Annotated in this window: 53 protein-coding genes and 3 pseudogenes (1 of these 56 running past the window's edge); 21 read left to right on the forward strand and 35 right to left on the reverse strand. The window is 63.8% G+C overall.

Going from position 1 to position 57265, the window contains the following annotated elements:
* Positions 1-13: 13 nt before the first annotated feature.
* A complete protein-coding gene (locus tag X757_RS154045) occupies positions 14-904 on the reverse strand; it encodes an SGNH/GDSL hydrolase family protein (RefSeq protein WP_023725964.1) in 891 nt (296 codons plus the stop codon).
* A gap of 254 nt (positions 905-1158) precedes the next feature.
* Between X757_RS154045 and X757_RS154040 the strand changes: the two genes are divergently transcribed.
* Positions 1159-1929, forward strand: coding sequence for an ABC transporter substrate-binding protein (locus X757_RS154040; protein WP_023725965.1), 771 nt, complete (start codon positions 1159-1161; stop codon positions 1927-1929).
* Between the two features lie 69 nt (positions 1930-1998).
* Positions 1999-3114: an aminomethyltransferase family protein gene (locus X757_RS154035; RefSeq protein WP_023725966.1), complete on the forward strand. Its 1116-nt coding sequence runs from the start codon at positions 1999-2001 to the stop codon at positions 3112-3114.
* Here X757_RS154035 and X757_RS154030 read toward each other — a convergent pair.
* Genes X757_RS154030 through X757_RS154005 form a run of 6 tightly spaced genes read right to left on the reverse strand, consistent with a single transcriptional unit; the run spans position 3111 to position 10406 of the window.
* The gene (locus tag X757_RS154030; RefSeq protein WP_023725967.1) at positions 3111-3572 is read right to left on the reverse strand and encodes a MarR family winged helix-turn-helix transcriptional regulator; all 462 of its coding nucleotides are present in this window, start codon (positions 3570-3572) and stop codon (positions 3111-3113) included. The genes X757_RS154035 and X757_RS154030 overlap by 4 nt on opposite strands.
* Positions 3569-4153: an amino acid synthesis family protein gene (locus X757_RS154025; RefSeq protein WP_023725968.1), complete on the reverse strand. Its 585-nt coding sequence runs from the start codon at positions 4151-4153 to the stop codon at positions 3569-3571. Before X757_RS154025 ends, X757_RS154030 begins: the two co-directional genes overlap by 4 nt.
* Complete coding sequence (locus tag X757_RS154020) at positions 4146-5030, reverse strand: UPF0280 family protein (protein WP_023725969.1); 885 nt, start codon at positions 5028-5030, stop codon at positions 4146-4148. Before X757_RS154020 ends, X757_RS154025 begins: the two co-directional genes overlap by 8 nt.
* A complete protein-coding gene (locus X757_RS154015; protein WP_023725970.1) occupies positions 5030-6571 on the reverse strand; it encodes a hypothetical protein in 1542 nt (513 codons plus the stop codon). The genes X757_RS154020 and X757_RS154015 overlap by 1 nt, the downstream gene beginning before the upstream one ends.
* Positions 6568-9531, reverse strand: coding sequence for a molybdopterin-dependent oxidoreductase (locus tag X757_RS154010; protein ID WP_031251226.1), 2964 nt, complete (start codon positions 9529-9531; stop codon positions 6568-6570). The genes X757_RS154015 and X757_RS154010 overlap by 4 nt, the downstream gene beginning before the upstream one ends.
* A gap of 11 nt (positions 9532-9542) precedes the next feature.
* Positions 9543-10406 (reverse strand): xanthine dehydrogenase family protein subunit M, encoded by an 864-nt coding sequence (locus X757_RS154005; protein WP_023725972.1) that lies wholly within the window; start codon positions 10404-10406, stop codon positions 9543-9545.
* A gap of 283 nt (positions 10407-10689) precedes the next feature.
* Here X757_RS154005 and pncA point away from each other — a divergent pair, with 283 nt between their 5' ends.
* Together pncA and X757_RS153995 are read left to right on the forward strand one after the other, a co-directional pair.
* The gene (pncA, locus tag X757_RS154000) at positions 10690-11304 is read left to right on the forward strand and encodes a bifunctional nicotinamidase/pyrazinamidase (RefSeq protein WP_023725973.1); all 615 of its coding nucleotides are present in this window, start codon (positions 10690-10692) and stop codon (positions 11302-11304) included.
* 85 nt (positions 11305-11389) lie between these two features.
* On the forward strand, positions 11390-12757 hold the full coding sequence (locus X757_RS153995; protein ID WP_084629492.1) for a sodium:proton antiporter: 1368 nt from the start codon (positions 11390-11392) through the stop codon (positions 12755-12757).
* On the opposite strand, the pseudogene X757_RS01000000164705 reads toward X757_RS153995, so the two are convergent.
* From X757_RS01000000164705 to gcvA, 8 genes and pseudogenes are all read right to left on the reverse strand, one after another.
* Positions 12758-13566, reverse strand: a pseudogene (locus tag X757_RS01000000164705) (ABC transporter ATP-binding protein).
* Positions 13563-14288, reverse strand: a complete 726-nt coding sequence (locus X757_RS153990) for an ABC transporter ATP-binding protein (protein ID WP_023695898.1) — start codon at positions 14286-14288, stop codon at positions 13563-13565. Before X757_RS153990 ends, X757_RS01000000164705 begins: the two are co-directional and overlap by 4 nt.
* Entirely contained in the window at positions 14285-15247 is a 963-nt protein-coding gene (locus X757_RS153985) for a branched-chain amino acid ABC transporter permease (protein WP_023725975.1), read from the reverse strand. Before X757_RS153985 ends, X757_RS153990 begins: the two co-directional genes overlap by 4 nt.
* Positions 15244-16125 carry a branched-chain amino acid ABC transporter permease gene (locus tag X757_RS153980; RefSeq protein WP_023725976.1) on the reverse strand — a complete coding sequence of 294 codons (882 nt, stop codon included), beginning with the start codon at positions 16123-16125 and terminating at the stop codon, positions 15244-15246. Before X757_RS153980 ends, X757_RS153985 begins: the two co-directional genes overlap by 4 nt.
* Positions 16126-16241: 116 nt before the next feature.
* Positions 16242-17546 carry an ABC transporter substrate-binding protein gene (locus tag X757_RS153975; RefSeq protein ID WP_023689191.1) on the reverse strand — a complete coding sequence of 435 codons (1305 nt, stop codon included), beginning with the start codon at positions 17544-17546 and terminating at the stop codon, positions 16242-16244.
* A gap of 152 nt (positions 17547-17698) precedes the next feature.
* Positions 17699-19141, reverse strand: coding sequence for a hypothetical protein (locus X757_RS153970; protein ID WP_023725977.1), 1443 nt, complete (start codon positions 19139-19141; stop codon positions 17699-17701).
* A 191-nt stretch (positions 19142-19332) separates the two neighbouring features.
* On the reverse strand, positions 19333-20637 hold the full coding sequence (pncB, locus tag X757_RS153965) for a nicotinate phosphoribosyltransferase (protein WP_023683568.1): 1305 nt from the start codon (positions 20635-20637) through the stop codon (positions 19333-19335).
* Between the two features lie 169 nt (positions 20638-20806).
* Positions 20807-21775 (reverse strand): transcriptional regulator GcvA, encoded by a 969-nt coding sequence (gcvA, locus tag X757_RS153960; protein WP_023671280.1) that lies wholly within the window; start codon positions 21773-21775, stop codon positions 20807-20809.
* A 212-nt stretch (positions 21776-21987) separates the two neighbouring features.
* Here gcvA and speB point away from each other — a divergent pair, with 212 nt between their 5' ends.
* The 8 genes from speB (at position 21988) to X757_RS153920 (ending at position 29175) form a co-directional block, all read left to right on the forward strand.
* Positions 21988-23049, forward strand: coding sequence for an agmatinase (gene speB / locus X757_RS153955; RefSeq protein ID WP_023725978.1), 1062 nt, complete (start codon positions 21988-21990; stop codon positions 23047-23049).
* Positions 23050-23132: 83 nt separating this feature from the next.
* Complete coding sequence (locus X757_RS153950) at positions 23133-23927, forward strand: transporter substrate-binding domain-containing protein (protein WP_023711355.1); 795 nt, start codon at positions 23133-23135, stop codon at positions 23925-23927.
* 6 nt (positions 23928-23933) lie between these two features.
* Complete coding sequence (locus X757_RS153945) at positions 23934-24590, forward strand: amino acid ABC transporter permease (RefSeq protein WP_023683571.1); 657 nt, start codon at positions 23934-23936, stop codon at positions 24588-24590.
* On the forward strand, positions 24587-25234 hold the full coding sequence (locus X757_RS153940) for an amino acid ABC transporter permease (RefSeq protein ID WP_023695893.1): 648 nt from the start codon (positions 24587-24589) through the stop codon (positions 25232-25234). The genes X757_RS153945 and X757_RS153940 overlap by 4 nt, the downstream gene beginning before the upstream one ends.
* Before the next feature lie 68 nt (positions 25235-25302).
* The gene (locus X757_RS153935) at positions 25303-26391 is read left to right on the forward strand and encodes a PotD/PotF family extracellular solute-binding protein (protein ID WP_023671275.1); all 1089 of its coding nucleotides are present in this window, start codon (positions 25303-25305) and stop codon (positions 26389-26391) included.
* Between the two features lie 95 nt (positions 26392-26486).
* A complete protein-coding gene (locus X757_RS153930; protein WP_023695892.1) occupies positions 26487-27524 on the forward strand; it encodes an ABC transporter ATP-binding protein in 1038 nt (345 codons plus the stop codon).
* Positions 27521-28375: an ABC transporter permease gene (locus tag X757_RS153925; protein WP_023695891.1), complete on the forward strand. Its 855-nt coding sequence runs from the start codon at positions 27521-27523 to the stop codon at positions 28373-28375. Before X757_RS153930 ends, X757_RS153925 begins: the two co-directional genes overlap by 4 nt.
* Positions 28372-29175, forward strand: coding sequence for an ABC transporter permease (locus X757_RS153920; RefSeq protein ID WP_023671272.1), 804 nt, complete (start codon positions 28372-28374; stop codon positions 29173-29175). The genes X757_RS153925 and X757_RS153920 overlap by 4 nt, the downstream gene beginning before the upstream one ends.
* A 52-nt stretch (positions 29176-29227) precedes the next feature.
* On the opposite strand, the gene X757_RS153915 is transcribed toward X757_RS153920, so the two are convergent.
* From X757_RS153915 to X757_RS153895, 6 genes and pseudogenes are all read right to left on the reverse strand, one after another.
* Positions 29228-30631 (reverse strand): MATE family efflux transporter, encoded by a 1404-nt coding sequence (locus X757_RS153915; RefSeq protein ID WP_023725979.1) that lies wholly within the window; start codon positions 30629-30631, stop codon positions 29228-29230.
* Positions 30632-30876: 245 nt separating this feature from the next.
* Positions 30877-31638, reverse strand: a complete 762-nt coding sequence (locus X757_RS153910) for an SDR family NAD(P)-dependent oxidoreductase (RefSeq protein ID WP_023725980.1) — start codon at positions 31636-31638, stop codon at positions 30877-30879.
* Positions 31639-31666: 28 nt separating this feature from the next.
* Positions 31667-32479, reverse strand: a complete 813-nt coding sequence (locus X757_RS153905) for an ABC transporter permease (RefSeq protein ID WP_023725981.1) — start codon at positions 32477-32479, stop codon at positions 31667-31669.
* A pseudogene (locus X757_RS01000000164710) lies at positions 32479-33257 on the reverse strand (ABC transporter permease). The gene X757_RS153905 and the pseudogene X757_RS01000000164710 overlap by 1 nt, the downstream one beginning before the upstream one ends.
* Positions 33258-33319: 62 nt before the next feature.
* Complete coding sequence (locus X757_RS153900) at positions 33320-34483, reverse strand: PotD/PotF family extracellular solute-binding protein (protein ID WP_023725982.1); 1164 nt, start codon at positions 34481-34483, stop codon at positions 33320-33322.
* Positions 34464-35600 (reverse strand): ABC transporter ATP-binding protein, encoded by a 1137-nt coding sequence (locus tag X757_RS153895; RefSeq protein WP_023725983.1) that lies wholly within the window; start codon positions 35598-35600, stop codon positions 34464-34466. Before X757_RS153895 ends, X757_RS153900 begins: the two co-directional genes overlap by 20 nt.
* Positions 35601-35713: 113 nt before the next feature.
* Between X757_RS153895 and X757_RS153890 the strand changes: the two genes are divergently transcribed.
* The 7 genes from X757_RS153890 to X757_RS153860 all read left to right on the forward strand — a co-directional run bounded on the left by X757_RS153890 (position 35714) and on the right by X757_RS153860 (position 42999).
* Positions 35714-36523 (forward strand): LuxR C-terminal-related transcriptional regulator, encoded by an 810-nt coding sequence (locus X757_RS153890; protein WP_023725984.1) that lies wholly within the window; start codon positions 35714-35716, stop codon positions 36521-36523.
* A 94-nt stretch (positions 36524-36617) separates the two neighbouring features.
* Positions 36618-37535: an AraC family transcriptional regulator gene (locus tag X757_RS153885; RefSeq protein ID WP_023671262.1), complete on the forward strand. Its 918-nt coding sequence runs from the start codon at positions 36618-36620 to the stop codon at positions 37533-37535.
* A 229-nt stretch (positions 37536-37764) separates the two neighbouring features.
* Positions 37765-39036: a sugar ABC transporter substrate-binding protein gene (locus tag X757_RS153880; RefSeq protein ID WP_023725985.1), complete on the forward strand. Its 1272-nt coding sequence runs from the start codon at positions 37765-37767 to the stop codon at positions 39034-39036.
* Between the two features lie 98 nt (positions 39037-39134).
* Positions 39135-40001 carry a carbohydrate ABC transporter permease gene (locus X757_RS153875; protein WP_023725986.1) on the forward strand — a complete coding sequence of 289 codons (867 nt, stop codon included), beginning with the start codon at positions 39135-39137 and terminating at the stop codon, positions 39999-40001.
* A gap of 26 nt (positions 40002-40027) precedes the next feature.
* Complete coding sequence (locus X757_RS153870; RefSeq protein ID WP_023725987.1) at positions 40028-40840, forward strand: carbohydrate ABC transporter permease; 813 nt, start codon at positions 40028-40030, stop codon at positions 40838-40840.
* A gap of 15 nt (positions 40841-40855) precedes the next feature.
* Positions 40856-41902, forward strand: coding sequence for an NAD(P)-dependent alcohol dehydrogenase (locus tag X757_RS153865; protein WP_023703712.1), 1047 nt, complete (start codon positions 40856-40858; stop codon positions 41900-41902).
* A gap of 2 nt (positions 41903-41904) precedes the next feature.
* Positions 41905-42999, forward strand: a complete 1095-nt coding sequence (locus X757_RS153860; RefSeq protein WP_023725988.1) for an ABC transporter ATP-binding protein — start codon at positions 41905-41907, stop codon at positions 42997-42999.
* A 54-nt stretch (positions 43000-43053) separates the two neighbouring features.
* On the opposite strand, the gene X757_RS153855 is transcribed toward X757_RS153860, so the two are convergent.
* The 10 genes and pseudogenes from X757_RS153855 to X757_RS01000000164715 form a co-directional block, all read right to left on the reverse strand.
* The gene (locus X757_RS153855) at positions 43054-44640 is read right to left on the reverse strand and encodes an FGGY-family carbohydrate kinase (protein WP_023725989.1); all 1587 of its coding nucleotides are present in this window, start codon (positions 44638-44640) and stop codon (positions 43054-43056) included.
* A gap of 134 nt (positions 44641-44774) precedes the next feature.
* The gene (locus X757_RS153850; protein ID WP_023689170.1) at positions 44775-45434 is read right to left on the reverse strand and encodes an HAD family hydrolase; all 660 of its coding nucleotides are present in this window, start codon (positions 45432-45434) and stop codon (positions 44775-44777) included.
* Between the two features lie 11 nt (positions 45435-45445).
* Positions 45446-46924, reverse strand: a complete 1479-nt coding sequence (locus X757_RS153845; RefSeq protein ID WP_023725990.1) for a mannitol dehydrogenase family protein — start codon at positions 46922-46924, stop codon at positions 45446-45448.
* A gap of 46 nt (positions 46925-46970) precedes the next feature.
* The gene (locus X757_RS153840; RefSeq protein ID WP_023725991.1) at positions 46971-47741 is read right to left on the reverse strand and encodes an L-iditol 2-dehydrogenase; all 771 of its coding nucleotides are present in this window, start codon (positions 47739-47741) and stop codon (positions 46971-46973) included.
* The gene (locus X757_RS153835) at positions 47738-48742 is read right to left on the reverse strand and encodes an ABC transporter ATP-binding protein (protein ID WP_023689168.1); all 1005 of its coding nucleotides are present in this window, start codon (positions 48740-48742) and stop codon (positions 47738-47740) included. Before X757_RS153835 ends, X757_RS153840 begins: the two co-directional genes overlap by 4 nt.
* 50 nt (positions 48743-48792) lie before the next feature.
* Positions 48793-49617, reverse strand: coding sequence for a carbohydrate ABC transporter permease (locus X757_RS153830; protein WP_023671250.1), 825 nt, complete (start codon positions 49615-49617; stop codon positions 48793-48795).
* 11 nt (positions 49618-49628) lie between these two features.
* A complete protein-coding gene (locus X757_RS153825; protein ID WP_023725992.1) occupies positions 49629-50501 on the reverse strand; it encodes a carbohydrate ABC transporter permease in 873 nt (290 codons plus the stop codon).
* Positions 50502-50620: 119 nt separating this feature from the next.
* Positions 50621-51931: a sugar ABC transporter substrate-binding protein gene (locus X757_RS153820; protein WP_023725993.1), complete on the reverse strand. Its 1311-nt coding sequence runs from the start codon at positions 51929-51931 to the stop codon at positions 50621-50623.
* Positions 51932-52173: 242 nt separating this feature from the next.
* Positions 52174-52515: a hypothetical protein gene (locus X757_RS153815; protein ID WP_155923262.1), complete on the reverse strand. Its 342-nt coding sequence runs from the start codon at positions 52513-52515 to the stop codon at positions 52174-52176.
* A gap of 112 nt (positions 52516-52627) precedes the next feature.
* A pseudogene (locus X757_RS01000000164715) lies at positions 52628-53535 on the reverse strand (LysR substrate-binding domain-containing protein).
* Between the two features lie 110 nt (positions 53536-53645).
* On the opposite strand from X757_RS01000000164715, the gene X757_RS153810 reads away from it, so the two are divergent.
* Positions 53646-53831, forward strand: coding sequence for a hypothetical protein (locus tag X757_RS153810; RefSeq protein ID WP_023725994.1), 186 nt, complete (start codon positions 53646-53648; stop codon positions 53829-53831).
* Between the two features lie 35 nt (positions 53832-53866).
* Here the strand turns inward: X757_RS153810 and X757_RS153805 are convergent, their stop codons facing one another.
* Positions 53867-54826 carry a sugar-binding transcriptional regulator gene (locus X757_RS153805; protein WP_023671243.1) on the reverse strand — a complete coding sequence of 320 codons (960 nt, stop codon included), beginning with the start codon at positions 54824-54826 and terminating at the stop codon, positions 53867-53869.
* A 220-nt stretch (positions 54827-55046) separates the two neighbouring features.
* Between X757_RS153805 and X757_RS153800 the strand changes: the two genes are divergently transcribed.
* Positions 55047-55679 carry an HAD family phosphatase gene (locus tag X757_RS153800; RefSeq protein ID WP_023725995.1) on the forward strand — a complete coding sequence of 211 codons (633 nt, stop codon included), beginning with the start codon at positions 55047-55049 and terminating at the stop codon, positions 55677-55679.
* 81 nt (positions 55680-55760) lie between these two features.
* On the opposite strand, the gene X757_RS153795 is transcribed toward X757_RS153800, so the two are convergent.
* The 3 genes from X757_RS153795 to X757_RS153785 all read right to left on the reverse strand — a co-directional run.
* Positions 55761-56528, reverse strand: coding sequence for a class II aldolase and adducin N-terminal domain-containing protein (locus tag X757_RS153795; RefSeq protein ID WP_023725996.1), 768 nt, complete (start codon positions 56526-56528; stop codon positions 55761-55763).
* Between the two features lie 66 nt (positions 56529-56594).
* Positions 56595-57227, reverse strand: a complete 633-nt coding sequence (gene ureG, locus X757_RS153790; RefSeq protein WP_023671240.1) for an urease accessory protein UreG — start codon at positions 57225-57227, stop codon at positions 56595-56597.
* A 13-nt stretch (positions 57228-57240) separates the two neighbouring features.
* Positions 57241-57265, reverse strand: the end of a protein-coding gene (locus X757_RS153785) for a DUF3995 domain-containing protein (protein ID WP_023725997.1). The gene runs 416 nt beyond the window's last position; the window shows 25 of its 441 coding nt (coding positions 417-441); the start codon falls outside the window, past its right edge — the gene reads right to left on this strand; the stop codon is at positions 57241-57243.

Consider the following 57265-nt stretch of genomic DNA (forward strand, 5'->3'; position numbering starts at 1 on the left):
AGCCCGAGCCGCGTCAGGTCTGCAGCTTGGCCTTCAGCGCATCGGCGAATTTCTGCGCGATCTTCTTGAAGCCGGCGGGATCGGGATGCAGTTCGTTGGCCCAGTCGGCTACTTTCAGCGTGCCTTGCGTGTCGACCAGATGGAAATTGTTTTTGGGTTCGTCGGCCAGGCGCTTCACCACATCGCGGAACGCCGCCAGCGCGTCGTGGACGATGACCGTGCCCATGGCGACCGTCCAGTTGCAGAAATCGAGCGACGGTTTCAGCCACGGGCCGACACAGGACGGATGCGCTCCGTTCGGGATCGGAAAATCATAGCAATGGCCAAAGATCGGCACGCCTGGCGCGACGCGGTCGCGCAGCGCGAACAAATCGAGATAGCAGGCCTCGACCATGCCGAGCGCCTTGGTGAAGCGGTTCTTGTTCAGCCCGGGGGCGTGGCCGTCATTGAAGTCGAGGAAGATGCAGAACTGGTCGCCGGCAATGTCGTTGCCACCGGCAGAGAACAGGATGGCATCGGGCTTGCCGTCCAGCCAGTTGGCCTTGTTGCGCAGGGCGGCGATCATGCGCTGCTGCTTGGGCAACGACATCTCGTCGGTCGCCGCATCGCCATGATGGGCAAGGTTGAGGATGGTCGGCGGCATCGAGCCGATGCGTCGCAGCTGCGCGATCACGTCGGTGTCGACGAACGGAAAGCCGTTACCGGTGAGCGGATAGTCGAACCAGGAATCGCCCTGCGCCAGCATCACCAGCGGCCGGTTGGCGACGGCCGCCTCGAGATTGCCGGCGCTTTCCCTTGCGGTTTCGAGCCGCTCGATGTTGGCTTGGTGAACCCTGATGCGCTTGGCGATGTCGTCGTCGATGCGCCGTTGCGCGGCTTCCTGCACGAATTCCTGCTGGTCCATCCCCAGGTCCCTCCCATGACCGCCTATGTCCGGCTGAGCATGCGCCCATGTCCATGATCGGTCTGTAATTTAGATCACAGTAAGATTCCTGGGGAAGGACGGCTTGCCGCGCCGTGATCGCCGCAGAGCATGTCGTTTCCGTCTCCGTGGGGCCTGCAAAACACCATAGACTTCTATCCTTGTTTTCGCGCAATTCCGGACGGGAAACCGCCAACACCTTCCCTGGAATTGCTTAGTCAACGGAGATCAGGAACATGCGTCTTTTCGGTCGTTTCGTGCTTGCCGCTTCCGCCGCCCTGCTGCTTGGGACCGGTGCTGCCTCCGCCGAGAAACTCAGGATCGGCACCGAGGGCGCCTATCCGCCCTTCAACTATGCCAATTCGGACGGCACGCTGGGCGGCTTCGACATCGACCTCGGCAAGGCGCTGTGTGCCGAGATGAAGGCCGAGTGCGAATTCTCCGTACAGGATTTCGATGGTTCCATTCCGGCGCTGCAGGCCGGCAAGTTCGACGCCATCATCAACATCACCATCACGCCGGAACGGGCCGAGAAGGTCGAGTTCACCCACAAATATTACCAGACGCCGCCGGCCATCGCCGTGCGGAAGGATTCGACCATCGCCGGCACATCGCCGGACGATCTGAAGGGCAAGGTGCTGGGCGTGCAGAGCGCAACCATCCACCAGAATTTCGCCGAGCAGAAATACTCCGGCTCGACCGTTAAGGCGTATCCGACCGGCGACGACGCCCGCACCGACATGGCCAATGGCCGGCTCGACGCGATGATGGACGGCTCGATCATCCTGACCGAATGGCTGAAGAAGCCCGACGGCGCCTGCTGCAAATTGCTCGGCACGTTGACCGCCGATCCGGCCATTCACGGCCCCGGCGTCGGCATCGCGCTGCAGAAGGGCAACAAGGAATTGGCCGACAAGTTCAGTGCCGCCATCGACGCGCTGCGCGCCAACGGCAAGTACAAGGAAATCAACGACAAATACTTTTCGTTCGACGTATACGGCAGCTGAGACCGACGACAAATACTCTCGGCAGCGCTGTCTGGCGCTGCCGTTTTTCATGCAGGACGGAGAAGTTTCGTGGTTGAGCGGCGCTCCCCTTTCTACAACAGCATCGTCGGCCTGGGCGCGACGATGGGCCGGGTCGGCGGCGAGTTCGTCTCGGCCAAAACTTATTCCGGCATCGCCGACGAGCACCTGAACACGCGCAAAAATGTCGGCGTGCAGGATCTCAGCACCATGGGCAAGATGGACATCAAGGGGCCGGAAGCCGAGGCGCTGGTCAACCACGTCATCGTCAACGATGCCGCCGCGATGAAGCCCGGCCAGGTGCGCTATTCCACCGTCTGCCGCGACGATGGCGGCATCATGGACGACCTCACCGTGTTTCGGCTGGCATCAGAGCATTTCATGCTGGTGACCGGCTCGGTCAACCGGCTGAAGATGCTGCCCTGGCTGCAGCATCATGCTGAAGCGCGAAAGGCCTATGTCACCGACATCACCGCGGCCGTCGCCTTCCCGACCATACAGGGGCCGCGCTCCCGCGAGCTGCTGAAAGCACTGGTTTCGGATGCCGATCTCGATGAGTTGAAACGCTGGGCGTTCACTTCAGGGCGCGTCGGCGAGACCAAAGTCCTGATCTCACGCACCGGGGTGACCGGCGAGCTCGGCTTCGAACTGTTCGTGCCGGCGGACGAGGCGACTTCCGTCTGGGACGCGCTGGTGCGGACCGGCGGCGATTTCGGCTTGAAGCCATACGGCGTGCTGGCCATGTTCACGCTCGGGCTGGAAAAGGCCTATCCGGCGCATGGCATCGACATGGACGAGAGCCGTACGCCCTTCCATGTCGGGCTCGATCGCTGGATCAAGTTCGACAAGGGCGAGTTCATCGGCCGCGAGGCATTGCTCAAAATTCGCGACAAGGGGCTCGACGAACGCTGGACCGGGCTGATTCTCGACGGTGACAAGCCGGCCGCGACGGATGCCAGGGTTTTCGCCGACGGCGAGGATGCCGGCGTCGTCACCTACAGCGATCACGGCTATTCCTTAGGCAAAGTTCTGGCGACGGCGCATTTGCGGCTGCCGTTCACCGCCATCGGGACCGAACTCAGCATCGACATTGACGGCAAGCCGACCCGCGCGGTGGTGGCGCCGATGCCGTTCTTCGATCCCGAAGGCGCGAGGCTGCGCGCCTAGGCGAGTTTCGCCAGCAGCCGCATAAAGGTGGCCGCCTCCTTGGCGTTCAGCGGCGCCAGCGTTTCCTGGGTGATGGCGCGGGCCAGCGGGATCAGCCGCTCGATCGCCTCGCGTCCCTGGGGCGTGAGGTTGACCAGCAGGCGCCTTTTGTCGACCTCATGCTTGGTCAGGTCGACCAGGCCACGCGCCTTCAGCCGATCGATCACGCCCTTGACGGTCGCCGCATCCATGGCGATCAGCGTGCCTAGCTGGTTCTGCGAGGTCTCGCCGACATCGTGCAATTTGGCGAGCGCTGCGAATTGCGGCGGCGTCAGGTCGCTGATCTGGGCGGCAAAGATCGAGACATGGCGCTGATGCGCCTTGCGCAGGATGAAGCCGACCTGCTCCTGCAGGCGGTAATCATGTTCGTCGGGCTCTTCGGCCTCGACCAGTTTCAGCAGATTGTCCCCGCCGCTCATCGCAAGCCATCCCAGACCTTGATGTCGCCTGCAGCCAGGCCGCCCATGCGGTCATGCACGCGCGGGCCGCAGCTCATGGCGAGGCAAAACAGGATTTCGTCGGCACGCGGCCCGTCGCTGAGGCCGACCTCCATGGCGTCGAAATGGCTGCGGACATAGGCGGCGTTGGTGTGGCCGAGCGGCACGTCAACCCGCGAGCCGAAGGCGCCGACCTTGGTTGCCGACGGCACGATCGCCTTGGCGTCGCCCAGCCGCTCACGCATGGCGTAGCCGCCAGGAACGTGCCACAGCGCGCCGTGCTCCAGCTCCCCCGACGAGCCGACAATGGTGCCCTTGCCGTAGGCGTCGATCTGCTTGATGTCGCCGCCCAATGCGGCAATGAGCTTGTCGGTGAGCAGCAGGCCAAGCGGCTTCAGATCGTCCATGGCGCTCTGCAGTTCTTCGACGTAGCGGCCGGCGAACGGGTTCTTCACCAGCGCCACGGCCGCCGCGCGGCGGCGCGGCGCAGCTGCGACCGGGCCGCCATCGTGAAAGATCTCTTCGGTCAGAACCGCGATCTTGCGGATCGGAAACTCAGGCATGGGCAACTTCCTTCCCTGGATTTTTGTTGGGCGCGGCAAGCGCCATGGAACCACTGATGCGGGCTTCCCCACCTAGAAACAGCGCCGATGCGGCAATCAGGCCGCGCCGGCGAAAATCTTCGGCGACGGCAAGGCCATTGTCCAGCGCCCGCTCCACATCGCCACGCGCGAGCATGCCGACGGCTTGTGTCACCAGCCGCGCGCCGAGATCGCTGTCGGGCGCCAAGTCCTGCGCGGGAATGCGCTTGATGGCGGGATTGCCGGGCAGGTCGACGGCGTTTGCAATGAGTGTCGCGGCCGCATCGGCCTCGGCGCCGGTGCGGGCCAGCACGGTGACGGCGTCGGCAATGCCAAGCGAGAACGAACGGCCGCGCCAGCCGCTGGTGGCGACGCCGCGCACGCCGTCCGCCGAGCGAATGGTGAGGCGGTCGGCCATGCCGTTGCCGGTGCCGGCGATCGCCAGGTTCATCGACTGGCCCTTGCCGATATGGAGGGCGCTGTCGCCGCCATTGTTGACATAGGCCCGGTCGAGCTTGCGACCGGCAAGCAATGCCGAGAGCATTTCGTCGGCTACCGATCCCGCGACGGCGGCCATCGGCGTGATGAAGCATTCCGCCAACGGCATGACGGCTGCTTCCATGCGCCGCGCGGTCGGGCCGGCGAAAGTGCGCGGCGCCAGGAAAAATGCCGGCAGCCGCAATTCGGGAAGCTCCTCGACCAACTCGATCAGGATCGTCTGGAAGCGCTCGATCGACTGGGCGTAGGCGGCACGACACTCATCCGCCTCGCCGAAGGCCTGGACGATCAGGTCGATCGGCCCGTGGTTGAGATGCAGCCGCTTGCCGTCCTGCAGCCAGTGGACTTGCGGGCCTTGCATCAGGTGGCCCCGTTCGAGCCGACGCGGCGCAATTGCGCCAGCGGCGGCCATGGATTTTGAGCCTCGGCGCCTGAGCCGCGACGCGGGTTGAGATACTCGCCGCCCTTGGCAACGATATCCTCGACGCTGCGTATCTCGCCCTCGTAGCCGCCCAGCCTGACATAGTCGTCGCGGCGTAGCGTGAATTCGATCGGCGCCACCAGCGCCGGCGTCGGCACATAGCCGAAGGCGCCTTCCGGCACGCGCATGACGTCGACCATCAGCGTGATGCCGCCCCCCGGCCAGACATAGACCGGCGCGCCGCCAACGGTAACATAGGTCTTCAAGCCCTGCACCGAGCGGGTGAGATTGACCGGGTTTTCGGTGACGCCGGCGCGCAGCGAACCGCCGGCGCCGCCGATGAACAGCACGGTGCAGAGCGCCGGCTCGCAATTGTCCTCGATCAGGCCGACCGACTTCTGCAGCCGTTCCGGAAACGGTTTTTCCACCGGCTTCAACTCGTCGTCGAGCTCGTAATAGGCGAACTGCTCGCCGGTGGTCGACACCATCAGCAGCGAGAGACCGGGGCGGGCGCCCTTCTTGGCGTTCCATTCGCCGAGGATCGACAGCGGGTCGGAAATCGAGGTGCCGCCCCAGCCAAGGCCGGGCTCGGAGACCTTGAAATAGCGGCCCGGCGTCGAGCGGCGGCCGATGATCTTGATGCCGGTGTCCTGCCAGCCCAGCACCTTGCCGGCCTGATGCTCGGAGACAACGCCGGTGATATGGTCGTCGACCACCACCACCTCGTCGACTAGGCCACGCCATTGCGTGGCGAACATGCCGATCGTGGCCGAGCCGCAGCCGACCCGCATACGGTGTTCCTGCTTGCCGTCGATGACAGGTGGTTTGCCGGCTTCGACGATGATGGTGGCGCCGCCATCGATGGTCAGTTCGACCGGCTTGCGATTGCACAGACTGAGCATCGCGTCACAGGTTGCCCGGCCTTCGGCCTTGGAGCCGCCGGTCAGATGATGCACGCCGCCCAGCGACAGCATCTGCGAGCCATATTCGCCTGTCGTGACGTGGCCGATCGGCTCGCCTTGCGCGCGCACGATTGCCGTTTCGGGACCGAGATGGCGGTCGGTGTCGATCTTCACCTTGACGCCGCAGTACGAAAAAATGCCTTCGGTGACCACGGTCACCAGATCGACCCCCTCGACCTCCTGGCTGACGATGAAGGGAGCCGGCTTGTAGTCGGGATAGGTGGTGCCGGCGCCGATTGCAGTGACGAAGCGGCGGCCGGTGTTGACCAGTTCGCCGTCCCATTGCTCGCCCTCGGCAGTGAAAGGCACGACCGCGGCGCCGCTCTCTGCCGCATGGTCGAGGATGGTCAGCGGGTCCATACGCACGATGCGGCCACCGACATTGCCGTAGCGGTCGCAGGCGCCGGTGCGGCCATCGGCGATGTAGCACATCACCGGACAGGCATCGCAGCGGATCTTTTCGGCCACCAGCTTTTCGCCCGGATCGTGGGTTTCGAAGCGTTCGGCAAGCTCGCTCATCGGCGTGCCTCCTTGTCGCGGATGCCATCTTTTTCGCGGATGGCGGCGCGGATGCGCGCCGGCGTCGCCGGAACCTTGGTGATGAGAACGCCGGTGGCGTGGCGTATGGCGTTGAGGATGGCGGGTGCGGTCGGGATCAGCACATGCTCGCCCAGGCCCTTGGCGCCGAACGGCCCCTCGGGATCGGGAACCTCGATCAATATGTGCTCGATCTCAGGCACGTCGCCGATGGTCGGAATGAGATAGTCGTGCAGATTCTCGGTGCGGCCGGGGATGTATTCCTCCATCAGCGCCATGCCGATGCCTTGCGCGATGCCGCCTTCGATCTGGCCTTCGACCAGCAGCGGGTTGATAGCCTTGCCGACATCGTGCGCGGCGGTGATTTTCAAGAGCTTCACCGTGCCGAGCTTGAGGTCGACCTCGAGTTCGGCGATCTGCGCGCCATAGCCGTAGACGGCGTAAGGCTTGCCCTGGCCCTTGGCATCGAGCGGCAGCGTCGGCGGATCGTAGGTCTCCTCGGCGCGAAAGACGAAACTGTCCGCATCGACATCGAGCGCGGCGAGATCGATACGCCGAGTGGCTTCGCCCTCACGAATGACGATCGCCGGGCCGTCCAATTGCAGGGCCGCGTTCTCCGAGACATTGGCAAAGCGCAGGATCTTTTCGCGCAAGGCGCGGCCGGCTTTTTCGGCCGCCTTGCCGGTGACAAAAGTCTGGCGCGAGGCCGATGTTTTGCCGGCGTCCGGGCTGATCGCGGTGTCGGCGCTTCTCAGCTTGAATTTTTCCAGCGGCAGGCCAAGTGCGTCGGCGCAGATCTGGGCAATGACGGTGTTGGAGCCCTGGCCGATATCGACGGCGCCCTGATGCAGGATGACCTCCCCCTCTGGCGAGATACCGACCCTTATGGTCGACGGATTGGGCAGCGAGGTGTTGCCGCAGCCATACCAGCAGGACGCGATGCCGACGCCGCGCTTTTTGCTCGTATTGGCATTGTTGAATGTATCTGCGTCGGCCGTCGCGCGAGCCCAATGCGGCCGCAAGGAGCCGAGGCACTCGAATATGCCGACGCCCGACTCCAGTCGCTGTCCGGTAACCGTTTCGGATCCGTTCCGAAGGCAGTTCTTCAGCCGAAAATCGAGCCGGTCCATGCCAAGCTTGCCGGCGAGCTCATCATAGAGCGTCTCCTGCATGATCGTCGCCTGCGGCACGCCGAAGCCACGGAAGGCGCCGGAAATCGGCCCGTGGGTGTGGATGGCGCGGCCTTCGGCGCGGTAGTTCGGCGTCGCATAGGGACCGGAGGCATGCACCGGCACGCGGTTGGCTACGGTCGGGCCCCAGCTGGCATAGGCGCCGGTGTTGAAATCGCCTGTGAAGACCATGCCGGTGACATGGCCCTCGGCATCTACGCCGATGGTCGCCTTCATCTCGGACGGATGTCGCTTGGTGGTCGACATCATGGATTCGTTGCGGGTGTAGGCCAGTGCTGCCGGCCGGCCGGTCTTTAGCGCCACAAGGCCGATGAGCGGCTGCAGTGAAACGTCCAGTTTCGAGCCGAAGCCGCCGCCGGTCGCGGTCGGCACGATGCGCACCTTGTCGACGGCAAGACCGAGCACCTTCGCCGTTTCGTCGCGGTCCATATAGGGGGCCTGGGTGCAGGCGACGACGACCAGCGTGTCGCCGTCCATGTAGGCATGGCCGGCTTCCGGCTCGATGTAGGCGTGCTCGACATAGGAGGTGTCGATGGCACCGGACACCGTGAAGGCAGCCTCGCCAAGCGCCGCCTCGGGGTCGCCGCGCTCGACAAAGCCCTTGGTCAACAAATTGGCCGGGCGGTTCGCGTGGATGAGCGCCGCCCCTTCTGCCTGCGCGTCGCCGGGCTGCAGAAAATGCGGCAGCTCGGTCCAGCGGACCGGGAAATCCTGGAGGTCGAGATCGAGCATGGCCTCGCGCTCGCCGGCGACCAGCGCCACTGCCTCGCCGCGCAGCCGCGCAAAGCCTTCGGCCAGCGCCGGCTGGTCGGCAAACGGACCGATGACGCCGAAACAGTTTTTTCCCGGAATGTCGGCGGCGGTGAAGACGCCGGCGATGCCGGGATGCGACTTCACCCAGCCCTCCAGGTCGCCGAAGGCGAAGCCGGCATGATAATGCGGCGAGCGGACCACCAGCACGGCCAGCGCATCGGCGGGAAAGGCATCGGCGCCGAATTTTTCAGCGCCGGTGACTTTTGGCACGCCGTCGAGCCGGACCGGGGAGGCGCCTACAGCATTCCCTGTGGTTGGCATTCTACGTTCAAAGTTGAATTCCAACGAATGACGTTGGCGCTGCCCCTCACCCTTGCCCTCTCCCCGTGAAGAACGGGGAGCGGGGAGCGTCGGCGCTGGAGCACTTCCCTTCTCCCCGTCACTATACGGGGTGAAGGTGCCGGCAGGCGGATGAGGGGCAGCGCCGTCGGTCGACGTCTCGAACCGTCCCGCATCCATCACTGCCGCGATGATCTTTCTGTAGCCGGTGCAACGGCACAGGATGCCACCCAGCGCATCCTGCACCTCGGTCTCGGTCGGATTCGGCGAGCCATCCAGCAGCGCCGTCGCAGCGACCAGCAGCGCCGGCGTGCAGATGCCGCATTGCGCGGCGCCATGTGCCAGGAAGGACGCCTGCAGCGCCGAGAGAAGGCCATCGGCGAGGCCTTCGACGGTCGTTACGGACGTCCCGGCTGCGGAGGCCGCCGGCATCAGGCAGGCGCAGACGGCGTCGCCGTCGACCAGCACCGTGCAGGCGCCGCAATCGCCGGCATCGCAGCCGATTTTGGTGCCCGTCAGCTGCAATTCGTCGCGCAAAACCTGCGACAGACGGCGCAGCGGCGGCACATTGACCGAGACGGCGGCGCCATTGACGGCGAAGGCGATCTCGGCGCGATCGAGGCCGACGCCCGGCACGAGGTCGGGCAGAGCTTCAAACATCTCGGAGTGGCTCATGCCGCCACCATGCTGTTGTCGTTCGTCAACCCGCAAGCCCCCAGCACGGCGCGGGCGACAAGCTCGCGCGCTGCGTCGAGCCGGTATTCGGCGCTGCCGCGCACGTCGGCAATCGGCGAGAGCTCGGCCACCGGCGCGGACAGGACCACATCGGCGAGTGCCGGGCCGACAGGCTTGCCCACCAGCGCCGCTTCGACAGCGGCGAGCCGCTTGGCGACGGCCGAGCAGGACCCGACCGCGACAGCGGCTTCCATGACGATGCCAGCCTCGGCAACGAGGCGCGCCGCCACCATGGCGATGGAGATGACGAGGTAGCGCCGCGCACCGAGCTTGACGAAGGCCGACGTGCCGGCAGAGGCCCGCTTCGTGATGCGGATGGCGGTGACCAGCTCGTCCGGCAGCAGAGCGGTGCGGCGGTTGCCGAGAATGAACTCCTGCAGCGGCAGATGACGCGTCGCGGCTGCAGAGCGCAGCTCGACCTCGGCGTCCAGCACCAGCAGGCTAGGCACGCCATCGGCGGCAGGCGAAGCATTGCAGAGATTGCCGGCGATCGAGGCGACATTCTGGATCTGCAGCGAGCCCACTTCGCGCGCGGCCTGCTTCAGCGCATCGAACGCCGCCGGCAATGGATGGCGGACAAGGTCGGTCCAGGTGGTGCGGGCGCCCAAAACCCAATGGGTTTCGGTCTCGGCAATGCCGCGCAGCGAGGCCAGGCCGTTAATATCGAGAACATTGTCGCGGAACGGTTTGGCGCCCTGTGCCGGATAGAAATCGGTGCCGCCGGCAAGCACGCGCCAGGCGCCCTCGCCCAGCAGAGCGAGCGCCTCGTCGAGCGTGGCGGGTTTCGCGTAACGGATCACGCTTTGCCTTCCAAAAAAATAGGCCTTCCCATTGGGACCTTCAAAAGGTGGGGTCTTCCCGAACCCCGCCAATGTCTGATCAGGCCAAATTCATTCGTATGCAAATGATATCAAGCTGGCGGAAATTGTCAAAGCCGGAGTTTAACGGAACCCGGCCGCCAAGCATTTCTTACGCTTGCAGAGGTTGACGCAGGCGGCCATCCGGTCAAGTTTCAGCATCCGGTCGCATCAGCGGCGTATTTCACTCGATCCCCCGTTCGAGACGTAGAAGAGGAGAGGCGCCATGGCCGACGAAGCGCTTGTTGTCATCGACCTGCAAAACGACTTCTGCCCCGGCGGCGCACTGGCGGTTGCCGGCGGCGACGAAATCGTGCCGCTGGTCAACGATCTGATTCGGCATGCCGAGCATGTCGTGCTGACGCAGGACTGGCACCCGGCCGGACATTCGAGCTTTGCCTCCAGCCATCCGGGGGCGCAGCCCTTTAGCGCGATCGAGATGTCCTATGGGCCGCAGACGCTGTGGCCGGACCATTGCATCCAGGGCAGCCTCGGCTCGGATTTTCACTCGGGGCTCGCCTGGACCAAGGCCGAGTTGGTGATCCGCAAGGGGTTCCGCCCCGATATAGACAGCTACTCCGCCTTCTTCGAGAACGACCACAAGACGCCGACCGGGCTCGCCGGCTACCTCAAGGAGCGCGGCATCGGCACCGTGACCCTGGTTGGCCTGGCGACCGACTTCTGCGTCGCCTTCTCGGCCCTCGACGCGGTCAAGCAAGGCTTCAAGACGACGGTTCGCCTCGACGCCTGCCGCGGCATCGATCTCAACGGTTCGGTCGAGGCGATGCTGAAGCGGATGCGCGATGCCGGGGTGAGGCTCGAAGACCCGATCTCGGAGTGACTGGATCGTGAGGCATCGAGGGGGCTGCACACGGTTGGGGAAGGCTTTGGCGGCAGGTGTACTCGCTTCCGCTGTGTCTCCGCAAATGGCCTTCGCGGCCGAGGCCCGCGGCCTGCCCGATGCTGCCATGTCGCTGTGGTGGGCGCTGCCTTTCGCCGGCCTGCTGCTCTCGATCGCCACCGGACCGCTGCTGTTCCATCATGTCTGGGAGCATCACTACGGCAAGATCGCAGCCGGCTGGGCAGCACTGGCAGTGGTGCCGTTGGCGATCGCTTTCGGCATGTCCTTGGCGAGCGAGGCGGTGCTGCACACGCTGCTCACCGAATACATGTCGTTCATTATCCTGCTGTTCGCGCTCTACACCATTTCGGGCGGCATCCTTGTCGCCGGCAACATCCATGGCACGCCGCTGGTCAATGCCGGGCTGCTGCTCGTCGGGGCGATGCTGGCCTCGGTGATCGGCACCACCGGCGCCTCGATGATCCTGATCCGGCCGATGCTGCGCGCCAACGACAACCGGCAGTTCAACGCCCATGTCGTCATCTTCTTCATCTTCCTGGTGTCCAACATCGGCGGCTCGTTGACGCCCTTGGGCGACCCGCCATTGTTCGTGGGCTTCCTGCGCGGCGTCGACTTCTTCTGGACGTCGGCGAACCTCTGGCGCGAGACGCTGTTCACCGGCGGCCTGGTGCTGCTTGTCTTCCTGGCCATCGACATCATGCTGCATCGCCGCGAAGGCGGCGCGCCGAAGATCAAGGATCCGACGCCGGATACGAAGGTGCGTCTGCGCGGCCTGGCCAATCTGCCGCTGTTGGCTGGTGTCATCGCCGCCATCCTGCTGTCGGCAGCATGGAAGCCGGGCGTGAGCTTTTCAGTGCTGGGCGTGAGCCTCGAACTGCAGAACCTGGCGCGCGACGCCATTATCCTGGGGCTCGCCGGACTGTCGCTTGTCGTGTCACTCAAGAGCCATCGCGAGGCCAACGGCTTCACCTGGGGCCCGATCGCGGAGGTGGCAAAACTGTTTGCTGGCATCTTCATCTGCATCGTGCCGGTCATTGCCATCCTTCGCGCCGGCCATGACGGCGCGCTGGCGCCGCTGGTCGCGCTGGTGACGTCACCCACCGGGCAGCCCAATGATCTCGCCTATTTCTGGCTGACCGGCGGGCTGTCGTCCTTCCTCGACAATGCGCCGACCTATCTGGTGTTCTTCGAACTCGCAGGCGGCGACGCGCGGCACCTGATGACGGAGGCGGCCTCGACGCTGGCCGCGATCTCGGCCGGCGCGGTGTTCATGGGGGCCAACACCTATATCGGCAATGCACCCAACTTCATGGTCTACGCCATCGCCCGACACCGCGGTGTGAAGATGCCGGGCTTCTTCGGCTACATGGCATGGTCAGGGCTGGTGCTGATCCCGATCTTTTTGATCGCCGGGTTCCTGTTTTTCGGCTGATCAGCCGACGCCGACATAGCGCCTGACTGCCGATGGGTCGGCGCGCAATTGCTCGACATCCACCGTCTCGCGGTTACGGCCGTTTTCGATGAAGCAGACGCGGTCGGCGACGGACAGCACGGCGTCGACGCGCTGTTCGACCAGAATGGTGGAGACACCTAGCTCACGCAGCTTCACCACCGTCTCGCGGATTTTGGCGATCATCGACGGCATCAGCCCCTCCGTCGGCTCGTCTAGCAACAGCACCTGCGGCTCCAGACAAAGCGCGCGGGCCATGGCCAACATCTGCTGTTCGCCACCGGACAAAGTGCCGGAGCGCTGCCGCAGCCGCTGGCGCAGCAACGGGAAGAGGTCGAGCACGCTCTCGCGCGTCGCTCTTCCCTTGCCGCGCNCCGCAGCCGCTGGCGCAGCAACGGGAAGAGGTCGAGCACGCTCTCGCGCGTCGCTCTTCCCTTGCCGCGCGCCATCAGGCCGATCTCGATGTTTTCCGCCACCGTCATCTCGGCGAACAGCCGCCTGCCTTGCGGCACATAGGCGACGCCGGCCTTGGGCACCTCATGCGCCGGCAGGCCGGTCAACTCCTTGCCGGCGAGCCGGATCGAACCGGCGCTCGACCGAACCAGCCCCATGGTCGCTTTCAGCGTCGTCGTCTTGCCGGCGCCGTTGCGACCGAACAGGCACAGCACCTCGCCCTTGTTGAGCACGAGATCAAGACCGTAGAGCACCTGAACCTCGCCGTAGAAGCAGTCGAGCCCGGAGATGGTCAGCGCTTCAGTCGTGTGGGTATCAGTTTTGGGGGCTTCGCTCATGCCGCCGTTCCCAGATAGGCTTCCTGCACCTGTGTGTTGGCGCGGACCTGTTCGGGCGTGCCTTCGGCCAGGATCCTGCCGGCGTTGAAGACGGTGATGCGGTCGGCCAGTTGCATGACGACAGGCATGTTGTGCTCGATCAAAAGCACGGTGGCGCTCTTGGCGATCTCGCGCACCAGGTCGATGAAATTGTCGATCTCGCTGTCGGCCAGCCCTTGCGTCGGCTCGTCGAGGATCAAAAGCCGCGGCTTCAGCGCCAGGCCCATTGCCACTTCCAGCAGGCGCTGATGGCCGTAGGAAAGCTGGCCGGCCGGCATATGGGCGCGGCCGGCCAGTCCGGTGCGTTCCAGCGCGGCCATGACGCCGGTGCGCACCGCACCTTTCGAGCGGGCATCGGTCAGCGTGCGCTGCACCGGCAGCGCGACATTATCGTAGGCAGAGAGGTTGGCGAAGACGCTGGTGATCTGGAAGGTGTAGGCGATGCCCCGGCGCACCCTGAGATAGGCCGGCTGGCTGGTGATGTCGGCGCCGTCGAAGACGATCATGCCGGACGATGGCTGAATGCGGCCGCTGACCAGGCTGACGAAGGTGGTTTTGCCAGCGCCATTGGGGCCGATGACGGCGCGGATCTCGCCCGGCATCAGCTGAAAATCGACACCGTCGACGGCGCGCAGGCCGCCGAAACTGCGCGCCAGGCCTTTGGTGGTCAGCAACGGCATCATGGCAGCCACCCGAGCCAGCGCTGGCGGATGGTGCCCAGAATGCCTTTGGGGAAAAACAGCACCAGAAGGATGAGCGCAATACCGACGATCAGGAGATAGGCGGAGGTGTAACCGCTGGCGGTGTCGATGACATAGTACATGAACACAGTGCCAAGCAGCGCACCCAGCGTCGTGGCGGCGCCGCCGAGCAGCACCCAGACCAGCGGCAGGATGGAATACTGCACCGAGGCAAAGCTCGAGCCGACATAGCCGAACAGCAGCGCATAGGCCGCACCAGAGGCGGCGCAGATGGTGCCGGAGACAACGACGGCGATCAGCTTATTGGAGAAGGTGTCGTAGCCCAGCATTTTCGTGCGCTCCTCGTTCTCGCGCACCGCGACCAAAACGCGGCCATAGCGGGAGCGGACGATGGCGAGGGTGATCAGCAGCACGACCGAGAACAGCGCCAGCGCGCTCATGTAGCGCACGGTCGGGTTGGTGAGGTCGAGCGATGTCGAGCCGAAGGCCAGAACCCGCGCGGGCTGCGGCACCACCAGACCCTGGTCGCCGCCGGTCCAGGCGGCGAAATAGAGGATGGTGAGGTAAAACACCTGCGCGAACATCATGGTGACGATCATGAAGGCGACGCCGGTGGTGCGCAGCGCCAGCAGGCCGATCACCAGTGCCAGCAGCGCGCCGCAGGCGATACCGGCGAGGAAAGCCAAAGGCACGCTCCAGCCGAGATGGATGACGGCGAGACCAGCGCCATAGAGCCCGGCGGCGAAGAACATGGCGTGGCCGAGGCTGAGCAGGCCGACATAGCCGAACAGCATGTTGTAGCCCATGGCGAACACCGCCAGCACCATGATGCGGGCGAGCAGGCCGTGATGATAATCCGGCAGGACGAAGCTCAGGGCGAACAGCAGCGCGATGGCGCCGATATGCAGAGCATAGGCTTTTGCCGGCGAAGCTTCGCTCATCGCGGCGCCTGCCCGAACAGGCCTTGGGGCCTGAACACCAGCACCATGGCCACCAGCAGCGTGGCTATGATCTTGGCCAAAGTCGGCGAGAAGAACACCGAGATGATGCCGTCGGACAGGCCGATCAGCACGGCGGCAACGACGGTGCCGCGCAGCGAGCCGAGGCCGCCGATGATGACGACGATGAAGGACAACAGCAGCGGGTCCTGCCCCATCAGGTAGTGCGCCTGACTGATCGGCACGATCAGCACGGCGGCGACGGCCGCCAGCATGGCGCCGAGCGCGAAGACGCCCGCATAGACGCGGTCGACCGGAATGCCGAAGGCCTGCGCCGTTTCGCTGTCATATTGGGTGGCGCGCATGATGAGGCCGATCTTGGTGCGCGTCAGCACCAGCCAGGTGGCGATGAGCAGAAGGGCCGAAGCGGCAATGATCGACAGCTTGTAGCCGGAATAGCCGAACCAGGGCAAAAGGATGCGGTAGCTGAAGGGCGGCTCCACCGGGCGGGCTTCCGGGCCATAGAAGCTCAACGCCAGCTGCTGGATGATGTAGAGCATGCCGATCGTGGCGACGATGGTGGCTTCCGGATTGTAATTGAGCCGCCGCAGCACAAGCCGCTCGGCTACCAGCGCAATGGCGCCGACAATCAGCGGCGCAATCACCAGCGCCGCCAGGAAGCCGAGCGTGGGATGGCCGGGTATCGCCGTCGAGATCGCCCAGGCCAGCACCGCGCCCAGCATGAAGAACTCGCCATGGGCGACGTTGACGACGCGCATGACGCCGAACACCAGCGACAGCCCAAGCGCCGTCAGCGCCAACACGGCTGAGGTGACAAGGCCTTCGAGGGCGGCGAGGAGGAGATGGGGTCCGAAATGCATTCAGGGCGCCCTTACCCTCCCCTTGTGGGGAGGGTGACCGCGCAGCGGTCGGGTGGGGGTTGGGCACGGGCCGTCGCGACCCCCACCCCGGCACACAAGGGGGAGGGTAAGGCGCCTCACAGCGCCTGCGTCGTATAATCCCCTTCGGCCTCGTAAAGCCCGTCCTCGATCTTGGTCTTGTGGACGACATTCAGCTTGCCACCTTCGACCTTGGAGATGTTCTGGATGCCAAAACACTGGTGGATCTTGCCGTTGAAGGTCTTCGGCCCCTGCGGATGCTCCGGCCCTTCGGCGAATTCGGTCAGAGCCTCGGTCGCCTCGACCAGCTTGGCGCGGTCTTCCGGACCCTTGTAGCCGGCATCTTCCATCGCCTTCTTGACGACATAGAGCGTTTCCCAGCAGCCGAACATGTGGGCGGCGGTGGAGACGTCCTTGGGGTCGCCGACGGCAGCGCCATTTTCGTCGATGCCGACGGCGGCGCGGTAGGCTTTCTGCGCGGCCGAGTCATTGGCCTGCGCATAGCGCGGCGAACCTTCCCAGAAATGGCTGCCGTCCAAAAATTCGAGGCCGGGGCTATTTATGTCGGTGGCTTCGAGCGAATCGATAAAGCCGAACAGCTGCGGCCGGTTGGAGCCGTAGAACTCGCCGAGTTCCTTGACGAAGGTGAGCACGGCGGGGCCGACCATGACATGGTAGATGACCTCGGTCTCGGCCGGGATCTGCGGGAAGTATTTGGTGAAAGACGACTCTGTCGGCGGGATGGCGATCTGGGCGATGACCTCGGCGCCTTGCGCCTTCAGCGCCGGCGGCAGGTAGTCGCGATGGTCGTAGCCGAAGGCGAAATCCGGGAAGATCTGCGTCACCTTCTTGCCGGCATTGGCCGCGATCCACGGCGCCATCGACTGGATCTGGCTCTTCACATCGGTGATGCCAGGCTGGAAGACGTAGCGGTTGAGCTTGGTCGAAGCGACGTGGTGGCCTTCGCTGACGACGAAATACGGGATCTTGTTTTCGCCGGCGGCCGGCGCCGAGCCGATCACCACATGCGAGAACAGCGTGCCGAAGACGATGTCGGTCTTGTGCTGGGTGGCGAACTTGCCGACCACCTCGGCGCCACGGCCGGGATCGGTGCCGTCATCCTCGATCACCAGTTCGACAGGTCGGCCATTGATGCCGCCGGCGTCGTTGATCGCCTTGACCGCGGCGGCACTGGTCTTTTCATACCAGCGGCCATAGGCGGCGCCGATGCCGGTGCGGTGCGACTGGAAGCCGATCTTGATTGGCGCCGAACTCTGCGCCTGGCTGTAGCGGACGAAGCCGGGCGCGAGCGTCAGCCCGGCGCCGGCGGCGAGACCTTTCAGCGCGGTGCGGCGGCTAAGGGTGGATTTGGAGAGATCGAAAAACCCATTCTTGTCAGTCACGGCAGTTCCCCTGTTTTTGAGTTTTGACTGTCTGTAACGAGGCAAGGCCACTCCCTTGCAGGAGGGGCAGAAATTGCATGTGTACAAACTAAATCACCAAAGCACAGAGCTTGCAAGCGGGCTTTCCGCAAAGGCATGTGGATCAGCTTGTCTCATCCGGCCGTCGGCGTGGCAAGCAACCACAGGCCGAAGATCGTGTAGGCAATCATCAGCATGGTGAGCGGCAACTGGCTGAGGGCGGCGCGCGATGGCGCCTGGTGCAGTCGCCAGGCCAGTCCATGGGCAACGAGCACCGCCAGCATGTGCCCGGCGATGATGATGCCGGCCTGCAGGTTCCACAGCCACCAGGCGGAGTGGGCCCCGGCGACGAGGCCGGCCTCGATCTGCATGTCGGCGGCGCCGAACAGGTTCCATCCCAGCGCGAACGGGTCGGACAAAGCGGCAATCGCATACTGGCCGTCGACCAGCAGCGCCGTCAGATAGTGCGCGACATGATAGGCGAGCGCGATCGGTACGATCGACCAGACCAGCAGCCCGGCGGCCTCGCCGTGGGAATGTCGGCTGCCGGCAAGGCGCTGGCCGAGTATGACGGCCAGCAGGAATGCCGCCGCGAGCAGGACGAAGGTCAGCACGAGGCCAAAGCTGCTTATGCCGATGAGCGCGGTGCGGCCGGGATATTCCAGCGGGTTGATGCCGAACAGGCCCAGCCAGAAGAAGGTTTTCGACAGGCCGTCGAAGGACACCGATGACAGGCTGAGCAGCAGGAAAGCGATACCGCTTGCCGGCAGGGGCGCTGCGCCGAGCAGTTTTGAGCCCGGCCAGCAGAGAGCGAGGCGACCGTGTTCATCGCGCTCGACGATGGCGAAACGAGCCACCATGGCGAAAAAGATCGTCAGGAATTCGCCGCGCCGGCTCCAATCGCGGTAGCCAAAGGCGAGCATGGCGATGAAGGTAAGCAACCAGTAGAGGCCGGCGGCATAGGCCAGCCGCGCCGGGTCGTCGGGCGCCGGATAGATCAGTTCGAACCAGGCGAAGGCGAAGAACAGGATAACGGCCGGCCAGCGGCCGAGCCATGAAGGCAAACGCGATTTCTGTCCCTCACCGCCACGAAGCTTGAACAGGCGGCTTTCGATCCGCCGCGGGCCATACCATGGATTCAGCCACGACCAGAGATCGCCGAACAGGCCTTGCGCGATGGCAAGGCCGACCCAGAGCAGCGTCCAGATGGTTAGCGGCAGCGGATTGGAGAGCGGATCGCGGCTGCCGAACAGGCCGGCGGCGACGAGGGTTGCGAAGCCGGCAAAGGAGATGACGCTGATGATTGTGCGAGGGGTGTCGGCGAATGGGAAGAGCGGCAGGCGGCGGCGCCAGAAGCGGTGGAGGGTTGCGGGTGGCAGCAGGGCGAGAACGAGGAAGCTTACCGCGACGGCAAGCGCGCCGCCGGCGATGTAGTAGCCGGTCGGCAGGAGGAGGACGTGACCGCGGTCGGAGGCGTGCGCGAGGGCGGGGGTGGGGAGGAGTGTGAGGGTGGTGGTGATAAGGGTTGGCCGGTGACAGCCGCGCTCTACGACGCCCCCCTCTGTCCTGCCGGACATCTCCCCCTCAAGGGGGGAGATTGGCAGTTGCCCTGCCGGCGCTTCCTTTGCAACGTCGGAGATTAGCGAAGGCGGAGATGACGGGGTAATCTCCCCCCTTGCGGGGGAGATGTCCGGCAGGACAGAGGGGGGTGGGCGGGAACTCACGCTATCGCGATTTCCATTTCGTCCAGCAAGGCACCCGCCGACCCTCAAACCTTGACCAGCTGCTCCACGCGATCCTTCGCCCCAAAAATCCGGAGATAGCGCTCGATCTCCTTCTTGTCGCCCGTCGCTTTCGCCGGATTGTCCGACAGCTTCACCGCCGGCCGGCCATTGGCCTCCGTCACCTTGCAGACCAGCGATATCGCATCGAGGCTGTTGGTTTCGGTCGGCGCGCAGCCTTCGAAATCGTTGGTGAGGTTGGTGCCCCAGCCGAAGGACATGCGCACCTTGCCCTTGAAGTGCCTGTAGGTCTCCTCGATGGTTTCGACCTCGAGACCGTCGGAGAAGATCAGCAGCTTCTGCCTGGGGTCCTTGCCCTTCTCGCGCCACCAGTCGATGATTTTTTCACCGCCTTCGATCGGCGGCGCACTGTCGGGGCGGAAGCCGGTCCAGTCGGCGACCCAGTCCGGCGCGTCGCGCAGGAAGGATGCGGTGCCGAAAGCGTCGGGCAGCACGATCAGCAGGTTGCCGCCATAATAGCGCTGCCAGTCCTGCAGCACCTTGTAGGGCGATTCCTTCAATTCCTTTTCCGACTTGGCAAGGGCGGCAAAAACCATCGGCAATTCATGCGCGTTGGTGCCGAGCGCTTCGAGGTCGTTGTCCATCGCCAGCAGCACGTTGGAGGTGCCGGTGAAGGCTTCGCCAATGCCTTCCTTGAGCGCCTCGACGCACCAGCGCTGCCACAGGAACGAATGGCGGCGGCGGGTGCCGAAATCAGAGATGCGGATGCCGGGCAGCGCCTTCAAGCGTTCGGTCTTGGCCCACATCTTCCCCTTGGCGCGTGCATACAGCACGTCAAGCGCGAAGGGACCGAAGGCGCGCATGGCGGCGCGGGAACGAAGCTCATTGATGATCGCCAGCGCCGGAATTTCCCACAGCGTGGTGTACATCCAGGGGCCACTGAAGGAGAGCTCGTACTGTCCGTCGCGCTTGGAGAGCTCGTAGTCGGGCAGCCGAAAACCTTCCAGCCAGGCGAGGAATTCCGGCTCGAAGATCTGCTTGCGGCCATAGAAATTGTTACCGCCGAGCCAGATCATCTCCTTCTTGGAGAAGCGCAGCGTGCGGGCATGGTCGAGCTGGTCGCGCAGTTCGCCTTCGTCGATATCGTCGGCCAGGCGCACCGAGGTGGTGCGGTTGATCAGTGAAAAGGTGGCGTCGACCTTGGGGTACATGCCCCAGATCATCTGCAGCATCAGAAGCTTGTAGAAATCGGTGTCGAGCAGGCTGCGGACGATCGGGTCCAGCTTCCAGGTGTGGTTGTAGACGCGCCGCGCTATATCAGTTCTTGCCATGTCCTGCCGTCGCCTTCGCTGCTCACGTCCGTCTTACCCAATTCCGGACGGGAAACCGCCGCACATTTTTCCTGGAATTGCCTGGCAAGAGCTTATTAGCATTGAATTTTTGAAAGCGCCTCCCGCTTTCCGGGCTGGCCCGACAAAAAGCAGTCGCTCCGGTCCAGCCTCAACTCTTGGCGCCCACCACCCGCAGCGCCGGACGCTTCCGGCGGCTGCCGATGCGGCCGGCCACCGGCGCGTCGGCGCGGCTGTCGGCTTGTTCCTTTTCGGCAAACAGCCAGTCGACGAACAATTGCACGATCGGCGCCGAACGCATCTCGTTGCGGCAAACGACGTAGAAATCGTCGACCGCCGGCACCGACAGGCTGAACGGCGCCACCAGCAGGCCCCTGGCGAGCAGCATGCTGGCGGTGACGGAATCGCCGAGCGCGACGCCGTGGCCGTGCACCGCGGCTTCGATCGCGGTGCGGGCGTCGCCGAGATGGTGGCGGCGGCCACGTTCGAGGTCGAGCCCATCGGCGGCGGCCAGCCAGGTGTGCCATTCGCGGCCATCATCGCCATGCAGGATGACATGGCCAGCAAGATCCCGGCAGATGCGGAGCGGCCGGTTGTTGATCAGCGTCGGGCTGACCACCGGGAACAGTTCGAGGCCCGACCATTTGCGCATCCAGCAATCGGTCCAGCTGCCGTCGCCATAGAGCACGCAGACATCGACCTGTGGGGCGCGGATGTCCTTGGGGTCGTTGGACGGGATCAGCGTCAACCTGATATCAGGATATTGCGCCATGAAGCTGCCGAGCCGCGGCGTCATCCACAGAAGCAGCAGCGCCGGCACGCAGGAGACCGACAGCGTACCGGCGCTGGCTGGCCTGGTCATGCGCTGGGTGGCGGCGGCGATGCCGTCGAAGGCGGTCGAGACCGCCGGCAGCAATTCGGCGCCGTGCGGGGTGAGCTTTACCCGCTGTCCGGTGCGTTCGAACAGTTTTACGCCGAGCGATTGCTCGAGCGCCTTGATCTGGTGGCTGATTGCGCCGTGGGTGACGTTGAGCTCACTCGCCGCCTTGGTCAGCGAGGCATGCCGCGCCGTCGCCTCGAAGGCGCGCAAGGGATTCAAGGGGGGCAGACGCTTGGCCATGAGCAACCGGATACTCTGTGAGATTTTCTCACAATCAGCACCGTAACAATATCAATTGATTTTTCAATGCGGCTGCCGGACACTTTGGCAGGTCAACAGCATCAATGACGTGAAATCTACAGGCAGCCAGCGGGACAGCGACCCGGCCGGATGATGGTCAGTTCGCAGATGTCGCCACGGCCGCATGCATCAGCCCGCAGGAGGAGACCGACATGGGTTATGACAGAGGCAAGCTGGAAGCCTTGCGCCGCAAGTATGGCGAGAGCCATGGCGGCGAGATGTTCGACCCGAAGTTCCGCAAGGTCGCCGACAAGATCTTCTCCAAGAGCGGCACCCGACTCGCGCCCTATGCCGGCATCCCGACCTTCCTCGCCGCGCCCTACCGTGAAATCGCTGCCGACAATCCGGATTTCGGCGATTTGCAGGTGGCGATCATCGGCGTGCCGATGGATCTCGGCGTCACCAACCGGCCCGGCTCGCGCTTCGGGCCAAGGGCGCTGCGCGCCATCGAGCGCATCGGCCCTTACAATCATGTGCTGGAATGCGCGCCGACGCATGAGCTGCGCGTCGCCGACATCGGCGATACGCCGTTCCGCAGCCGCTACCGGCTGGAGGTCAGCCACGAGGACATCGAGCGCCGCACCAACCAGATCGTCGATGCCGGCGTGCTGCCGCTTTCGGTCGGCGGCGACCACTCGATCAGCCATCCGATCCTGAAGGCGGTCGGCAAGAAGGCGCCGGTCGGCATGATCCATATCGACGCCCATTGCGACACAAGCGGGCTGTTCGACATGACCAAGTTCCATCATGGCGGACCGTTCCGCAACGCGGTGCTGGACGGCGTGCTCGACCCCACCCGCACCATCCAGATCGGCATCCGCGGCTCGGCGGAGTATCTGTGGGAGTTCACCTATGAATCCGGCATGACGGTCGTGCATGCCGAAGAGGTGACGGGTCTCGGCATCCCGGCCATCATCGAGAAGGCGCGCAGAATAGTCGGCGACGGCCCGACCTACATTTCCTTCGACGTCGACAGTGTCGATCCGGCCTTCGCGCCAGGCACCGGCACGCCGGAAATCGGCGGCCTGACGACGCGCGAAGTGCTCGAACTGCTGCGCGGCTTGAAAGGCCTCAACATCGCCGGCGGCGACGTCGTCGAGGTGGCGCCGCAATATGACGCGACCACCAACACCGCCCATGTCGGCGCCCAGGTCCTGTTCGAGATCCTGAGCCTGATGGTGTTCAGCCCGGCGATCACCGGCAAGGGGGCCTGACGGATTTCACATGCAAAGGCGGCCGCCGCGCTGGAGCCGGCGGCCGTTTCCAAAACAAACAAGCTTCCAGAAGGGGAATACCAATGACAATCCAAATGAAATCAACCATCGCCGCCGCGCTGATGCTCGCCGGCCTCGGCTTCGCCGCCCAGGCCAATGCCGACGCCGTCGACGACATCACCAAGGCCGGCGCCATCAATGTCGGCATCTTCTCCGACTTTCCGCCCTTCTCCTCGGCCAGCGCCGATATGAGCATCAAGGGTTACGACGTCGACGTCGCGCAGGCGATCGCCGATTCACTCAAGGTGAAGCTCAATCTGGTCAGCGTCACCGGCCAGAACCGCATCCCGTATCTCACCGACAAGCGCGTCGATATCCTGATGAGCGTCGGCTATTCCAAGGAGCGCGAGGAGGTGATCGATTTCGCCGCCGCCTATGCGCCCTACTACATCGCCGTCATCGGTCCGGCAGCGCTTTCGATCAAAGGCAAGGAAGATCTCGCCGACAAGTCGATCGCCGTCAATCGCGGCACGCTCGAGGATACGTCGTTGACCGAAGCGGCGCCGTCATCGGCCGACATCAAGCGCTTCGACAACTACAATTCCGTCATCCAGGCCTTCATCTCCGGCCAGACCCAGCTGATGGTGGTCGGCAATGATGTCGGCGCCCAGGTGCTGGCCAAGCAGGACGCGCTGAAGCCGGAGCAGAAGTTCCAGCTCTTGACCTCGCCTTCGCATATCGGCCTCAACAAAAAAGAGGACCGGCTGAAGACGGCGGTCAATGATGCGGTTGCCAAGATGCTGGCCAACGGCAAGCTCGACGAGAGCTCGAAGGTCTGGCTGAAGACGCCGCTCAATCCCGACAACCTCAAGGATTGAGTTCTCGTGGCTTTTGCCTGGCTCCCAGGTGCTGTGGGCGACATCGCGCGCGGCGCGGCCACGACGATCCTGTTGATCGTCGTGACCACGCTCGTGGGCACGCTGCTCAGCATCCTGGGCGCTGCCGGCCGGCGCAACGGCCCGGTATTCGTGAAGCGCGCCATCGCGGTGTATGTCGAGGTGATGCGCAACACGCCGTTCCTGGTGCAGCTGTTCTTCATCTTCTTCGGACTGCCCAGCCTCGGCATAAGGCTCGATCCGATCCTGGCAGCCATGTTGGCAATGACGCTCAACATGGCGGCCTACACCATTGAAATCGTCGGCGCCGGTCTCGATGCCGTGCCCGGCGGACAGACGGAAGCCGCCTTGGCACTCGGGCTTCGGCCACGCCAGGTGTTTGTCAAGATCGTGCTGCCGCAGGCGCTCAAGGTGATCTATCCGGCGCTGACCAGCCAGATCGTCATCATGATGCTGGAATCGGCCGTGGTGTCGCAGATCGCCGTGCGCGAGCTGACCTATGAGGCCGACATGCTGCAAGCCCGCACCTTCCGGTCCTTCGAAACCTATTTCGTCGTGACCCTGGTCTACCTCGTCCTGTCCATGGCCTTGCGCCGGCTGCTGGTCACAGGCGGGCGCCGCGTATTGGGGGCAGGTGTCACATGATCGAATTCACCTTCTGGGACATCGTTCGCAATCTGCTGCTCGCCGCCCGCTGGACGGTGCTGTTGTCGCTGGCCGCCTTTGTCGGCGGGGCGCTGGTCGGGCTGATCGTGCTGTTCTTCAGGATCGCAGAGAATAAATGGAGCCAGCGGGTCGCTTCCGGCTACATCGCCCTGTTCCAGGGAACGCCGCTGTTGATGCAGCTGTTCCTGATGTTCTTCGGCCTGCCGATGCTCGGCCTGCGCATCGAGCCATGGACGGCAGCGGTGCTCGGCCTGACCTTCTTCGCCAGCGCCTATCTGGCCGAGATCTGGCGCAGCGGCGTCGATGCGCTGCCGCGCGGGCAGTGGGACGCCGGCGCCAGCCTTGGGCTGCACCGTCTGCAGGAGCTCAGGCTGATCATCCTGCCGCAGGCGTTCTCGATCACAAGGGCGCCGATCGTCGGCTTCCTGGTGCAGTTGATCAAATCGACGGCGCTGACCTCGATCATCGGCTTCGAGGAGCTGGTCAGAACCTCCAACGCCATCAACAACGCCACCTTCGAACCGTTCAAGGTCTACGGGCTGGTGGCGCTGATCTTCTTCGTCATGTGCTTTCCACTGACGCAATACGCCCGTACGCTCGAACAACGAGCGGCGGCCCACTGACGCCAGGCGGCGACAGTGCGTGAAGGGAACCTGCCGGAATAGAACGGCATCAACTGAGGAGAAACCAGATGAACAGACTGATCGGAAAATCCCTGACACGGCGCGGCGTGCTTGGTGCGGGCCTCGCTACAGCCGGCGTGCTCGCCATGCCGTCGATCCTGCGCGCGCAGGACAAGTCGCTGAAGGTCGGCGTCTACGGCGGCTATTTCAAGAAATCCTTTGACGAGCACGTCTTCCCAGATTTCACCAAGGCCACCGGCATTGCAGTGGAATCGGTCGCCGAGCCGACCGGCGAAGCCTGGCTGGTGCAGCTCGAACAGGCGTCCAAGGCAGGCCAGGCGCCGGCCGACCTTTCGATGATGTCGCAGACCTCGACGCTGAAGGGCCAGTCGACCGAATTATGGACGCCGCTCGATACGTCGAAGTTCAAGCACTACAACGACCTCTTGCCGCGCTTCGTCAACAAATATCCGGATGGCCGGGTCGCCGGCATCGGCGCCGTCGCCTGGTGGATCACGCTGGTCTCCAACACCGATGTCTACAAGGATGCGCCGACCTCATGGGAGACGCTGTGGGACAAGGCCAATGAGGACAAGCTTGGCCTTCTGGCACTTGCCTCGAACTCGTTCCTGCTCGAAGTGACAGCCAAGACCTTCATGGGCGGCACCAATGCGCTCGACACCGAGGACGGACTGAACAAGGCGTTCGAAAAGCTCGCCGAGCTCAAGCCGAATGTCCGGCTGTGGTATCGCGACGAGGCGCAGTTCGAGCAGGCGCTGAAGTCGGGCGAGATCCCGATGGGCCAGTATTATCACGACGTCACCGGCCTCGCGGTCGCCGACGGCTTCCATGTCCGCTCGACCTTCCCGAAGGAAGGCGGCATCCAGGACTCCGGCAATTGGGTGCTGTCGCGCGCCTCGACCAAGGTCGACGAGGCGCATGCCTTCATCGACTATATGAGCCAGCCGTCGATGCAGGGTCTGATGTCGCGCAAGGTCGGCACCACGCCGACGCTGAAGAAAGAGGTGCTCGACCTCAAGCCGGAAGAGTTCGCCGCGGTGTCGTCGGATATCGATCCGATCATCCCGCGCTATGACCTCTATACGTCGAAGGCCGACTGGATCAACCAGAAGTGGACCGAGCTGATCGTCGGCTGAGCCGCCCGTTCCGCTTGAAAACTGATCGGCCGCCGGATTTCCTCCGGCGGCCATTTCCTGGAATTGCTCCAGCGCACAGCCTGAGAGGGATGAGCATGTCCGGACTAGATATCAACGCCGTCACCAAAAAATTCGGCAACTTCGCCGCCGTCGACAATGTCCAGCTCAACGTGCCGCATGGCACGTTCGTGTGTCTGCTCGGCCCATCGGGCTGCGGCAAGACCACGCTGCTGCGCATGATTGCCGGACTGGAGGAGCCGACCAGCGGCGCCATCGTGCTCGACGGCGAGGACATCACGCCTTTGCCGACGCACAAGCGCAATCTCGGCATGGTGTTCCAGTCGCTGGCGCTGTTTCCGCATCTCTCTGTCGGCGACAACATCGCCTATGCGCTGCGCATTCGCGGCGCCTCGAAGGAGGAGCAGAAGAAGCGCGTCGACGAGTTGCTAGGCCTCATCCATCTGACCGGCTTTGCCGACCGCCCGGTGGCCAAACTGTCGGGCGGTCAGCGCCAGCGCGTGGCAATTGCACGGGCCTTGGCGCTGTCGCCGAAACTGTTCCTGCTCGACGAGCCGCTGTCGGCGCTCGACGCCAAACTGCGCGAGGCCATGCAGGTGGAACTGCGCCAGTTGCAGCAGCGGTTGGGCATCACCACCATCGTCGTCACCCACGACCAGCGCGAAGCCATGACCATGGCCGACCTCGTCGTCGTCATGGGCCACGGCAGGATCCTGCAGGCGGCGCCGCCGATCGAGATCTACCGCAAGCCGGCCGACGCCTTCGTCGCCGACTTCATCGGCATCACCAATCTGCTGCCGGCCGAGATCGACAGCACCGGGCGCACCACCATTCTGGGCACAGCCATTCCAGGTCTTGCCATGCCGGCGGGTCAGACTAAAGCGTCTGTATCGGTCCGCCCCGAGGATGTGCATCTCGGCAGCCCCGGCGGCTCGGCCATTACCGGCGAGGTGAGTTTCGTTCGCGATCTCGGCGGCACCATCGAGACCTTCGTCGATGTCGGCGGCACCAGCATCATTGCCGTGACCACGCCGCGCGAACGGCATGACGTGCCGGTCGGCGCCAAGGTCGGCGTAACGCTGCCGCCCGGCAGCTGCGTGGTGCTCGGCGCATGAGACGCGAGGCTCCGAAGTCGCTAGCCGACTACACGCCGCTGTTCTTTCCGGCGCTGATGCTGATCGTCTTCTTCGTCGTGCCGTTCTCGACGATGATCGCCGTGAGCTTCTTCAAGCGCAACCCGTCCGGTTTCTACACGCCGGATTTCGTGTTCGACAATTACGCCCGCTTCCTGTCGGTATTCTTCGGCGGCGTGCTCGGCTTTTCACTGATGCTGGCGGTGCTGGTCGCCGTCTGCTGCGTGGCCATCGCCTTCCCCTTCACCTACCTCCTGACCCGCCGGCCGCGCCGCGTGCAGACGCTATGGCTGGTCGGCCTGCTGTCGGTGCTGTCGCTGTCGGAAGTCATCATCGGCTTTGCCTGGTCGACGCTGTTTTCGCGCACGGCGGGCATCACCAATCTGTTCGTGGCGATCGGGCTGATGGACAAGCCGGTGGCGCTGCTGCCGACCTTCGGCGCGGTGCTGACCGGCATGGTTTACCAGGCGCTGCCCTATACGATCCTGGTGCTTTACCCCGCTTTGGTCCGCCTCGATCCGACTCTGTTAGAGGCCGCGCGCACGCTCGGCGCCTCGCCTATCCGGGCCTTCTTCAACGTCGTCGCGCCGGCGCTGCGCAACACCATCGTGGCGACGCTGATCATGGTCTTCGTCTTTGCGCTCGGCTCCTATCTGCTACCGCAGATTCTGGGACGCCCGCAACACTGGACGCTGTCGGTGCTGATCACCGACCAGGCGATCTACCAGTCCAACATGCCGTTCGCAGCCGCGATGGCGGTGTTCCTGGTGCTGATCTCGCTGGCGCTGGTCGGACTGACGCTGCTCGTCGGACGAAGGGAGAACGCCCTATGACCGCGACCTTGCTGCGCCGTGTCTATTTCACCATCGTCGCTTTGTTTCTGGCGGCGCCGCTGATCGTCGTCGCCGGCGTGTCGGTGAATTCGCGGCAGGAGCTCAGCTTCCCCCCGGTCGGCTTCTCGCTCGCCTGGTACGCCCAGATCTTCACCGATCCGGAATGGCGGCTGGCGCTGATCCATTCGGTGACGCTGGCCGTCTGCTCGGCAGCCATTGCCGTGGCGGTCGCGCTGCCCCTGGCCTGGTTCCTGTGGCGGCGCATCGCGCCATGGGCGAACATCTTCCAGGTGCTGGGGCTTGCCCCCTTCATCCTGCCGCCGGTCATCACCGCGCTCGGCTTCCTCTCCTTCTGGGCGACGGTCGGGCTGTTCGGCCAGTTCTTCACCGCCATAATCAGCCACGCCATCTTCTTCGTGACGCTGCCGCTGGTGACGCTGTCGCTCGGCTTTGCCTCGATCGACCGCTCGCTGGTCGAGGCCGCGGCGACCATGGGCGCCGATGACCGCACAGTGCTGAAAACCGTGGTGCTGCCGTTGATCCTGCCCTACCTCGTCTCGGGCTACGCCTTCGCCTTCGTCTTGTCGCTCAACGAATACATCGTCGCCTACATGACGATCGGCTTCACCACCGAGACGCTGCCCATCAAGATCTTCAACGCGCTGCGCTACGGCTACACACCGACCATGGCTTCGGTGTCGGTGTTCTTCGTCGCGGTGGCGGCACTGGTGTTCGGCTCGATCGCCAGGTTCGGCGATATACGCAGACTGCTCGGCGCGATGTCGTCGGACGGGAGCTGAGCGCAGCCACGCCAAACGAGAACGGCCGCCGAACCCGGCGGCCGTTTTGCTTTTAATGGCTGAAGACGAGCGGCGGTGCTATGCGGTCGCGCCGCAGCCAGCGCGCGAGGAGCAGCACCGCCACCACGGCCAGACCTGACGCCAGGCCGATCCAGATGCCGACGCCGTGCAGGCCGAAATGGAAGGCGAGCAGCACGCCGAGCGGCAGGCCGATGCCCCAATAGCCGATGGCGGCATAGATCATCGGCACCTTGGTGTCGTGCAGGCCGCGCAGCATGCCGGCGGCAACGGCCTGCGCGCCGTCGAAGATCTGGAACAGCGCCGCAAAGGCAAGGAACGACACGGCCAGCGCGATCACCCTGGCATTGGCCGGATCGGTCATGTCGATGAAGGCGCTGATCAACAGATGCGGCCACAGCACCATCACCAGCGCCATCAGCGCCATGGACGAGACGCCGATGACGAAGGCGGTCCAGCCGGCGCGCGAAACGCCTGCCGGATTGCCTGCGCCATGGGCCAGCCCGACGCGCACGGTGACGGCCTGGTTGAGGCCGAGCGGCACCATGAAGGAGATCGAGGCGATCTGGATTGCGATGGCGTGCGCGGCCAGCGAGTCCGCATCGATCAGGCCCATCAGCAGGGCTGCCGCGTTGAAGATCGTCACCTCGAAGGCGAGGATGCCGGCGATCGGCATGCCGAGCCGCAGCAGACCCTTGAAACGCGGCCAGTCGGAGCGCCAAAAGCGGCCGAACAGGCGGTAGCGGCGGAACTTCTTCTCCAGCATCACCACGGCTGCCAGGCCGCAGAACATCAGCGTGCTCGACAGCGTGGTCGCCAGCCCCGAACCGGCAATGCCCATCGAGGTGACGCCGAGATTGCCGAACATGAACACCCAGTTGAAAAAGGCGTTGCAGGCGACGGCGACGAAAACGATGACCAACGCCCAGCCTGGCCGCTCCAGCGCCGAGATGAAGGAACGCAGCACGATATAGCCGTAGAACGGCAGCACCGCCCATTCCAGCCAGCGCAGATAGATGCCGGCCTGGTGGGCGAGCGCCGGCTCCTGGCCCATGGCCAGCAGAATGGCCTCGCCATGCCACAGCACGATCCAGATCGGGATCGAGATCAGGATCGCCAGCCACAGGCCCTGGCGCACGGTACGGCGCAAATCGCGCACCGAATAGCGCCGGCGGCCAAGCTCGGTGGCGATCATCGGCGAGGTCGCCAGCATCAGGCCGAGGCCGAAGATCAGCGGCATGAAATAGAGATTGGCGCCAAGCGCGCCGCTGGCCAGCGTGTCCGCGCCCAGACGCCCCATCATCATGACGTCGGTGGCGGTCATCGCGGTCTGGCCGAGATTGGTCAGCACCATCGGCCAGGCCAGCGCCAGCGTCGCCCTGATTTCCTGACGCCAAAGATTTTCCGGCGCACGAGCGCCGGCTTCGATCGCAGACATTGTCCTGCTCTTTCCGATTGCGGCGCGTCGGCAACGAGGCCGGAAGCCGCACTTCCAAACGGCAAAACCTTCGGTTTCGCAGCGTTTGCGTCGTTCTATTGGACGAAATGCGGCATGAAGGCAAGGGAGGACGGGCAGCCGGCGATTGAGCCAGAAGCGGGAACCCTCCTATCCGGCTGCCCTTATTTGTTTTACGCAATTCCGGACGGAAAACCGTTACACACTTTTCCTGGAATTGCTCTAGATCAGCCGATGCTTTCGCCGCCGTCGATCACCAGTGCCTGGCCGGTCATGAAGGATGAGCGGTCGGAGACGAGGAACAGGATCGCTTCTGCGATCTCTTCGGCGCTCGCCCAGCGGCCCATCGGAATCCTGGTGCGGACATAGGTTTCGATCGCCTCGCGTCCGCCCATCTGGGCGATGAACGGCTCGTTGAAAGGCGTGTCGACCCAGCCCGGGCAGAGCGCGTTGACGCGCACATTGTGGCGGGCATAGTCGAGCGACATCTGCCTGGTCATCGCCACCACGGCATGTTTGGACGTGGCATAGGCGATCATCTCGCGGTCGTAGAAGACGCCCGAATTCGAAGCCGTGTTGAGGATGACGCCGCCGCCTTGCGCGACCATCGCCGGCATGGCCAGCCGCGCGGCCAGGAACTGCGCCCGTACATTGATGCGCCAGGACGCATCCATGCCATCGACCTCGACCTCGGTCAGCGTCCCGCCGACCTGGATGCCGGCGTGATTGTGCAGAATGTCGATGCGGCCATACTTGCCGAGCGTGCCGGTGATGAGCTGCCCGACCGCCGCGTCGTCAGAGACGTCGGTGACAATCGCCTCGGCCTGCCCGCCCACTGCCCGGATGTCCGCCGCCGTGGTCTCGCCGCTGGCCAGATCCCGGTCGGCGATGACCACCACAGCGCCTTCCCTGGCCATGATCATGGCGCCGGCGCGGCCGATGCCGGAACCGGCGCCCGTCACCACGGCGATGCGGTCTCTAAGGATCATGAATTTGTCTTTCAGCTGGATGGCTTGTTCAGTTTGACGGCTGGCGCTGGCGCAGCTGCCATTGGGCAAGCACCACCAGAAGAACCGAGGCGACGAGCACGATGGTGGCGATGGCGTTGATTTCCGGCGTCACGCCGCGCCGGATCGAGGCGAAGACATAGATCGGCAGCGTCGTCTGCGCGCCGGCGACGAAGAAGGCGACGATGAAATCGTCGAAGGAGAAGGTGAAGGCGAGCAGGAAACCGGCGACCACAGCCGGCATGATCTGCGGCAGCACGATCGAGCGGAACGTCGTCAGCGGCGTGGCGTAGAGATCGCTCGAGGCCTCAACCAGGTTGCGGTCGAGGCTGGCGAGACGCGTGCCGACGATTATCGTCACCAACGCCATCGAAAACAGGCCGTGGGCGGCGATGATCGATCCATAGCCGAGCGACAGGCGCGGCGGCTGGTCGTTTGGCCAGATCGAGGCGAGGAACGGGTTGAGCACGCCAAACAGCTGGACCAGCGCGACAAGCGTCGAGATGCCGATGACGACGCCGGGAACGACGATCGCGGCACCCATCAGCGCGTCGAAGACGGCGCGGGTTCTGAGCCCCACCCGCGCCAGGCCGAGTGCCGCCGCCGTGCCGCACACCGCCGCCAGAAGGGCGCTGGTGGTGGCGATGAACAGGCTGTTCTTCAACGCCTCGACCAGGAACGGGTTCGACAGCGCCGTGCCGTACCACTGCACCGAAAAGCCGGTGAACTCGCTGGCATGGCGGCCGGCGTTGAAGGAAAACAGCACGACCAACGCGATCGGCAGATAGAGGAAGGCGAAGACGGCTGTGACGAAGGCGCGCATCAGATCAGATCCACCCTGCGGGCGCCCGACACCCGTGTCGAAATGCGGTTTGCCGCGATCAGCACCACCACCGAAACCGCCACCAGCGTGATGGCGATGGCCGATCCGAACGGCCAGTTGCGCGACTGCAGGAACAGGTCGACCAACGCGTTGCCGATGAAGAACACCTTGCCGCCGCCAAGCAGCGTCGGGATGAGGTATTCGCCAAGCAGCAGGATCATGACCAGCGAGAAGCCGGTCATGACGCCCGGCAGCGACAGCTTCAGCGTCACCCCCAGAAAGGTTGAGAGCGGGGTCGCGCCGAGATCGGCGGAGGCTTCCAGCAGCCTNGCGTGTTGATCAGCCTGACATCCTCGATGCCGACAAAGGCCAGCAGCGCGGGAATGCCGCGTCCGCCCAGAATGTACATCCAGGCATAGGTGCGCATCAGCAGGCTGGTCCAGAACGGAATGACGACGAGCGCAAGCAGGATCAGCCGCCAGCGCTCCGGCGCCTTCAGGGCGAGGTAGTAGGCAACCGGGTAGGCGACGAGCAGACAGGCAAGCGCGCCCACCGGCGCCAGCATCATCGTGTTCCAGAAAGCAGTCGCCCGCGCCGGAAGATTGGCATACTGCGCCAGCGTGAAGGCGGCCTGATAGCCGCCCTCCGGCGCCCGCTCGCCGACGCTGAACACGGCAATGGCGACGAACGGCAACACCAAAAACACCAACAGCCACACTGTAGCCGGAGCGAGCAGCAGCGCTGTCAGGATGTTATACCGAAACCTGTTGCCGTGCATGGAAACCGCCCCGATGCCGGCGGACATAGGCCCGCCGGTTTTCCGTTTGCGCTAGGCCAGCCTCAAGCCGACTTGAAGCGCGCCATCAGTTCGGCGCGGCCGGGGTCGGTCAGCGTCGCCGCCGCACCAAACTCCAGCGGTGTCAACAGGTCGGCCGCCGGGTAAAGGATCGGATTGTCGAGCACTTCCTTGGGCAACAGCTTGTTGACGCGTGCGTCGGTCGAGGGCGCGCCATTGGCGAGATGCTCCTTCACAGCAACCTCCGGGGTCATCAGATAATTGAGCAAGGCATAGCCGGCCGGCTTGTTCGGCGCGTCCTTCGGGATGGCGTAGAAATCGGTCCAGATTTCGCCGCCCTCCTTGCCCAGCACGTAGGCGATCTCCGGGATATCGCGATGCAACTGCGCGCCGTCATTCGTCCAGCACATGGTCATCCAGGCGTCGCCCGCCCGCATTCCCGGCTGGTAGTCGGACGAGACCGCGAACAGATGCGGCTTGACCTTGAGCAGCAGCTCCTCGGCCTTGGCGAGCTCGTCCTGCTTCAGCGAGTTGAAGGAATAACCGTAATATTTCAGCGCGTTGCCGATGGTGGTCAGCTGGTAGTCATGCACCATGGTGCGGCCATCGCCCTCAGCCATGGCGATGTCCCAGAACTCCTTCCAGCTCGTCATCGGCTTGGCCAGCTTCTTGGTGTTGACGGCAAAGCCCGTGGTGCCCCAGTTCTTCGGCACCGCGTAGGTCGTGCCGTCGATCGTGCCTTCCGAGGTGAAGCGCGGGTCCTCCTGGGAGCCGTCGAAATTCGGCAGCTTGGCCATGTCGAGCGGATCGATGATGCCGAGTTTCTTGTAGGTCGAGATCGTGTAGTTGGTCGGTACGAACAGGCTCCAGCCCGAGGCGCCGGCCTGCAGCTTGGCAAGCATCTCCTCATTGGAGCCGAAGACGTTGACCTCGACGGCGACGCCGGTGTCCTTCTTGAAATTCTCGAAGGTCTGCGGGTCGTGATAGTTCGGCCAGGTGGCGATCGACATGCGGTCGCCGAGGTTTTCGGCGGCGAAGGCCGGCGTCGGCATGATGCCGAGCTCGCGCGCCATCACCGCGGTTGCGATGCCCAGGCCGGTGAGGCCGAGGAAATCGCGGCGGCCGATCGAGCCGCGCTTCAGGCGCATCAGCTGGTCGACGAAGTTCTCGGGGCTAATCGGCAGTCCGTCACGATATGATTTCGACATTTTTTGCTACCCTCTGGTTGGTCCCGTTGTTCTTGGTCTCCGGAAACGCCAGCGGCGTCCCGGAGGCAAAGCCGATGGCGACGGGTTCACCCGGCTTGAAGAGGTTGCCATGGCCGATCACATGGTCGGCCTTGGCCAGCAGCGTTCCGATGCCCTGCACCTCGATGGCGTATTCCGCCGTCGAGCCCAAGAAGATCCGGTTGCGTACGATGCCCTTGAAAGGGCTGCCTTTGGTGGCGCCGAGGCTTAGCGATTCAGGACGCAGGCTAACAGAAACGGTCTCGCCCTGCTGCAAGGCGGTTCGTTTGCGCGCGGCAATGACGGTTCCGTCCGCCAGCGCCACATTGATAAGATCGCCTGTATGCCCGGCAACCTTGCCGCTCAACAGATTGGTCTTGCCGACGAAGTCGGCGACGAACAGGTCGGCCGGCTCGTCATAGATCTCGCTTGGTTGCCCGAGCTGTACGATGCGGCCGCCGTTCATGACGCAGACGAAGTCGCTCATCGACAGCGCCTCCTCCTGGTCGTGGGTGACCAGCACGAAGGTGATGCCGATCTCGCGCTGCAGGTTCTGCAACTCGATCTGCATGTCGGTGCGCAGTTTCTTGTCGAGGGCCGCCAGCGGCTCGTCGAGCAACAGCACGGCCGGCTTGTTGACCAGTGCGCGCGCCAGCGCGACGCGCTGCTGCTGGCCGCCGGAGAGTTCGTGAATCTTGCGGCGGCCATAGCCGGCGAGCCGCACCATTTCGAGCGCCTCGCCGGCGCGCCGGCCGATTTCCTGCGACGACAGGCGCGGCCGTGCCTGGCGCAGCCCGTAGGACACATTGGCTTCGACATCGAGATGCGGAAACAGCGCGTATTGCTGGAACACCATGTTGACCGGCCGACGATAGGGCGGCGTTCCGGCCATGTCTTGGCCGCGGATGAACACCTGGCCTTCGCTCGGCTGCTCGAAGCCGCCGATCATGCGCAGGCATGTGGTCTTGCCGCAGCCGGACGGTCCGAGAAGGGCGACAAAGGCGGAGGGCGGCACAGCCAGATCGATGCCGCTGACAGCGGTCACGGCGCCATAGCGCTTGGTGACGCCGCGAAACTCGATGTCGGGCACTGCGGTCAAAGTGCTGGCTCCAGCAACAGGGCTATTTCAGGACGCTACCAGAGCCGATGGCGGCTAGTATATACCTCGCAGGTGGTATATCTGATCTATTTTCTCGTTTGAGGGGGTATAGGTTGAGTGCGTCCCGCAGCGACGAATACAGCCGGCTCGCAGCCCTTGTCGCGGCAACGCGAGAGACCAGCGGCGAAATGTTCGGCCAGGCAATGGTCGATTGGCTGAGCCAGCATGTCAGCTTCGACCACTGCGTTATCTTCGGCTATCGCGGCGCATCGCGACCGCCGCTGCTGTTCGAAACCTTCTCGCCGGCCGAGAGCCATGTCTTCGTCACGCTCTATCAGGAAGGACCTTATCTGCTCGACCCATTTCATCACGCGGCGGTGGAGCGCAAGGAGGGGTTCTGGCGCATGCGCGAGCTGGCGCCCGACCGCTTCTATGCCAGCGAGTATTTTCGCACCTACTATAGCCAGACAAGGCTGGCCGAGGAGGTCGGCTTCTTCGTGCCGCTGCCCGGCAAGGATGCGCTGGTGCTGTCGCTGATGCGATTGCACGCCTCGGGTCCCTTCGGCACCGCCGATGCCAGGCTGCTGCGCGACATGGCGCCGGCGGTCATCAACTTCGCCCGGTTGCGCTGGCCCGCACTTTCGGCCGAGGAGCAGGACGAAGCGGAGCAGGGCGAGACGATCGCCGCCGTCAACGAGTTCGACCGCGCCCACATTTGGGAAAGCCTGTCGCTGACCCCGCGCGAAAAGCATGTCGTCGATCTGGTGCTGCAGGGGCATTCCACCGAGTCGATCGCAAGAGCCATGCGCATCGTGCCGGGAACGGTGAAGGTCCATCGCCGCAACATCCATCGCAAACTCGGCGTCAAATCCCAGGCCGGGCTGTTCGCCCGCTTCATTGAGATCATCGAGAGCCGGCGTTGAAATCGCTGAGGCAGACATCGTTCACTTGCGGGCGACAGACTGCTACGGATTACCCGAAACCAGTCGCTTCCTCATACGCCCCGGAGAGCAGACGATGGCATTCAGGCGCAGAAAGAACACGGCCGCGATCCCTCGCACGGTGCCGGCTTTCGAGCACATCGTCACCGAGGCGAGCGACAGTTTCCTGTGGCGGCTCGACGACTATCCCTGGGAGCGCAATGTCTGGAATTTTCATCCGGAATACGAGATCCATCTCCTGCGGAAGTCTTCCGGGGTCGCGCTGGTCGGCGATCACATCGGCGAATTCGGGCCGGGCTACCTGAGCATCGTCGGCGGCGGGCTGCCGCATGACTGGGTGACATCGGTGCAACCCGGCGAGCTGATCGAAGGACGCGACATCGTGCTGCAATTCGATCCGCAGCGGCTGCGCGGCTCGGCGGGACTGCTGCCGGAGCTGCGCGAACTGGAACCGTTCCTGGAGCGATCGCTGCGCGGCATCGTCTTCCATGGCCGCGCCGCGCTCGACGGCGCTGCGCTGATGGAAAGGATGGGCACCGTGCACGGGCTCGCCCGGTTTTGCCTCTTCCTCGAACTGGTCGATCTGCTGGCCAGGACAGACGAATACGAGCTTTTGTCCTCGCCGGATTTCTCACCCGCGCTCGACGCAACCTCGCTGGACATCATCCAGCGCACGCTGACCTATCTCTTCCAGCATTTCGCCGAGGATCTGAAGCTGCCGGAGGCGGCGGAGCTGGCCGGGATGAGCGAAAGCACGTTTTCGCGCTTCTTCCAGAAGAACACCGGCAACAGTTTCAGCGACCACATCGCCAAGCTCCGGCTCTGGCAAGCCTGCAAGCTGCTGGCGGACACCGATATTCCGATCACCGACATCTGCTTCCAGGTCGGCTACATGAACATCTCCAACTTCAACCGCGCCTTCCTGCGCAAGCACCGGATGACGCCGTCATCCTACCGCAAGCTGTCGAAGCAGCGGATGACGATGCGCGCCTGAAAACCGGCCTTCCTCACTCCATCGGTACTCATGTGACAGAGGCCGTGCAGGCGGGCCGGATTTTGCAGCGCACAATGCATAAAAGTACAGGTCTGCTGCAACGGGGCTTCTAGCGCGGCCTTTAGCAACTCCTCATTTTGGCGATGGGTGGCTTGTCGCTCGGGCGATGGCGAGGATCGCGCAACCGAAGACTTCCGCTTCCTGCGACTGTTCCTGGAGGAGAAAATCAATGAAACCAATTCGGCTCGCTGCGAGCATAAGCGCAGCTTTCATGCTTACCACGACCCTCTCGACCATGGCGCTGGCGGCGCCGGTCTGCTCGGCGCCGGTCAAGGTGCTGGCGCAACCGCGTGACGGGCTGACGCTGCTGGAAGCGTCCAAGGACGAGTTCCAGAAACTGGCCGGCGCCAGCTTCCAGATCGACTATCTCAACGAGAACGACCGCCGGGCAAAGTCGCGCGCCGATGCGTCCACGGTCGGCAACTACAACGTCTACTATGTCGACGAAGCCAATGTCGCGCTGTTCGCCTCGTCGAAATGGATCGTGCCGCTCACCGACTATTACCCGGCTGACTACGACTACGCCGATTTCGACCCGGGCCGGCAGAAGGTCGCCACCTATGACGGCAAGGTGTGGTTCGCGCCGCTGACCGGCGGCGGCGACCTGATGGTCTACCGCAAGGACATTCTGGAAGCCGCCGGCATCCAGCCGCCGAAGTCGCTGGACGAGTTGATCGCCGACGTGCCGAAGCTGACCGATCCCGACAAGGGCATGTACGGCATCGCGCTGCGCGGCGCGCGTGGCTCGGGCGCTAATGTCTGGCGCTGGATGCCGTTCTTCAAGGCCTATGGCGGAAAATGGTTCGACGGTGACAAGCCGGCTTTCAACTCCGAGGCCGCGGTCAAAGCGACCGAGACCTATCTTAAACTGTTCAAGGATTCAGCGCCCGGCACGCAGACCGGCAGCTGGGACGAATCGACCGGCGCCTTCCTGTCGGGCCAGGTTGCCATCTTGGTCGAATCGACGCCGCTGTCGGGCATGGCGGTCGACCCGAAGACCTCGCAAGTGGTCGGCAAGATCGGCTTCCTGCCGCCGCCCTCGCCACTGACCGGCGGCGGCTACGGCCACGGCCTCGCCATCGCCGCCAAGGCCAATGCCGATGACGCCGCGAAGCAATGCGCCGGCCTGTTCATCGCCTGGGCGACGTCGAAGGAGAACGAGAAGCGCCGGCTCGACGCGCACCAATTCGGCGAGCTCAACCGCACCAGCGTGCTGTCCAGCAAGGAGTTCGCCGACATCTATGGCGCCGATCTCGGCCAGGCGCTTGCCGATACCGGCAAAGTGACGGCGGTGAACTTCTGGCAGGATCCGCGCTGGCCGGATCTCGGCGACCGCTGGGGCATCATCCTGGAAGAGCTGGTCACCGGCACGCGCACCGACGTCAAGGGCGGCCTCGACGAACTCGAGGCCTACGCCAACGAGCTGGTGAAGAAGAAGTAATCCTCCCGCCCGCGGCGCGCGGTCCACGGCATTCGACCGGATGCCGGGACCTGTGCGCCGCGGGTTCTCCCCAAAAAGGCACAGCCCGAGGATAGGCAATGCGCCGACGCTCTTCCCTGCCCGTGACGTTTCTGGTTCCGACGCTCGCCATTCTTCTGGTGCTGTCGATGGTGCCGACGCTGTACGCCATCGTCATTGCGCTGCAGAACCGCGAGCTGAGCTCGTCGGACTATTCCTGGGTCTGGCTGTCGAACTTCATCGACCTGTTCGCCGACCGGCGTTTCCTCAACGCGGTCTGGGTTTCGGTGAAGTGGGAAATCGTCACCGTGGTGGCGACGATGATGGTGGCGATCGGGCTCGGCGTGCTGATGTTCGAAGTAGCGTCGCCGCGGCTGCGCAACATCTACTGCCTGCTGTTCATCATCCCGGTGCTGTTGCCGCGCGTGTCGGCGGCCTTCGTGTGGAAGTTCGCCTATCATCCGCTCTACGGCATCGCCACCTACCCCTACCGGCTGATCACCGGCGGGCTGATCTTCGACCCGCTTTCGAAGCCAGCGACGGCCCTGTTTGCCGTCGCCTCGGTCGATGTGTGGCAGTGGGGACTGTTCTTTGCCGTCATCGTGCTGAAGCTGCTGGAAACGCTGCCGCCGCAGCCGATCGAGGCAGCGCGGCTCGACCATGCCAAACGCTGGCAGATCCACGCCTATGTGACCTTGCCGATGCTGAAGGCGCCGCTGATCAGCCTGATGTTCGTCAAGATGATCGAATCGCTGCGCTCCTTCGACCTGATCTATGTGATGACGCGCGGCGGGCCGGGCGTGGCGACCGAGACACTCGACATGTACGCCTTCTCGCAAGGCTTCATCGAGTCCGGCAAGGTGTCCTACGCCTCGGCCATGGCGGTGCTGATGATGATGGCCACCGTCATCACGTTCACCATGCTGTGGAAGCGGGTGCAGGCATGAAGTCGAATCGCATGAGACCGTATCGCATGAGACCGGGCCGCCTCATCGGCAAGATCATCCTGGCCTTCGCCGGCTTCATGGCGGTGTTTCCGCTCGCCTGGACGGCGGTCAATTCGCTGAAGAACAATGTCGACATCATCACCCGAGTGCCGCGCCTGGTGTTTACCCCGACCTTCGACAATATCAGCTACATCATCGGCCGCGACAGCGTAATGACCGGTCTCTATAACTCGGTCATTTCCTGCGGCGTCGCCGTGCTGATCGGCGTCATGCTCGGCCTTCCGGCAGCCTATGCGGTGGCGCGCTATCCCAATCGCTTCGCTGGCGACATCCAGTTCTTCGTGTTGTCGCTGCGCTTCCTGCCCCCGGTGGCAGTCGCCATTCCGCTGATGGTGATCTGGCTGCAGATCGGGCTCTACGACACCTTGCCGGCGCTGATCGTCACCTATTCGCTGCTCACCATCTCGGTGATCATGTGGCTCGCCATTCCCGCCTTCCAGGCCGTGCCGAAGGAAACCGAGGAAGCCGCTTTCCTCGACGGCTACGGCGCTTACTCGGTGTTCTGGCGCATTGCGCTGCCGGTAGCGGCGCGCTCGCTGATCGGCGCCGTCGCCTTCAGCTTCGTGCTGGTGTGGAACGAATTCCTGATCGCGCTGATGCTGTCCAGTTCCAACGCCAAGACATTGCCGATCGTCGCTTCCGAACTTTCACAGCAAGGCATGAACGTGCCGTGGGGAATCCTCAACGCCTCGGTCGTGCTGTTGTCGCTACCGCCGCTGCTGTTCCTCGGCGTGCTCAGCGGCTTCCTGAATTCCGTTTTCCGGCAAAAAAAGACTTGATGCGAGGACTTACCTATGCGGGCACTGGTGCTTGAGAAAAAAGGCGAACTGTCGCTGCGCGAGATCGCGCTGCCGCTCGACGTCGGACCGGGCGATGTCAAGATCGCCATCCACACGGTCGGCGTCTGCGGCAGCGACGTGCACTATTATACGCATGGCGCGATCGGCAGTTATGTCGTGCGGGCGCCGATGGTGCTCGGCCACGAAGCCGCCGGGACCGTTGTCGAGGTGGGCGCCGAAGTCGAGACGTTGAGGGTCGGCGACCGCGTCTGCATGGAGCCGGGCGTGCCGAACCTGTCGTCGCGCGCGACGAGGCTCGGCATCTATAATGTCGATCCCGATGTCAGCTTCTGGGCGACACCGCCGGTGCATGGCGTGCTGGCGCCCTATGCCGTGCACCCGGCCGCCTTCACCTACAGACTGCCGGACAATGTCACCTTCGCCGAAGGCGCGATGGTCGAACCCTTTGCTATCGGCATGCAGGCGGCGAGCCGCGCCCGCATCGTGCCTGGCGACGTCGCCGTCGTCGTCGGCTGCGGCCCGATCGGCATCATGATCGCGCTGGCGGCGCTGGCCGGCGGCTGCTCGAAGGTGCTGATCTCCGATTTTTCCGCACCCAAGCTCGAGATTGCCGCACAATATCCCGGCATCGTGCCGGTCAATATAGGTGAGCAATCGCTGGTCGACGCAGTCTCCGCCGCGACCGACAATTGGGGCGCGGATATCGTGTTCGAGGCGAGCGGCAGCCCGAAGGCATTCGCCGACCTGTTCGATGTCGTGCGGCCGGGCGGCGCGGTGGTGCTGGTCGGACTGCCGGTCGAACCGGTCAGCCTCAACGTTCCGGCGGCGATCTCCAAGGAAGTGCGCATCGAGACGGTGTTCCGTTACGCCAACATCTTCGACCGCGCGCTGCAGCTGATCGCCTCGGGGAAGGTCGACCTCAAGCCGCTGATCACCGGCACTTATGATTTCTCGGACAGCATCGAGGCCTTCGAGCGGGCGGCGCAAGGCAAGCCGCAAGACGTCAAGCTGCAAATCCTTCTTACCGGCGAGAAGGGCTGACCATGTCCGCGATCGTTTGCTCCCATGTCGACAAGGCTTACGGCGCCACCACCGTCATCCGCGACCTCAATCTCTCGATCGAGGAGCACGAATTCGTCGTATTCCTCGGCCCGTCCGGCTGCGGCAAGTCGACCTTGCTCAGGATGCTGGCCGGACTGGAGGATATCAGCGGCGGGGAAGTGTCGATCGGCGGCAAAGTGGTCAACGATCTCGAGCCCGGCGAGCGCGGCATTGCCATGGTTTTCCAGAACTATGCGCTCTACCCGCATATGACGATCTTCGACAACATCGCCTTTGGGCTCAAGCGACAGAAAGTGCCCCCGGCCGAGATCCGGAAGCGGGTCGAGGCGGTGGCAACGACGCTCGGCCTCGAACCTTACCTCGCCCGCAAGCCGACCGAACTTTCCGGCGGCCAGCAGCAGCGCGTGGCGATTGCGCGCGCCATGATCAAGACGCCGAAAGTGTTCCTGTTCGACGAGCCGCTGTCCAATCTAGATGCCAAGCTGCGCAACCACATGCGGGTCGAGATCGCCCGGCTGCATCAGTCGCTGAAGACCACCACCGTCTATGTCACCCACGATCAGTTGGAAGCGATGACGCTGGCCGACCGGATCGTGCTGCTCAGGGATGGCGTTATCGAACAGATCGGCTCGCCTGCGGAGATCTATCGCCAGCCGGGCAATCTGTTCGTCGCCGGCTTCATCGGTACGCCGAACATGAATTTCATCGACGTGGTCGTCGGGCGGAAGGACGAACGCTGGACGCTGACAGGCGGCGGCTCGAGCTTCTCCATAGAAGGCTCGGGCTTCGATCTACGCGGCGTCCAGCGCGCCGTGCTTGGAATCCGACCGCCGGACCTGAAGACCGCCGTCGCTCAGAGCATCAATCTTCTGCAAGGCACCGCCGACCTCATCGAGTTCCATGGCAATGACGCGCTGGTGACGTTCGCCTGCGGCGGCAAGGAGGTCGGCGCATTGGTATCGGCCCGCGAATGCCCGGCGTTGCGCGCGCCTGTGCGCTACACATTCGAGGAGGAGAGCGTGCATCTGTTCGACGCGGCGACCGGCGTATCCTTGCGCCGGCGAGAGGAGGCCTAGATTTGGTACGCAATTCCGGACGGAAAACCGCTTCACATTTTTCCTGGAATTGCTCTAGCTGATGGCGTCGAGCTCCTGCCGCTGGCGGTGCATTTCGAGGAAAATCTTGTAGTCGCGGTCGAAGCGGCCTGACGCGGCCGGGTTCGAGGTGCGCGCCCTGCCGCCTTGCTGCATGGCGACGCAAGCGGCATTCAGGTCCGGGAACAGACCGGCCGCGGTGGCGGCGACCATGCCGGTGCCGAGCAGAACGGCTTCGTCGGCCAGCGGCTCGATCACCGCGCAGCCGGTCGCGTCGGCATAAAGCTCCATCAGCAACGGGTTCTTGGTGTGGCCGCCGGTGACATGCAGCGTGTCGATGAGATAGCCGTTCTCGTTCAGCGCCTCCAGCACATGGCGCACGCCGAGCGCGATGCCGACGGCGGTGCGCCAATACAGCTTGCACAGACTGTCGAAGGAGGAATCCAGCGTCAGCCCACTGACCACGCCGACGGCATGCGGGTCGGCAAGCGGCGAGCGGTTGCCGTGGAAATCCGGCAGCACATGCAACCTCGCCGCCAGCTTGTCGCCTTCGGTGCTGCGCAGTTCAGCGACGCGCCTGGCGATCTTGGCATGCATGGCCGCATCCGGCTCGCCGCCGGCGCCATGCCAGCGGATGATGTGGTCGAGCAAAGCCCCGGTAGCCGACTGGCCGCCTTCCGACAGCCAGAGCTTTGGCAGTGCGGCGCCATAGTATGGACCCCAGACGCCGGCGAAAGGCTGCGGATCGGGCGACATGGCCATGACGCAGGACGAGGTGCCGGCGATCAATGCCAGATGGCGGCCGATATTCTGCTCGTCGCCAGCAAAGCCGCCGAGCACGCCAAGCGCGCCGGCATAGGCATCGATGACGCCGGCGCCGACCCGACAGTTTTCGCTCAAGCCCAACTCCGCCGCCGCTTCAGGGGTGAGCGTGCCGATGCCTGCGCCGACAGCACTTGCCTTCTCCGGCAGGCTGCCGTGTTCGAACAGATCGCCAAGCCCGACCCTGTCGAAGAAGTCACGGCGCCAGCCGGTTTCCTCATGCGCCAGATAGGTCCATTTGGCGGTCAGCGTGCATTGCGAGCGCGCCAGCGACCCGGTCGCCTTCCAGGTCAGGAAATCGGTGAGGTCGAATAGGTAGCCGGCTTCATGCCAAGTTCCCGGCAGATTGCGCTTTAGCCACATCAGCTTCGGCGTCGCCATTTCCGGCGACATGACGCCACCGATATAGTCGAGTACGGCGTGGCCGCTATCGGTGCATTCATCTGCCTCGGCGATGGCGCGATGGTCGAGCCAGACGATGGTGTCCCAGCGCCGTTCGCCCGTCACCGAGACGCTGAGCTGGCCGGCATTCCTGTCCAGCACCACCAGCGAGCAGGTGGCGTCGAACGACATGCCGACAATATCGTCGGCTGACACACCGGCCTTTTCGCGCGCGGCACGCACCGCGATGCAGACCGCCGACCAGATATCCTGCGAATTGTGCTCGGCGTGATCGGCCTTCGGCTGGTTCATGACGATCGGATGCTCGGCGCGGCCGAGCAAGGTGCCTGACGTATCGAGAATGCCCGCGCGGGCGCTCCCGGTGCCGACATCGACCGCGCAAACGAAGCTCTTCGTCAAGATGCTTTTACTCTCGCTCCCTAGAGCCGTATGATTTCAGGTCTGTTCGACCTGAAATCTGAATCCGTCTCTAAATCAAAGAAGTAGAGCATGATGTCGTCCGAAAACCGCTTCACACTTTTCGGCATCATGCTCTAGCCTGCAATCAGATCGGGCAATTGCAGCATGTCCGCGAATATAAAGTCCGGTTCACTCGACGCAAGCCGCGCTTTCAAGGCCGGGTTGCCGGCGTGCGAACCGCCGGTGAAAGCAAAGACGCGCATGCCGGCCGCACGCGCCGCCGCGATGCCGGCAGGGCTGTCCTCGATTACGATGCAATTACCGGGATGCGCGCCCATGGCGGCGGCGGCATGGAGAAAAAGATCCGGCGCCGGCTTGCCGCGCGCGACCATGGCGGCACTGAACAGATGCGGCTCGAGCAGGCCGAGCAGACCGGTGACGTCGAGCGCGTAGCGTATCCGGTCGAGCGTGCCGGAGGAAGCGACGCAGCAGGGTACGCCCAGCCTCGGCAGGATGTCGCTGATGCCGGGAATCGGCTTCAGCTCCTCGCGGAATTTGCGCATCAGTTCGACGCGCATGTCGGTAAGATGCACGTCGGTGATGTCGATGGTGAAATCGCGAAGAAGTATCTCGCGCACGCTCTTCATGCTCTTGCCGAGGAAATGCTCGTAGGCGGCATCCTCGCTGACCGAGCCCCCGGCGGCAGAGATCATGCCGAGCAGAGCCGAAACCGACAGCGCCTCGCTGTCGACCAGCACGCCGTCACAGTCGAAGATGACCAGTTCGGGCGTCATTGCGGCTGGCGTCAGAGCTTGCCGGAGATATAGCGCGTCAGCGTCGCGCGCGTGCCATTCGCCCACAAGACGTTGAGCGCATGGGCAAAGGCCTCGGCGAACGGCGCCGAGCGGCCGACACCGCCATAGATATCCTCCATCGCAAGCCAGGCACCGGGCTTATCCTTCGCCGCCTTCGCGCTTGCCTGCAGCCGGTCCCAACTCGGGTCGTTGGCCTCGATGACCGCGCCGCTGTCTGTGGTGCCGAAACAGTAGCGGCACCACAGCGCGGACTCGAGCGCCAGACCCGCGACGCCTTTGCCGGCCTTCAGCCGGTCGGCAATGGTCGGGATGATGAATTTCGGCTGCCGGTTGGAACCGTCGAGGCAAAGCCGACGGATGGTGTCGCCGATCTTCGGGTTGGAAAAGCGGTGCTCGATGAGCTGGTAATAATCCTCCAGCACGGTGTCCGGCACCGGCGGCACCGTCGGGATGATCTCGTCATGCTCGAGCTTGGCGAGGAAGCCGCGCACCAGCGGCTCCTGCATCGCCTCATGGACGAAATGGATGTCCATCAACCCTGCGGGATAAGCGATCGTGGCATGACCGCCATTGAGGATGCGGATCTTCATCAGCTCATAGGGCGCGACATCCCTCACGAATTGCACACCGACCTTTTCCAGCGGCGGGCGGCCGTCGGTGAAACGGTCTTCCAGCACCCATTGCTTGAACGGCTCGCAGAACACCGGCCAGTTGTCCTCGAGGCCGAACTCCGAGGCGAGAATACCGCGCTCGCGGTCGGAGGTGGCGGGGGTGATGCGGTCGACCATGCCGTTGGGAAAGGCGACATTGTCGCTGACCCAGTTCGCCAGATCCTCATCGATCAGGCGGGCGAGGCCGATGACGCCATCCGAGGTGACATGGCCGTTGTGAGGGATGTTGTCGCAAGACATGACGGTGAACGGCACGATGCCGTCGGCACGGCGGCGCTTCAGCCCGGCCAGGATGAGGCCGAACACCGTCTTCGGCGTCGTGCCTGCCTGTGCGTCGGCGACGATGTCGGGGTGGGTCGGGTTGAACTTGCCGGAGGCCGGATCGATGAAATAACCGCCTTCCGTGATGGTCAACGAGACGATCTTGATCGCCGGATCGGCGAGCTGGTCGATGATGGCATCGGCATCGCCGGGCGTCAGGAAGTCGATCATGACGCCGGTGACGCGGGCGCTCATATGGTCGGAATCCTGCTCGACCACGGTGGTCAGCCAGTCCTGCTCCTGCAGCTTGGAACGGCCGAGCTTTTCGCCCTCGAAGACCCCGGCGCCGACCAGAGCCCAGTCATGGCCGATCCCTGCATTGAAGAGATCGTCGAGATAGACCGCCTGATGCGACCGATGGAAATTGCCGACGCCGAAATGGACGATACCGGGTTTGAGCCTGGAGCGATCATATCTGGGACCGGCGACCTTGGCGGGGAGTTCCGAGAGGATCGAGGAGGAGAGTTTCACGGTCATTTTTCTACCCTTTTGGCCGGGCTGCGGCCTGCGTGATCCCGGCCCATCAACTCATCCATTGGCCGCCATCGACATTGTAGGTCTGGGCGACAATGTATTCGGCGTCGTCGCTGGCCAGGAAGACCGCCATGCCGGTCAGGTCCTCCGGCTTGCCCATGCGGCCATAGGGCACGCCCTCGCCGACCAGCCGCTTCTTCTCGCCCTTCGCCCGGTTCTCATATTTGGCGAACAGCGCATCGACCTCATCCCACATGTCGCTGTCGACGACGCCGGGCGCGATGCCATTGACGTTGATGCGGTGCTTGATCAGATCGAGCCCGGCGGACTGGGTCAGCGAAATCACCGCGGCCTTGGTGGCGCAATAGACGGCGACCAGCGGCTCGCCGCGCCGTCCTGCCTGGCTGGCGATGTTGATGATCTTGCCGCCCTTGCCCCTTGCGATCATCGAACGCGCCGCTGCCTGCAGCATGAACAAGGTGCCGGCGACGTTGACGGAGAACAGGCTGTCGTAGCTTGCTTTGGTGATCTCGACGATCGGCGCCAGGTCGAACAAGGCAGCGTTGTTGATCAGTATGTCGAGGCCGCCGGTCTTTGTTTCGACCGCATTGACCGCCGCCTGGATCGAAGCGAGGTCGCTGACGTCGAGCCTGACCGGATAGGCGTTGGCGCCAATCTCGGCGGCCGTCTTTTCGGCAGCCGCCAGATTGATGTCGGCAATGGCCACCGTGGCGCCCTCGCGCGTGTAGGCTTCGGCAAAAGCCCTGCCGATGCCGCGCGCGGATCCGGTGATCAGCGCCGATTTGCCTTTCAGTCTCACTGCGTCAGCGCCTTTCCGTCGGGGCCGAAGCGATGCATGCGGACCTTGTCCGGCGTCAAATAGATGGTGTCGCCGTGGCGTACGGCCAGTTCGCCATCGGCGCGTACCGTCAGCGGACCGACGCCGTCGGCCTGGACATGCAGGAAGGTGTCGGAGCCCAGATGCTCGGCGACGCCGACAAGGGCTTTCCAGTCACCCGCGGTGGTCGATATCCCCATATGCTCGGGACGAATGCCGATGGTCTTGGCGTTGTATTTGGCCGCCGGCGCACCTTCGATCAGGTTCATTTTCGGCGAACCGATGAAGCCCGCCACGAACAGGTTCTTCGGCGACTTGTAGAGTTCCATCGGCGAGCCGACCTGTTCGATGTTGCCGGCGTTGAGCACGACGATCTTGTCGGCCATGGTCATGGCTTCGATCTGGTCGTGGGTGACGTAGACCATCGTCGTCTTGAGCTGATGGTGCAGCTCGCTGATTTCGAGCCGCATGGTGCCGCGCAGTGCGGCGTCGAGATTGGACAGCGGCTCGTCGAACAGGAATGCCGAGGGCTGGCGCACGATGGCGCGGCCGATGGCGACGCGTTGCCGCTGGCCGCCGGAGAGCTGGCCGGGCCGGCGTTCGAGATAGTTGGTGAGGTTGAGGACCCGGGCTGCGTCCTTCACCTTCTTGTCGATCGTCGCCACATCCTCGCCCGCCATCTTCAGCGGGAAGCCGATGTTCTTGGCCACCGTCATATGCGGATAGAGCGCATAGGACTGGAATACCATGGCCAGCTTGCGCTTGGCCGGCGCCTCGCCGGTGACGTCACGGCCATCGATGTTGATGGTGCCCCCGCTGGTGTCCTCGAGCCCGGCGATGAGGCGCAGCAACGTGGACTTGCCGCAACCCGACGGCCCGACGAAGACGACGAACTCGCCATTCTCGATGACCAGGTCGAGGCCTGGAATGATGACCGTCGATCCGAAATGCTTGGAGACGTTCTTGAGCGTGATGTTTCCCATGGTTTCCTCCCCGAGGGGTTATTTGGCCGGATTGCTTCAGGCAACGTCCGTTATTTTACCGCGCCGAATGTCAGGCCGCGCACCAGCTGCTTCTGGCTGAACCAGCCCATGATCAGGATGGGGGCGATGGCCAGCGTCGAGGCCGCCGAAAGCTTGGCCCAGAACAGGCCTTGCGGGCTCGAGAACGAACTGATGAAGGCCGTCAGCGGCGCTGCCTCGGTGGTGGTCAGGCGGATGGTCCAGAACGCTTCGTTCCACGCCAGGATGATGTTGAGCAGCATGGTCGATGCGATGCCCGGCACGGCCATGGGGGTCAGCACATAGACGATCTCGCCCCACAAGGTGGCGCCGTCCATGCGTGCCGCTTCCAGGATCTCGCCGGGGATTTCGCGGAAGTAGGTGTAGAGCATCCAGATCACGATGGGCAGGTTGATCAGCATCAGCATGATCATCAGGCCGATGCGGCTGTCGAGCAGTCCGGCATCGCGGAAGATGAGGTAGATCGGGAACAGCACGGCAACCGCCGGCATCATCTTGGTCGAGAGCATCCACATCAGGATGTCCTTGGTCCACTTGCCCGGCGAGAAGGCCATCGACCAGGCGGCCGGAACCGCGACTATCAGGGCCAGGATGGTCGAGCCGACCGAGAGCAGCACCGAGTTGAAGAAGAACTTGAAGTAGCCGCTCTGCGCCTGGACCTCGGTATAGCTCTCGAACGTCCCCGACGGGATCAGCGCGAAGCCCTGGATGGCCTCCTGCTCCGACTTGAACGAGGTGATGATCGTGTAGAGGATCGGGAAGAAGATCAGCAGCGCGACGATCCAGGCGGCGCCTGTCGCAATGACCTTGTGTTGGGTGGTGACTGCACGTGCCATCGTATCCTCCCTTACTTGTCCAGGTTCTTGCCGACCGCGCGCATGGCGAAGAAGGCGACGATGTTGGCGAGAATGACGGCGATGACACCGCCGGCCGATGCCTGGCCGATTTTGAACTCCAGCAATGCCTTCTGGTAGACGAGGAAGGGCAGGTTGGTGGAGGCATAGCCGGGTCCGCCATTGGTGGTGACCAGGATTTCGGCATAGACCGACAGCAGGAAGATGGTCTGGATCAGGATGACGACGGTGATGGCGCGCGACATGTGCGGCAGCGTCAGATAGATGAAGCGGCTGACGAAGCCGGCGCCGTCCATCTCGGCGGCTTCCTTCTGCTCGCCGTCGAGCGACTGCAATGCGGTCAGCAGGATCAGCGTTGCGAAGGGCAGCCATTGCCAGGCGACGATGATGATGATGGCAAGCATCGGATGCTGCCCGAACCAGTCGATCGGTTGACCCCCGAAGAAGCGCGCAATGTCGGCAAAGACGCCGTACTGCGGGTGCATGATCATGTTCTTCCAGACAAGTGCAGCCACCGGCGGCATGACGAAGAACGGAGAGATGACGAGGATGCGGACGATCCCCTGTCCCCACATCGGCTGATCGATCAACAGCGCCAGCATGATGCCGCCGATGACGGTGATCAGCAGCACGCTGCCCACCAGGACCAGCGTGTTGAGGATCGACTGCAGGAATGCCGGGTTGGAATAGAACAGCGAGTAATTCGAGAACCAGACAAACCCGTCGCGGATCGGATTGAGCGGATTGTACTGCTGGAAGGAGAACCAGATCGTGAGTGCCAGCGGCACGATCATCCAGACGAACAGCAGCACCACGGATGGCGCCAACATAAAGCGGGCAAGCGAACGGGTCTGCTGAGTAGCCATGACGGTCACCCTTCAAGGTCAGCCAAATTTTCAGGTGTGTGAAAGGGGCCGCCCGAACTGGGATTCGGGCGGCCGTTGCCGGCCAAGGAGGCGGCCGGCATTCGGCACCGGGAGGAGCCTTACTTGATATAACCGCCTTCGGTCATGGTCGCGGTGGCGGCGTCCTGCGCCTGCTTGAGCGCGTCGTCTACGCTGGTCTGGCCGGCGAGCGCCGCCGAGAACAGCTGGCCAACGGTTGTGCCGAGGCCCTGGAACTCAGGAATGGCGACGAACTGCACACCGACATAGGGCACCGGCTTGACGGTCGGATGCGTCGGGTCGGCGGCATTGATCGAGTCCAGCGTCATCTTGGCGAACGGAGCCGCCTTCTGATACTCGGCATTGGCGTAGAGCGAGGAGCGCGTGCCCGGAGGAACGTTGGCCCAGCCTTCCTTCGAAGCAACCAGTTCTGCGTAGTGCTTGCTGGTCGCCCAGGAGACGAACTTCTGTGCGGCGTCTCCCTTCTGCGTGCCGGCCGGGATGGCCAGCGACCAGGCCCACAGCCAGTTGCCGCGCTTGCCCAGACCATTGTCGGGGGCCAGTGCGTAGCCGACCTTGTCCGCGACGGTCGAGTTCTTCGGGTCGGAGACGAAGGAGGCGGCGACGGTGGCGTCGATCCACATGCCGCACTTGCCCTGCTGGAACAGCGCCAGGTTTTCGTTGAAGCCGTTGGACGAGGCGCCCTCGGGACCGTCGGCCTTCATCAGGTCGACATAGAACTGCAGCGTGTTCTTCCATTCCGGCTGGTCGAATTGCGGCTTCCAGTTCTCGTCGAACCAGCGGGCGCCGAAGGAGTTCGACATGGCGGTGAGGAAGGCCATGTTCTCGCCCCAGCCGGCCTTGCCGCGCAGGCAAACGCCGTTCACGCCATTGGCGCGGTCGGTCATCTTGTCGGCGGCCTGCTTGATGAAGTCCCAGGTCGGGGCGTCGGGCATCTTCAGCCCGGCCTTCTCGATCAGGTCCTTGCGGTACATGACGAACGAGCTTTCGCCGTAGAAGGGCGCGGCATAGAGCTTGCCGTCGACCGAGAGGCCGCCGGCGATGGCCGGGATGATGTCCTTGGCGTCATAGTCGTCGCCGAGCTTGTCGAGCGGCAACAGCCAGTTCTGCTTGGCCCAGATTGGAACCTCGTAGGTGCCGATCGTCATCACGTCATACTGGCCGCCCTTGGTTGCGATGTCGGTGGTGACGCGCTCGCGCAGCACGTTCTCTTCGAGCGTGACCCAGTTCAGCTGGATGTCGGGGTTCGCCTTGGTGAAGTCGTCCGTCAGCTTTTGCATGCGGACCATGTCGCCATTGTTGACCGTGGCGATGGTGATGGATTCGGCGTGTGCGGCAAAAGCGAAAGCGCTGGCCGACAACAAGCCCAGGGTGAGCGTGCGCAGTTTCATCAAATTCCTCCCATGAACCAAGATGAGCATTTGCCTTGGTAATGGGCAATTACTCACTTGGCATAAATTATGTCAAGCCAGATTCGATGCTGCAGCGCAGCACGCAAGGCGGAGCGCGGCGTTGCGCGCGTAGAGGATATTGAACGGATTTGGGAAGCTGTTTGCAGGGGATGTGAGAGCGCGTTGATGCCGACCCATCGCAACCCAATCGTCGCGCCAGGGGAGCGATAGGGCCGAGTCCATCAGCCGTGGGACGGGTAGCTTCCCACGGAATATTCGAAAACCCTGCCGTCGCGTGTTTGCTTGGCTCTGGTCAGCACTTCCGTCACCTGGATCCAGCTGGGCTCGTCCTTGCGCAGCCTAACTTCCCGGCCGATTGCCTTCACGGCAGCTTGAAACGGCGTAAATGCTTCGATCACCTGCGTCGTGCGCACGGTGTTGTTTTCAATTTCTTCGACGCGATAGACTTTCATCAGCCGGCTGATCGACCCTGTTTCAATCTGCAGACGATTGATCCTGCTCAATTGGGTCGTCACAAGCACAAGCCTATGCCGGGCGAGTGATATCGACAGCGTTTTTGTCAAGCTTGGTTAACCGGGTGGCCCGATCGCAGCTGTTTGTCCGCGAAAGCGAGCATTCGTCGCGGATCCATGGCTCGCTTTGCATCTCGGAAATCAATCCGCGAATCGCTCGCCCTCAGGCGCAGGCGATCTCGGCCAGGATCCAGTCCCGGAAGGCTTTTATCTTCGGCACGTTGCGACGCGCCGTCGGGTAGACCAGCCAATAGGCGTGGCCGTCGTCGCCGACCAGGTCGAAGGGCTGGATCAGGCGGCCGGCGGCGAGCTCGGTCTTGAACAATGCGGTGGTCAGGATCGCCACACCATGGCCGGCGATGGCCGCGTTCGCCTCATAGGCCTGCGCGCCCATGCTGGTGCCGGTGCGCCTGGCAAGTTCGTCCGCCGGGACGCCGGCAAGGGCGAACCATTCCCGCCACCAGATGTCGCCGGGATCGAGAATGGGCAGCTTGAACAGGTCGGCGGGTTCGTGGACGCCACCTATGGTGGCAGCGAGTGCCGGCTCAGCACCGGGGTGAAATCGGCCTTGAACAAAAGATGGGTCTCCACTCCAGGCCACTTGCCGCTGCCGGAGCGGATAGCGATGTCCATGTCCTCGCGGGCAAAATCGATCACCCTGTTCGAGGTATCGACGCGCACCGCCAGCGACGGATGCGCGACCTGGAAGGAGCCGAGGTGCTGCGCCAGCCAGTTCGAGGCAAAGGTCAGCAGCGTCGAGACGCACAGCACACCATCGGCGCCCCCACGCGCGGCGGAATAGGCGCTTGAGAGCAGGCTGAACGCCTCGCTGACGGCGGGCGCCAGGCGCTGGCCGGGTTCCGTCAGCACAATCTGGCGCGGCTGGCGCAGGAACAGCGGCGAACCGATGCGCTCTTCCAGAAGCTTGATCTGGTAGCTGGCGGCGGCCTGCGTCATGCCGAGTTCCTGCGCGGCCTTGGTGAAGGAGAGATGCCGCGCGACGGCTTCGAACACCCTGATGGCCTGCAGCGGCGGCAACTGGGCGAGCTGTGGTGCCTTGAGATCGGGCATAAGCCCTCCTTATGGGTCGTGATCGACGTTTGATTGGCGGCAAAAGCCAATCAGGCCGATATCTGGTGTCAACGATCAATCAAGTTCAAGCATAGCGGAGGCTGAAGATCATGACCACGGTACAGCAAAAGCTCCATTCGACCCCGGCGCAGAGGCGGTTTTCCCTGCTGGTGCATGAATTTTCCCTGCTTGTGCACCGCCGGCGCGGCTACGTCGACGTCCGGGAGTTGTCGCCGCATCTGCAGCGCGACATGGGTTTTCTCGACGGCAACGACCCGTCCGGGCGCTGCAAATAAACGTGTTGGATTTTATCGATGGGCCGCTTAATCTATCAGGAACCGTCGAGCAAGGCCGTGGCGGTCCGCTCGTCGGTGATGAGGCCATTGACCAGCCGGCGGTTCACAGCGGCCAGGATGCCCGGCAATTTGCGCTCGCCCATGGCGAGCGCAATGACCAGCGACTTTTCGCGTGACGGCAAGGCTGCCGACGATACCCGGTCGTTGGTGATGCCCTCGATCATGCGGCCTTCCCGATCGAACACCCAGCCGACGATCTCGGCGACGCCGCCAGCCTTTTGCAACGCCTTCAGCTCGCTTTCCGAGATAAAACCGTCCTCGTAGAGCGGCGCCTTCGGGCCGAGATCGCCGATGCCGACAAAGGTCACGTCGGCTTCCGCGGCCAGCGCCAGCGTCGGTTGGATCATCGGCTGGGCAAGCAGCATCTCGCGCTCTTCCGGCGACGAGGCGATGACCGGCAGCGGCATCGGGAACGAGCGCGCCTTGACCCGGTCGGCCATGGTGAAGATGACGTTGTAGAAGGCGGCCGAACCGTCGGGCGAGATGTTGCCGGTCAAGGACACAACCTTGTGCTGCGAGCATTCCATCGGCGGCAATTGCTCGATCGCCGCCTTCAGCGTGCGGCCGGTGCCGATGGCCAAGACGATGGGCGTCGGTGACCGCAGCCGCCGCTCGATCTCGGCCGCGGCCGCCTCGGCAATGCCGATCGTGGTCGAGGATGAGGTTGGATCGCTCGGCACCACTTCGACGAGGTCGAGCGCGAAGCGTGACTTCAGTCTAGCTGCGAGATCAAGGCAATTGGCGATCGGGTGATCGACGCGAACCTTGATCAGCCCCTCCGACACCGCCAGCGACACCAGCCGCTGCGCCGTCTGCCGGGAAATGCCGAGCGTGGCGGCGATCTGGTCCTGGGTGTTGCCGGCAACATAATAAAGCCAGCCGGCGCGCGCTGCCTCGTCCAGCCTGCTGCTGCCGCCATCTTGCCGCGAATTCAAAATGTGCCTCCAGCCCTGCCCCTTTGCGCGCCCTTGGGCGAAGCGTCGTAGTCTTGCAGGGAATGTGTCGGCGCGCAATTGTTCAATCGGGAAGACAATTGCTTGCTGCTTCGATCCGGCCGCCGCGCGGCAACCAACCCAGCGAAAATCGCCAGCGGACGGGCTCGGCGGTTTATCTCCTGATACAAACGCTTTAAGGGGATCGGCAAAGGAGCCTCGCATGACGCCGAAAGCGGTTTTCTGGGATATGGACGGCACGCTGGTCGACAGCGAGCCGCTGCACGAGGCGGCCTTGGTGGCGGCGCTGCGCAGCGTCGGTATCACGCCGCCGGCCGACCTGCATGAGCGGGTGCTGGGCGTCGCCGCCGCACCGGTCTACGAGATGCTGCGCAGCGAGTTCGGCCTCGACCTGCCCTTCGACGACTGGATCGTGCGCAAATACGATCACTACATGCCGATGGCCGAGACGCTGAAGCCGCGCCCCGGCGCGATCGAAGTGTTCAACGAGTTGCGCGCGCTCGGCGTGCAGCAGGCGGTGGTGTCCAATTCCGACCGGGTGATCGTCGATGCAAATCTGAGCGCCGTCGGCCTGATCTATCCCGGCATGCGCACGATCAGCCGAAACGACGTGCGCGAAGGCAAGCCGCATCCCGAACCGTTCCTGCGCGCCGCGTGGCTGGCCGGCGTCGATCCTTCAGACGCGGTGGCCGTCGACGACAGCGCTACCGGCGCCACATCAGGCCTGGCCGCGGGGATGCGGACGATCTTCTGGCCGGAAGCGCCGATGGCAGGACCGAAGGGCGCTGTCGTGATCAACAGTGCGGAAGAGTTGCGGGCTCAGTTGGGACTCTGAGTGAGCCTATGAACGTCGGCGCTGCCCCTCATCCCCCTGCCGGGACCTTCTCCCCGTGAACGGGGAGAAGGGTGAACTCATTCAGCTGCGGTACACCGGCTCCTCCTCGTCGAGGATCGCCTTCAGCTCGGCAAGGTGACGCTCCGCCTGGCCGGGATAGTCGTCCATTTCGCTGGCGGCCTTTTCGGCAATGGCGTCGGAGAGCGTGCGCAGCGGCCGGCCGGTCCACAGCGCCTTGATGTAGGTCTCTGCGGCGCGCTCGAAATAGAACATGCGGTTGAAGGCGTCGGCAACGGTGTCGCCGATGACCATGACGCCGTGATTGCCCATCACCATCACCTTGACCTTAGGGTCGGTGAGCAGTTGCGAGCAGCGCTCGCCTTCCTCCTCGAAGGCCAGCCCGCCATAGTGGGCATCGACGACGTGGCGGTTGAAGAACATGGCCGAGTTCTGGTCGATCGGCGGCAGAGTCGAGTCGGCCAGCGACGCAAGCACAGTGGCATGAATGGAATGCACATGCATGGCGCAGCGCGCATGCGGCACGTTGCGGTGAATGGCGCCGTGCAGACCCCAGGCGGTCGGGTCGGGCGCATTCGGGCCGGACAATGTCTCGGGATCGTTGGCGTCGATCAGCAAAAGGTCGCTCGCCTTGATGCGCGAGAAATGCACCTGGTTGGGGTTCATCAGGAATTTGCTGCCGGCCTCGTTGACCGACAGCGAGAAGTGGTTGGCCACGGCTTCATGCATGTTGAGCCGCGCCGTCCAGCGGAAGGCGGCGGCAAGGTCGACGCGCCCCTCATAATAGGGCAGGTTGGTCAGCGGCTCTTTCTGCAAACGGGCGATGCTCATCAAAAAATCCTCCATTTCCCCGAGAATGCCGCGCCCAATGCCGACCAGCAACCGGTAAGTACTGGGTCAGGCCGCCGAGCGAGCCGACTGCAGCCCGCCATGTTCGACGATGAAGTCGATGACTTCCTGCAGTCCCTTGCCGCGCGACAGGTCGGTGAAGCCGAACGGGCGCTTGCCCCGCATTCGGGCGGCGTCGCTCTCCATGACATCGAGGTTGACGTTCACATAGGGCGCCAGATCGCTCTTGTTGATGACCAGGAAATCGGAACGGGTGATCGCCGGCCCGCCCTTCCTGGGGATTTCCTCGCCCTGGCAAACCGAGATGACATAGAGGGTCAGGTCGGCAAGGTCCGGCGAGAAGGTGGCGGCAAGATTGTCGCCGCCGGATTCGATGAAGACGATGTCGAGATCGGGGAATTTCCTGTTCAGCCCGGCGATCGCCTGCAAATTGATCGAGGCGTCCTCACGGATGGCGGTGTGCGGGCAGCCGCCGGTCTCCACGCCGACGATGCGGTCCTCAGGCAGCGCCTGCAGGCGGGCCAGCATCATGGCGTCTTCCTTGGTGTAGATGTCGTTGGTGACGACGGCGATGGAGAAATCGTCGCGCAGCGCCTTGCAGAGCTTTTCGGTGAGCGTCGTCTTGCCGGAGCCGACGGGACCGCCGATGCCGATACGCAGGGGACCGTTTGCCTGAGTCATACCGAAAACTCCGTCATGCCGAAAACTCCGTGATGGCG

It is taken from the genome of Mesorhizobium sp. LSHC412B00 (assembly GCF_000503035.1).
In the GTDB taxonomy this organism is placed as follows: domain Bacteria; phylum Pseudomonadota; class Alphaproteobacteria; order Rhizobiales; family Rhizobiaceae; genus Mesorhizobium.

Bases quoted from the DNA above. Each gene is read 5' to 3' on its own strand.
- X757_RS153915 (WP_023725979.1), bottom strand. From the start codon at position 30,631: ATGTCTGCGATCGAAGCCGGCGCTCGTGCGCCGGAAAATCTTTGGCGT.
- X757_RS153875 (WP_023725986.1), top strand. From the start codon at position 39,135: ATGCGCCGACGCTCTTCCCTGCCCGTGACGTTTCTGGTTCCGACGCTC.
- X757_RS153930 (WP_023695892.1), top strand. From the start codon at position 26,487: ATGTCCGGACTAGATATCAACGCCGTCACCAAAAAATTCGGCAACTTC.
- X757_RS153885 (WP_023671262.1), top strand. From the start codon at position 36,618: ATGGCATTCAGGCGCAGAAAGAACACGGCCGCGATCCCTCGCACGGTG.
- X757_RS153825 (WP_023725992.1), bottom strand. From the start codon at position 50,501: ATGGCTACTCAGCAGACCCGTTCGCTTGCCCGCTTTATGTTGGCGCCA.
- X757_RS153940 (WP_023695893.1), top strand. From the start codon at position 24,587: ATGATCGAATTCACCTTCTGGGACATCGTTCGCAATCTGCTGCTCGCC.
- X757_RS153830 (WP_023671250.1), bottom strand. From the start codon at position 49,617: ATGGCACGTGCAGTCACCACCCAACACAAGGTCATTGCGACAGGCGCC.
- pncA (WP_023725973.1), top strand. From the start codon at position 10,690: ATGGCCGACGAAGCGCTTGTTGTCATCGACCTGCAAAACGACTTCTGC.
- X757_RS153905 (WP_023725981.1), bottom strand. From the start codon at position 32,479: ATGCGCGCCTTCGTCACAGCCGTCTTCGCCTTCCTCTATCTGCCGATC.
- X757_RS153995 (WP_084629492.1), top strand. From the start codon at position 11,390: ATGGCCTTCGCGGCCGAGGCCCGCGGCCTGCCCGATGCTGCCATGTCG.
- X757_RS153845 (WP_023725990.1), bottom strand. From the start codon at position 46,924: ATGACCGTGAAACTCTCCTCCTCGATCCTCTCGGAACTCCCCGCCAAG.
- X757_RS154040 (WP_023725965.1), top strand. From the start codon at position 1,159: ATGCGTCTTTTCGGTCGTTTCGTGCTTGCCGCTTCCGCCGCCCTGCTG.
- speB (WP_023725978.1), top strand. From the start codon at position 21,988: ATGGGTTATGACAGAGGCAAGCTGGAAGCCTTGCGCCGCAAGTATGGC.
- X757_RS153900 (WP_023725982.1), bottom strand. From the start codon at position 34,483: ATGTCGAAATCATATCGTGACGGACTGCCGATTAGCCCCGAGAACTTC.
- X757_RS154045 (WP_023725964.1), bottom strand. From the start codon at position 904: ATGGACCAGCAGGAATTCGTGCAGGAAGCCGCGCAACGGCGCATCGAC.
- X757_RS154020 (WP_023725969.1), bottom strand. From the start codon at position 5,030: ATGCAAGGCCCGCAAGTCCACTGGCTGCAGGACGGCAAGCGGCTGCAT.
- X757_RS154015 (WP_023725970.1), bottom strand. From the start codon at position 6,571: ATGAGCGAGCTTGCCGAACGCTTCGAAACCCACGATCCGGGCGAAAAG.
- X757_RS153925 (WP_023695891.1), top strand. From the start codon at position 27,521: ATGAGACGCGAGGCTCCGAAGTCGCTAGCCGACTACACGCCGCTGTTC.
- X757_RS153810 (WP_023725994.1), top strand. From the start codon at position 53,646: ATGACCACGGTACAGCAAAAGCTCCATTCGACCCCGGCGCAGAGGCGG.
- X757_RS153795 (WP_023725996.1), bottom strand. From the start codon at position 56,528: ATGAGCATCGCCCGTTTGCAGAAAGAGCCGCTGACCAACCTGCCCTAT.
- pncB (WP_023683568.1), bottom strand. From the start codon at position 20,637: ATGGCAAGAACTGATATAGCGCGGCGCGTCTACAACCACACCTGGAAG.
- X757_RS153910 (WP_023725980.1), bottom strand. From the start codon at position 31,638: ATGATCCTTAGAGACCGCATCGCCGTGGTGACGGGCGCCGGTTCCGGC.
- X757_RS153880 (WP_023725985.1), top strand. From the start codon at position 37,765: ATGAAACCAATTCGGCTCGCTGCGAGCATAAGCGCAGCTTTCATGCTT.
- gcvA (WP_023671280.1), bottom strand. From the start codon at position 21,775: ATGGCCAAGCGTCTGCCCCCCTTGAATCCCTTGCGCGCCTTCGAGGCG.
- X757_RS153990 (WP_023695898.1), bottom strand. From the start codon at position 14,288: ATGATGCCGTTGCTGACCACCAAAGGCCTGGCGCGCAGTTTCGGCGGC.
- X757_RS154010 (WP_031251226.1), bottom strand. From the start codon at position 9,531: ATGTTTGAAGCTCTGCCCGACCTCGTGCCGGGCGTCGGCCTCGATCGC.
- X757_RS153860 (WP_023725988.1), top strand. From the start codon at position 41,905: ATGTCCGCGATCGTTTGCTCCCATGTCGACAAGGCTTACGGCGCCACC.
- X757_RS153865 (WP_023703712.1), top strand. From the start codon at position 40,856: ATGCGGGCACTGGTGCTTGAGAAAAAAGGCGAACTGTCGCTGCGCGAG.
- X757_RS153850 (WP_023689170.1), bottom strand. From the start codon at position 45,434: ATGACGCCCGAACTGGTCATCTTCGACTGTGACGGCGTGCTGGTCGAC.
- X757_RS154025 (WP_023725968.1), bottom strand. From the start codon at position 4,153: ATGCCTGAGTTTCCGATCCGCAAGATCGCGGTTCTGACCGAAGAGATC.
- X757_RS153835 (WP_023689168.1), bottom strand. From the start codon at position 48,742: ATGGGAAACATCACGCTCAAGAACGTCTCCAAGCATTTCGGATCGACG.
- X757_RS153980 (WP_023725976.1), bottom strand. From the start codon at position 16,125: ATGCATTTCGGACCCCATCTCCTCCTCGCCGCCCTCGAAGGCCTTGTC.
- X757_RS153935 (WP_023671275.1), top strand. From the start codon at position 25,303: ATGAACAGACTGATCGGAAAATCCCTGACACGGCGCGGCGTGCTTGGT.
- X757_RS153985 (WP_023725975.1), bottom strand. From the start codon at position 15,247: ATGAGCGAAGCTTCGCCGGCAAAAGCCTATGCTCTGCATATCGGCGCC.
- X757_RS153970 (WP_023725977.1), bottom strand. From the start codon at position 19,141: ATGTCCGGCAGGACAGAGGGGGGCGTCGTAGAGCGCGGCTGTCACCGG.
- ureG (WP_023671240.1), bottom strand. From the start codon at position 57,227: ATGACTCAGGCAAACGGTCCCCTGCGTATCGGCATCGGCGGTCCCGTC.
- X757_RS153800 (WP_023725995.1), top strand. From the start codon at position 55,047: ATGACGCCGAAAGCGGTTTTCTGGGATATGGACGGCACGCTGGTCGAC.
- X757_RS153820 (WP_023725993.1), bottom strand. From the start codon at position 51,931: ATGAAACTGCGCACGCTCACCCTGGGCTTGTTGTCGGCCAGCGCTTTC.
- X757_RS153870 (WP_023725987.1), top strand. From the start codon at position 40,028: ATGAGACCGGGCCGCCTCATCGGCAAGATCATCCTGGCCTTCGCCGGC.
- X757_RS154030 (WP_023725967.1), bottom strand. From the start codon at position 3,572: ATGAGCGGCGGGGACAATCTGCTGAAACTGGTCGAGGCCGAAGAGCCC.
- X757_RS153920 (WP_023671272.1), top strand. From the start codon at position 28,372: ATGACCGCGACCTTGCTGCGCCGTGTCTATTTCACCATCGTCGCTTTG.
- X757_RS153950 (WP_023711355.1), top strand. From the start codon at position 23,133: ATGACAATCCAAATGAAATCAACCATCGCCGCCGCGCTGATGCTCGCC.